The organism is Neobacillus drentensis (genome assembly GCF_036962765.1).
GTDB lineage: Bacteria > Bacillota > Bacilli > Bacillales > Cytobacillaceae > Neobacillus > Neobacillus drentensis_C.
Map to the genome: position 1 here is coordinate 17,446 of NZ_JBALOS010000027.1, position 57,157 is coordinate 74,602.

The following is a 57,157-nucleotide window of genomic DNA, read 5'->3' on the forward strand; positions in this document are numbered from 1 at the left end:
AACAATCTATGCGAAAATAGCCTTTAGTAATGATGTAGACAGATCCTTACAAAAAAATGAACCAAGACATGGGCCTGGTTCAATTAGTTATTTATTTAGTTGTTTAAAGCTGTTTTTAATGATTCAAGATTTTGATTCATTAATGAAAAATAGGTTTCATTGTTTTTAATGTTTTCTGTTGATAAGATAGCTAGATTATGGATTGGTAAAGCTCTAGCCCCAATTTCTTTTTGAACGATTTTTCCAAGTTTCGATTGGACATTTTGTTCGAATAGCATGTAGTGTAATCCTTCCTGTTCTGCAATGGAGATTATGTTCTCTAATTCCTTTTGGGTCGGTTCATTGGCAGTCGATAGGCCTGATACGCTAATTTGTTCAATTCCATACCGCTTTTCCCAATAACCGAACGCTGCATGTGTTACGATGATCTTTTTATGTTTTGCATGTGTAATCGTCTGCTCATAATTCTTATTAAGTTCATCTAGTTTAAGGGAAAGTTTTTGAAAATTGTTATTGAATTGTTCTTTGTATTGCGGCAACTGTTTAATTAATGAATCACGAATAACAGATGCCATTTCCTTTGAATAGATAGGATCAAGCCATACATGTGGATTGACGTCAGTCTTGTGGTCATGATGTTCTTCCTCTTCATCCGTTGATTTTGGAAGGTTAATGTCCTCAGCCGTTGGCACCAACTCTACATGTTCATTTTTTAATGTTTCTTTCGATTTTTCTACAAACCCTTCAAGCCCAAGCCCGATGTAAAAAAATAAGTCTGAATCAGCGAGATTCATCATATCCTTTTGGGATGGTTCAAAAGTATGTTCATCTGCCCCAGGTGGATAGATGGTTTTAACATTTACATATTTTCCACCAATTTGTGAAGTAAAATATTGAAGTGGAAATACTGTGGTATAAATGGTTAACTGATCCTTCTTTTTCTGTACTTGTTCATTACCATTTGAACATGCCGACAATAGAAGACTTAATGGTAACAGAAAAGAAAGGAAACAAATAATTTTTTTCATAGAGACTCCTTCATATGTTTATAAATCGGATTTATTACGATTTATTATTGAAATTTTTTTGGAATTCTGAAAAATAATAACTACATAATACGGAACGATTCCGATTACCATTTGTATCTTACAAAAAATTTTCCTCAAAAGCAAGTATAAAATTTTGTTTCATAATCAAATATTAGGTATGCTTAGATAGAAACAAAGGAAGGGTGATGGTTATGAACAACTCAACATTATTAAATGAAATCCTAACATTTAATGAAAACTTTGTGGAAAACAGAGAGTATGAAAAGTATGAAACAACTAAATTCCCTAATAAACGAATGGTGATTCTAACATGTATGGATACAAGACTGCTGGAATTATTACCAAAGGCTTTAAACTTGGGAAATGGGGATGCAAAAATAATTAAAGATGCTGGAGCTCTGGTTTCACACCCGTTTGGAAGTGTGATGAGAAGTATATTAATTGCCCTGTATCAATTAAAGGCTCAGGAAGTTTTAGTAATAGCTCATCATGATTGCGGTATGAGCGGTCTCAAGGCAGAACCAGTAATAGAAAGTATGAAGGAGCGGGGAATATCAGAAGAAACGTTCGATACGCTTACCTATTCCGGAATTGATATTAAAAAGTGGCTTCATGGGTTTGATAATGTAACCGATAGTGTAGTACACAGTGTAGAAATTATTAAAAACCATCCGTTAATGTCAAAGGATATCCCTGTTCATGGCTTAGTCATCGATCCTAAGACAGGTAAACTGGATCTTGTAGTCGATGGTTATAAGAATTAACAGTTGTCCTTTTCTGGGACAGGATCTAAGCCTCCTGGATGGAACGGATGGCATTTTGAGATTCTTTTAAGCGTAAGCCAGCCGCCTTTCAAGGCACCGAACCGTTGGATTGCTTCCATCCCATAATGCGAACAGGTTGGATAAAACCGGCAGGTCGGTGGTTTAATTGGTGAGATAGCAACTTGATAAAAACGAATAACAGCAAGGAAGATTTTTTTTACCATAAGTGTCACTCCTTTTGTGCAATTACCTACAACATACCACAATTTAATAACAACGTCTAAAATGTTAATTATATGTAAGTAGATGAAAAAACTCGGAATTTATTGTATGATTAGGGTAGATAAAAAAAGGAGTGATTTTGATGCCTTCTGTTGAAAGCTTTGATTTAGATCATAACGCAGTTAAAGCCCCATATGTGAGACATTGTGGTGTTCACAAAGTAGGTAGTGACGGCATTGTTAATAAATATGATATTCGTTTTTGCCAGCCTAATAAACAAGCGATGAAACCGGATGTCATCCACACATTAGAGCACTTGCTTGCTTTTAATCTTCGTAAGCATTCTGAGAAGTATGACCACTTCGATATTATTGATATATCACCAATGGGCTGCCAAACAGGATATTATTTAGTAGTTAGTGGAGAACCATCTGTTGAGGAAATCATTGATCTTTTAGAAGATACAATGAAAGATGCTCTTGAAATCATTGAAATTCCTGCTGCCAATGAAAGACAATGCGGCCAAGCGAAGCTGCATGATTTAGAAGGTGCCAAACGCTTAATGCGTTTCTGGCTGGAGCAAAGCAAGGAAAATCTAAAACAGGTTTTTGCATAAATAGAAAAGCGTAAGCGCTTTGGGCACCCCCGACAAGCATAAGTCAAGCACTGCAGGAAGGAGTCTTTTCCCTTCCGAAAGGGATTGACTTATGACCTCGAGGGGCTAGGAGCTGAAGTTAGACAATATAATAAAAAAATTCCTATTCTAATTGAATAGGAATTTTTTACGATTTATTTTGGTCCTCATCATGCTCTTCCTTCTCTTGGTCAAGATATGGATTATTTTCTATTGGATCTACCGTATGTTTATATGTGTAGGCTTTAGAAGTGGTGCCCACGGCTAGAAGAAGAACAACGATAACGATAATAATACAAATAACGGCTACTACATACATTTGTGTGGGAGGCCTCCTTTTTCTCTATTGTAGCATGAATTGGTGTTTTTTTTTCGAAAAGAAAAAAGGAAGCCCGCTGTTTGAGCTTCCGTCGCTACACTATTATGTATAATCAATGAATATTTCGTGGATGATAAGTATTCGTGCGGTGCTGGCCGTACTCTTCTTGGGCAAATTTACCTTTTAAACTTTCAATTAAATAAATTCCCATTAAATTGTATAATTCTTGCTTATCCATTTCTTGGATTAAAGCAAGTAAATCCTCATGTGACATTTCTTCTAAAAAGGCAAACGCCAGCATGTCGATATCCTCTTCATCACCGGTTAACTTATTTCGGTACATCTCATACAATTCATCGACTAATTTCATTTAGCACACCTCCTTGTTATAATCTTTTCCCTTATTAGGGCAAAATAATTCTATCTTTCCTTTTTGTGAATTGACAGAAAAATCTGTTTCTTTGATTGTATGTTTATTATAACGTATTCATTTCTAAAAAATGAATCGAAATTTGGCAAAGAATAAATTTTTTCTATTTGCAAATTACTAATGATTAAAAGGGGATGACATGATGGATGAGCAAAAGAAAACCTATTATATTGATGTAGGGAGCGGAGAAATTTCGCGAAGTGCCACTAGTTCAACTTGGAGTTATAAAATTCAAGCAAATGATGAAGAAATTACTCAACTCCGAGAGCTGTTTGATCAGAATTATTCAACCGAATGGAAGAACTTCTTTCGAGCGCATGTTCCATATATTGAGTATCATTACGACCGTGAAAACGACGCCTATGATAAAACAATTCAACAAGTGTATGGGATGCTGCACAAACTTGGTGATGAAGAAGCAAAAAGCCACATTGAAAGTATGAATATTTTACCAGGGTAAAATATAGATAATATTTTACCAAAATAAACAAAATTCCTTGAAAGAAAAATCCTAACTTTAGGATTTTTCTTTTTTTGATTATAATAAGAGCAATAAATGTTGAGGCGGAATATAAAATGATACATTTTTTAGATGAAAATGGGAATCAGGTTGAACTGTCTTTTATACAAAATGCCTTCCAAGAGGAAGCAAAACATGTGTTAGTCATCTGCCAAATGGGGGACGAATGGCTGTTGACGAACCATAAAAAAAGGGGTCTTGAATTTCCCGGAGGAAAAATGGAGTCAGGGGAATCACTAGAAGAAGCAGCACGACGAGAAGTATATGAAGAAACAGGAGCCATTCTAGATGATCTTAAATTTTTAGCGGAGTATAAAATTTTTGACCCAATCAGGTCTTTTGTGAAAACCGTCTTTTGGGGAAAGGTAAAAAGGCTAGAGCAAACGTCTGGTTACTTTGAAACAAATGGTCCCGTTGTTGTTCAAGGAGATCTATTATCGCAACGATTTGGGGATCATTACAGCTTTATTATGAAAGATCAGGTTGTTGAGCAATGTGTGAAACTCATTCAAAAATTACAAAAGGAAAAGGAATAGCAGAAAGTATTTGTTAACAAACTGCTATTCCTTAATAATTTTTCTTTCTAATAATTCAACGAGTTGGTACATAATGGTGGCAAATACGGCGATCACCAAAAGTGATAAAAAAACGAGGGTAAAGTTAAATACTTGGAAGCCGTAAATGATCATGTAGCCAAGCCCACGTGTGGATACCAGGAATTCTCCAACAATAACACCCACCCATGACAATCCGACATTAACCTTTAAGGTTGAAATAATCGTCGGGAAACTTGCAGGGAGGATCGCTTCCTTGAAACATTGCCAGCGCGTGGCCCCGAAAGTTTGGAGTACTTTCAGATAATTTGGATCTACTTCTTTGAATGAAGTATACACAACGATTGTGGTAATGATTATCGAAATGATCGCACCCATAGCGATAATCGATGAATATCCTGGGCCTAATGCTACAATCAAAATGGGTCCCAATGCCACTTTTGGCATTGCATTTAAGATGACTAGGTAGGGATCCAGCACCTTTGAAATCATGCGGGACCACCAAAGGATGGCAGCTAATATTGTACCCAAAAGTGTACCAAGAACAAATCCCAGAACTGTTTCTGTCAAAGTCACCCCAATATGGCCTACTAAGGTGCCATCATGAATTTTTTCTAGAAGTAAGTTCCAGATTTTCGATGGCGAACTAAAAAGAAGCGGGTCAATCCATTGTTTTTGACTAAACCATTCCCAACTGGAAAAGAAGACGATAAAGATAATCGCTTGATAAAATCTAACCCATCTTTTTTCCACCTTCAATGATTGAATATAGTTTCTATGGAGGAGTTCTAACTTATTCTTTTTCTGGCTCAAGAGACTCCAACTCCTTCCATATCGTTTGAAAGATACTTGTAAATGCCTCATGATTTCTGGCTTCAAATGGGGAAAGATTCCTTAGTTCATCAGGCATTGTAAAGGTTTTATATATTCTTCCAGGACTTGGTGACAGCAAAAAGACACGGTCGCTCATGGCAATAGCTTCGCCGATATCATGAGTTACGAGAATCGCTGTTTTTCCAAATTCATCTAATGTTTGTGAGACTAAATCTTCAAGTTTCAACTTTGTTTGATAATCGAGGGCGGAAAAGGGCTCATCAAGCATGAGCAGTTTTGGTTCTGTGGCAAGGGTGCGAACAAGTGCCACCCGCTGCCGCATCCCCCCTGATAACTGCCTCGGCAGTTGTTTTTCCACTCCGGTTAAACCGATTTGTTTAAGCAGGCGAAGGGCCGTGGTTCTTGTTTGATGATTTAACTGCTTTGATAATTTCAGACCCAATAAGATATTCTCTTCAATCGTTTTCCAAGGGAACAAATAATCTTGTTGAAGCATATAACCGATTTGGTTTTTCGCAGTGGTTACAGGTTTATTTTCTAACAAGACTGTACCTTGTGTGGGTTTAAGCAAGCTAGATATGATGGAAAGCAGAGTTGTCTTACCACAGCCGCTTGGGCCGAGGAGAGAAACAAACTCGCCCTCCTCAACGGTTAATGAAATATCGGAGAGGGCCGTAGTAGCAGAGGCTTTAGTAAAATAAGTGTGATGAATATTTTGGACGGTTAAAAAACTCATGGGGACGGCCTCCCTTTTCTTTATTCTTTGATAATCTTTTCAGCAATCTCTGTGTTAACTAGTGTTTGATGATCCACTTTTTTTGGAAGTTCTCCAGCCTCATTCATGATGTTTTGAAGATTGATCCATTCCTCTTGGTCAAGAATTGGATCTGTAGCAAAGGACCCCTGATTTTTATAGCGATCCACTACTGTCGTCATAATAGCTAAATCTGTATCTGGGAAATAGGATTGAACCGCCTTGGCAATTTCCTCGGCACTATGTGATTCGACCCACTGTTGTGCTTTATAAATAGCCCTTGTAAACTTTTCGATCGTTCCCTTATGTTCTTTCATATAACTTTCTTTGGACATAAACGTTGTATATGGAACATGGCCGGATTCTTTCCCGAAGGACGCGACAATATGACCCTTGCCTTCTTTTTCAAATATACTTGCCGTTGGTTCAAATAATTGAACAAATTCGCCTGTTCCTGAGGCAAATGCATTGGCAATATTGGCAAAATCGATGTTCTGGATCAAATTCAAATCTTTATGCGGATCAATGCCATGCTTCTTTAATACAAACTCACCGACCATTTGCGGCATGCCGCCTTTGCGTTGACCTAAAAAGGTTTTTCCTTTTAAGAGATCCCATGAGAAATTATCAATTTTGTCTCGAGATACTAAGAACGTACCATCTGTCTGAGTTAATTGCGCAAAATTTATAACAGGGTCGTTTGCCCCTTGCGCGTATACATAAATCGAAGTTTCCGATCCAACAAGGGCAACGTCAGCTCCGCCTGATATAAGTGTTGTCATGGTTTTGTCGCCGCCTGGTGTGGTCGTCAATGTAACATCTAACCCTTCAGCTTTGAAAAATCCTTTCGCTATGGCTACATACTGCGGGGCATAGAAAATGGACCTGGTCACTTCGGCGATTCGAACCTTTTCAAGTTTCTTCGTTTCATTTTTGGTGGTGCTATTACATGCGACAAGGGAAAACATGAGTATAGTGATGAGCAAAAAGGAGAAACTGAGTTTTAACGTTTTTTTCATGAAACAAGCCTCCTTATATTTCAAAAAAGAATCTGGGCTAATTGCCTAAGATATCGTATGAAGTGGAGAAAAATGTGTGAATGCCTAGTGATAATAAATTTTACAAAAAGAGGGAAGATGTGCAGATGAACCACCATGATGGGAAGATTGTTGAAATGACACGTTTTCCTTCGCCAAATCCAAACGTTGAATTAAGGGTGATCACCTACCTTTCCCATGGTTTAAAGGTAAAAGGAATGCTAGCGGAGCCTATTGGGGAAGGTGTATATGATGGATTCCTTTATTTACGCGGAGGTATCAAAAATGTGGGCAAAGTTCGACCCGCACGAATTGCTCAGTTTGCCGCCGAAGGTTTCATTGTTTTTGCGCCTTATTATCGTGGTAATCAAGGCGGTGAGGGCAATGAGGATTTTGCTGGGGACGATAGGGAAGATGCGTTTGCGGCCTTTTTGTTGCTAAAATCTTTGCCAAGAGTCCGTGGAGTACATATTTTTGGATTCTCCCGGGGTGGAGTAATGGCACTTTTGACCGCTCTTGAGTATCCTGAAACAGCTTCAGTTGTTACTTGGGGGGGAGTTAGTGATATGTCGCTTACCTATATGGAACGGAAAGATTTGCGCAGGATGATGAAAAGGGTGATTGGCGGAACTCCTCAAAAATTTCCAGATCGCTATCAATCCAGAACCCCTCTCTATTCATTAGACAAACTAACAGCTCCTGTCCTGATTATCCATGGTGTAAACGACAGTAATGTCTCGGTGGAACACGCCTATCGTCTGGAAAGAAGGTTAAGATTATTAGAGAAACCGGTGGATTGTTGGTATTTCAATGAGTTTACACATTACTTTCCGCCTGAGGTCAATAGAAAAGTTGTATCCGATTTATCAAAGTGGATGAAAAGTCGACCGAAAAGATGTTAATATATAGATAAAACAAGCAGAGGAGCGGATAAAAGTTATGGGTATGCCTCTTGAGTTAAATACGATGATTGTAACAAAGGGCAGGGAAAAACGCTTGGAGGAAAATGTCTTCTTGTTAGAAAAAGAAGGGTACAGACTTTATCCAATTGAGATTCCAATCGATGTAAGAAAAACAATCGATAGTGATTCAAATGGGACCGCGGTTATCAAAAAAGTTGAGCTGCAAAATAACAGCACAACCATCACCTATCAATTAATTTCATTAAATTCGACGAACTAAGCAGGGACGATTGTTCCTGCTTTTTATTATGAAAAAAATATTCATTTACTGTAATGAACGATTGATACATACGTCATATTTATAGATTGATTAGGATTAACGTTTTAGGGAAGGGGGATTGAAATGGAACATAGCCATCAAATCGAGAAATGGTTTATCCTATATGAACATGATGTCACAAATTATCTTGTTTATTATACAGGTTCGTTGGATGTTGAGGATTTGGTTCAAGAAACATTTTTACGGGCATTGCGAGCCTTAGGTCACTTTAAAAATGAGTCGAGCCCGAAAACATGGCTGATATCGATTGCAAGAAATACAGCTATTGATTTTTATCGAAAAAAATCAGTTTGGAACAGACTTAAACAAATTTTAGATTATGAATCCCCGAAGATTCATGAACAGGACACGGGGGAAAAAGTTGTCCGGAAAATGGATTATGCCTATTTGTATGAAGCAATTAATGAGTTGAAACACAATTATCATGATGTGATTTTATTAAGAGGCATCGCCGAGCTTTCATCCAAGGAAGTGGGGCAAGTCCTGGGCTGGACTGAAAATAAAGTCAATGTAACATTTTTTCGGGCTGTAAAAAAACTTAATGCGATCTTAAAGGAGGGGGATTATTTTGAGTCAGTTAACGGACAAAGAACTACTTGAAAAGATGGCTGATTTTCCTAAGCATGAATTAACTACAAGTCAAAGAACCGATATGCTTAAAACCATTCGTGAGGTATCGTCCCCAAAGGAACTTAGGAATATTAATTATCAAAGAATCACGGCGATCGTTGCTTTTTTTATCTTGGTCATAATAGCCCCACTCCTTTTTTTCACGAGCGAAGGTGACGTTTCACGGAATTCAGGGGTTAAGGATACAATAACTGTAAAACAGGGTAAATATTTTGCTTTAATAGATAAAGATGGTACCCCATACTATCCTGATAGCAATTTCGGAATTCCAAACAAAGTGAGTTTGCTTGCTCCGCTTGATTGGATAGCGAAGGATGGTAGGACTGTTTCGAAAATTGCGATCTATTTATGGGGAGACTATCAAAGGGACTTCGCCAATAAACCATTAAACATAACTGCAACACATGTCAAAACAGGAGTAAAAGAACATCTTGCAACCACCGTGATTTCAGGGGGAATGTATGGATCAGATGGCCACGCAATGACTAGCTTTCAACCATTTACTTTTTCGGGAATATATAATCTTGAATTTATGGCTGGAAATAAAAAGATCGGTGAATTTTCGATTTATGTAAAAGAGCCCTATATCAAGATGGGTAATTCCACTTTATTGATTTCCCAAGAAGATTTATTTGCAGGGTTTTATGAAGATGCAGCGATTGAGATAGCAGGAGGGAACTTGCCACCTAAAGTTGAACTAGAGATATTTGACCTGGAAAATGCTGAAGTCTCTACCTTTACTTTTAAGGATAAGACCGATTACACTACCACTGATGGAAAAAAGATCTCAATGTATAAAGGAGATTTCCAACTTAAAAAAAGCGGCAGGTATCGGTTTACGTTATTAAATAAATCAGTACCAGTGGAAGTAATAAAGCCCATATCAAAATGATATGGGCTTTTACATATAACGGGAGCTTCCGCTTAAGAAACTGGTCCGCCTTGTTCTACAATTTCATTCGAAACATTCGTGAATTTCTTGAAGTTTTCGCGGAACTTTGCTGCTAATTCCTTCGCTTTCTCTTCATAGGCTTGCGGGTCAGACCATGTTTTACTTGGCTGAAGAACTTCGTCTGGTACACCGGCAATATGAAGTGGAATATTTAAGCCGAAAATTTCATCCTTGGTTGTTTCAACGTGATTTAGTTCTCCTTCAAGTGCCGCTTGAACCATGGCACGCGTGTAGGAAAGTTTCATTCGGTTCCCAACTCCATATTCACCGCCGGTCCAGCCTGTATTGACAAGAAAGACATTGGCATTATGTTCAAGGATTTTTTCACCTAACATATCGGCGTAACGAGTTGCTGGCAGCGGTAAGAATGGTGCACCGAAGCAGGTAGAGAACGTAGCTTGTGGTGAAGTTATTCCCCGTTCCGTTCCGGCTAATTTGGAAGTGTAACCGCTTAAAAAGTGATACATCGCTTGTTCCTTCGTTAGTTTTGAAATTGGTGGCAGTACGCCAAAAGCATCAGCCGTCAAGAAGATAATGGTGTTTGGATGACCAGCAATACTTGGCTGCACAATATTATCAATCGCCTGAATCGGATACGCGGCACGTGTATTTTCCGTTAATGTGCCATCATCATAATCAGGGATTCTGGATTCCTGATTCAAGGTTACATTTTCTAAGACCGTTCCAAAACGGATTGCGTCAAAAATTTGAGGCTCTTTGTCACGAGAAAGATTAATACATTTGGCATAGCAGCCTCCCTCGATATTAAAAACCCCGTTTGATGACCAGCCGTGCTCATCATCGCCAATTAGTCGACGATTCGGATCAGCTGATAAGGTCGTTTTTCCTGTACCCGACAAACCGAAGAATAACGCAACATCGCCTTCGAGACCGACATTGGCAGAACAGTGCATTGAAAAAATATTATTTTCAGGCAATAAATAATTCATTACAGAAAAAATAGACTTTTTCATTTCGCCTGCGTATTCGGTTCCTCCGATTAAGACAATTCTTTTTTCAAATGATATAATTATAAAGGCTTCTGACTTTGTCCCATCAATAGCTGGATTCGCCTTGAAGTTAGGAGCAGAAATAACGGTAAATTCAGCTTCGTGTGCAAGTAATTCTTCATCAGCGGGGCGAATAAATAGTTGGTGGACAAATAAATTCTGCCACGCTAATTCATTAATGACTTGGATGGGTAAACGGGATTTTTTATCGGCACCCGCAAATCCTTTAAACACAAACACTTCATTTTTCTCTTTTAAATAATCCATTACTTTGAGATACAGGTTTGTGAAAACGGCTTCTGAAATCGGTTGATTCGTCTTGCCCCATTCAATTTTGTCTTTTGTTGATTCTTCTAAAACAATGAATTTGTCCTCTGGAGAACGGCCCGTATACTTTCCGGTAACAACACTGATTGCACCTGTGGATGTCAGGGATCCTTCGTTCCGGGTTAAGATTTTTTCAACTAATTGAGGAACTGATAACTGCACTTGAACATGACTTTCTTTTAAGAACTGCAGTAATTCATTTCGAGTATCAACAGAATTCATTTAATGAAACCTACCTTTTTTTAGTTTTTTAAGTTGTTAATAATATAAAAAGTATAACACATTAGTTGAATTGATGTATCCTATTTAACTGAATTTATATATTTTAAAACTTTAATTAAAGATATAAAAAATTTTTATAAAAAGATCCTAACTTATTCCGTATTATTCCCATTTTGTTGAAAAAGACATTTCTAAAAAAATCCATTGACATTGTTATCCAGTATGATATCATTCTAATTTGAACGGATACTCTCTTATCCCGAGCTGGTGGAGGGACAGGCCCAATGAAACCCAGCAACCTGCAATATGAAATGATTGACCACCTAAAAGGTCCTTTTCAAATGCGAAGGTGCTAATCTGACGCAAGGCTAATGCCTTGAACGATAAGAGCGAAAGGCCCGAAAACAACCTTTCCTCTATGGTAAGGTTTTTTGTTTTGTATAAGTCCTTTTATGAAAACAGTCTCTAATAAAAATCCTTTGTTTATTACATACTAAGGGAATGAGTACCGTATCAAATTCTCGAGGTTTTAGAAGAATACCTGTAACCTTCCAAAAACCTCGATGATCTCATAATATAGGAGGAATTCAGATGTCAACAAAACGTCGTTTGTTCACTTCTGAATCAGTTACTGAAGGTCATCCTGATAAAATCTGTGACCAAATTTCTGATTCCATTTTAGATGCTATTTTAGCAAAGGATGCTAATGCTCGTGTTGCCGCTGAAACTTCAGTAACAACAGGCCTAGTGTTAGTAGCAGGGGAAATCACCACTTCTACTTATGTGGATATTCCAAAAATTGTTCGGGAAACGATTAAAGGGATTGGCTATGATCGTGCAAAATACGGCTTTGACTCTGAAACATGTGCTGTTTTAACCTCTATTGATGAACAGTCTCCAGACATTGCAATGGGTGTTGATCAGGCTTTAGAAGCACGTGAAGGTCAAATGTCTGATGAAGAAATTGAAGCAATTGGTGCAGGGGATCAAGGGTTAATGTTTGGTTTTGCTTGTAATGAAACGAAAGAACTTATGCCCCTTCCCATCTCACTTGCACACAAACTTGCTCGTAAATTAACAGAAGTGCGGAAAGACAAAGTTCTTGATTACCTTCGTCCAGACGGGAAAACACAAGTAACTGTGGAATATGATGAGAACGATAAACCGGTACGCATTGATACTATTGTTATCTCTACCCAACACAACCCAGAAGTAACTTTAGAACAAATTCAACGTAACTTGAAAGAATATGTTATCAATCCTGTAGTACCAAAAGAGCTAATCGATGAAAATACAAAATATTTTATTAACCCAACAGGACGATTTGTCATTGGCGGCCCACAAGGGGATGCCGGCTTAACTGGGCGTAAAATTATTGTTGATACGTATGGCGGATATGCTCGTCATGGCGGTGGTGCCTTCTCTGGTAAGGATCCTACAAAAGTGGACCGTTCCGCAGCATATGCAGCACGTTATGTTGCCAAAAACATTGTGGCTGCAGGGTTAGCTGATAAGTGTGAAGTCCAACTTGCCTATGCAATCGGTGTGGCACGACCGGTTTCAATTGCGGTTGATACATTTGGTACTGGGAATGTTAGCGAAGAGGTTTTAGTTGATCTTGTTAGTGAAAACTTTGACCTTCGCCCAGCAGGGATCATCAACATGTTAGACCTTCGTCGTCCAATTTATCAACAAACAGCTGCATACGGTCATTTTGGCCGAACAGATGTAGACCTCCCTTGGGAACGAACAGACAAAGTAGATGCTTTACGTCAACAAGCAAATATATAAGAAGAAAAGCGGGGGAGTTACATTCTACATGTAACTCCTTTTTCTTATATCCGTCTAATTACCTGTACAATAAAATGATGTGTGCATAAAATGAAATGTTTACACAGGCCAAAAGAAGTAAAAAATGTGGATATTAAATTTACCTATTGTTCACAGTGCATTTTTTAGAAGAAAAGTGGTAGTATTAGATAGTATGTTTTTTAAGTCTAGCTCTTGCGAAAGGTGCTGGCGCTTTTGAACAAGACGTCCTTTTTAAGGGATATTTAGAATGAGGTGAGGTACATAATGTGTGGCTTTATAGGTTGTGTACACGATAAAACACAAAACTATAGTGAAGAACAAAAACAACAATTTAAAAATATGAACGATATTATAACTCATCGTGGACCGGATGATGATGGTTTTTATTATGATGATCATATCCAATTTGGGTTCCGCCGTTTAAGTATCATTGATATTGAGAGTGGTCATCAACCACTAACCTATGAAAATGAACGCTACTGGATTATCTTCAATGGTGAAGTTTATAACTATGTAGAACTGCGTGAAGAACTATTATCGGAAGGCTTGACGTTTTCAACAAGCTCTGACACCGAGGTTATTATTGCCCTTTATAGTCATTTGAAAGAAAAAGCCGTTGAAAAACTGCGCGGAATGTTCTCTTTCGTTATTTGGGATAAACAAGAACAAACCCTTTATGGGGCACGTGATCCTTTTGGTATCAAACCATTCTTTTACTTTGAAGATGGTGATCGAACATTTTTTGCATCAGAGAAAAAGAGTATTTTGTTAGCTCTTGAGAATGATGTGCTTAATTATGATTCGTTGCAGCATTACTTGACCTATCAATTTGTTCCAGAACCGAATACAATGTCTGATGGCATTAAGAAATTAGAGCCTGGTCATTTCTTTACAAAAAAAATCGGTTCTCCAATGGAAATCAAAAGATATTGGAAAGCACACTTTAAGCCGGTGCAAAAGTCAGAACCAGATTTTATTAAGGAAATTAAAGATGTTCTTTTTGACTCTGTCAAAATGCATATGCGCAGTGATGTTCCCGTTGGTTCGTTCCTTTCAGGCGGGATTGATTCTTCGATTATTGCATCGATTGCCAAAGAATTTCACCCTGCCATTAAGACCTTCTCAGTAGGGTTTGAGCATAACGGATTTAGTGAAATAGACGTTGCAAAAGAGACAGCTGAAAAGCTTGGAGTCGAAAATATCAGTTATGTAATTTCACCGCAGGAATACATGAATGAGATTCCAAAAATCATGTGGCATATGGATGACCCGCTTGCCGATCCAGCATGTGTACCGCTTTATTTTGTTGCACGTGAGGCTAGAAAGCACGTTACGGTTGTCCTTTCTGGTGAGGGTGCGGATGAATTATTTGGCGGATACAATATTTATCATGAGCCGCAATCATTAGAGGTCTTTAATAAAATTCCAAGAGCTGGAAAAGCCCTTTTAAAAGGAATAGCAGGTATGATGCCTGAGGGAATGCGTGGAAAAAGCTTTATCGAACGTGGTGTAACGCCAATGGAAGAACGCTATATCGGTAATGCGAAAATGTTTACGGAAATTGAAAAGCGCGAACTATTAAATGTTTACCGTGAAGGATTAGATTATACGGACATTACGAAGCCGCTTTACGCCGAATCCCGCGGCTACGACCCAGTTGACCGGATGCAGTATATTGATATCCATACCTGGATGCGTGGGGATATATTACTGAAGGCGGATAAAATGACGATGGCTCATTCATTAGAACTACGTGTGCCATTCCTTGATAAAGCAGTGTTCGAGGTAGCCTCCAAAATCCCTACGAGCCTGAAAACAGCTCATGGAACGACGAAGTATATATTACGTAAGGCAGCTGAAGGAGTGGTACCGGCCCATGTGCTTGACCGCAGAAAACTTGGTTTCCCTGTACCGATCCGTCACTGGTTGAAAGATGAAATGAATGAATGGGCGAAAAAGATCATCCGCGAAAGCAACACAGAGCATTTAATGAATAAATCGTATGTGCTTCAATTACTTGAAGACCATTGCCAGGGCAAGGCAGATAACAGCAGAAAGATTTGGACTGTCCTAATGTTCATGGTATGGCATCAAGTATATGTGGAGGATGTTTATTCCTTCCAACGTGATTTTGCAGTTGAAAAAGCCATGCAAGCATCGAAAAATTAAACTTAGAAAGCACCCAAACTTCAATGGGTGCTTTTGTTTATTTTTATTATTTTATGGACTTATAATATTGACCCTTCTCCGCATATTCTGTAGAGATTCTAACCATATCTTTAATGTCATCCGGTGTTAATTCCCTAATAACTTTTGCTGGTCTGCCAAATGCTAAAGTATTAGGGGGGATTTTCTTCCCCTGGGGAACAAGACTGCCGGCACCAATGAAAGCACCTTCGCCGATTTCAGCATTATCAAGAATAATCGATCCCATCCCAATTAATGCTTTCTTTCTAATGATACAGCTGTGTAAAATCACCTGATGTCCTATGGTAACTTCATCTTCTAAAATTAGCGGGTTATTAGGGCTTTGGTGTAAGATAGAATTATCTTGGATATTTACTCTTTTACCGATAATAGTTGGGGCTACATCCCCTCTAATGACTGTGTTAAACCATACACTTGACTCATCGCCAATCGTAACGTCACCTGTAATTGTCACATAATCGGCTATAAAAGCAGTATCAGCTATGTGGGGATACTTATCTTTATAAGGATAGATCATTCTACTCGCTCCTTTTCCATGATGATATTATTGTATCGGAAGTAGGATGCGATTAAAAATAATTCGTCTTTATTGTATTTGTAGAACTAAGGTGCTATTTTTAAATTTTTTATTAATATAGGTAATCACTACTCTAGGGGGGACAATTATGTGGAAGTGGGAAGCAGAAGGGGAAGCGAAAGCGGTCATTGTAATGGTCCACGGTGCGATGGAACATCATCGCCGTTATGGCTGGCTAATTGAAATGTGGCGATTAGCTGGATTCCATGTTATTATGGCGGATCTTCCCGGCCAGGGGATGACAACAAGAGCCAACCGCGGTCATATTAATTCCTTCGATGATTATATTTTTGAAGTAAAAGATTGGATTCAGGCTGCCTACCGTTATGAGTTACCTGTCTTTTTACTTGGTCATAGTATGGGGGGATTAATTTCGATTCGTATCTTACAGGAAGAAAAAATAAATGTTGCAGGAGTCATTCTTTCTTCTCCGTGTCTAGGTTTGGTCCATACACCTCCCCAATTTTTAGATATCCTATCACATGGATTGAATGTGGTATTTCCTGCACTTAGAATGAACTCAGGGTTAACAGTCCAAATGGCAACCCGAAACGAAGAAGTCCGGGAAGCGGATTCGAATGATACCCTTTATATCACCAAAGTGTCGATTCGCTGGTACCGGGAATTAGTCGGTGCCATAAAAGAGGCCTTTCAAGCAATTGAAAAAACACAGGATATTCCAATGCTTGTTATGCAAGGCGGAGATGACAAAATTGTCAATAAAAGTACTGTAAAAGAATGGTTTAATCACGTCCCACTTTCAGAAAAAAGATTTAAAGAATGGCCGAAATGCTACCATGAAATTTTTAATGAACCGGAGCGGGAAGAGGTATTTGAGTACGCGAAGGATTTTGTTTATAGTCAATTAAAGGCTATCGGTTATATTGTTTAGAAAGGTTGTCGGTTTCAATGATGCCAATCACCCTTATGTCCAGGGTATATCGCAAAATACTTCCAGCCGTACACAAAGAATTGGCTTATTGGAAAAGCCGTGCTGAAAAAATCCCAAACGAGGAACTAAGAACTCAAGCGCTTGCAAGCATCAATCATAAAACGTTCCATTGCGAGGGTGGAGCAATTCTTGCCCTAACCGCTAAGGAAGACTATAAAAAGGCCATAAAATTTATTGTTGCCTATCAGACCATCAGCGATTATTTAGATAATCTTTGTGACCGGTCTACTTCCCTTGACCCTGAGGATTTTGCTGCGCTCCATGAATCGATGGCGGATGCGCTCGTTCTTGAGGCTGACAAGAAAAACTATTATCGCCTTCGCGAAGATCAGGATGATGACAATTATTTAAATGATTTATCGGAAACATGCCGCACCGTCCTTAGAGATGTGAAGAACTTTGACGGAATTAAAAAGTATTTGCAAGAGCTTTGCCGATACTATTGTGAGTTACAGATTCACAAGCATGTCATCCATGAGGAGCGGGTCCCGCGTTTGGAAAAATGGTTTCAACAAAACCAACACCACTTGCCTGAAATGGAATGGTATGAATTTTCAGCTTGTTCGGGTTCTACATTAGGGATATTCTGCCTAGTGTCCTACGCGCTTCGGGATGATTTTCAGCTAAGTGATGCAGCAAATATTCGCAATGGGTACTTTCCATATATTCAGGGCCTGCATATTCTTTTGGATTATTTTATTGATCAAGAAGAAGACGTTGTTGGAGGAGACTTAAATTTCTGTTCTTATTATCAAAGTGAGGAAATGTTGTTTAAACGGTTAAATCATTTTGTTATAGAAGCAGATCGGCACACGGAATTTCTACCACATAAAAATTTCCACCGATTGATTAACCGTGGTCTGTTAGGAATTTATTTATCGGATGCCAAGGTACGTAAACAGAAAAACGTTCGTAGATTGGCAAAAGGTGTGATCAAAGCAGGCGGTTGGACGAGCTATTTCTTTTACTTCAACGGTCTTGCCTACCGTTCTGTACAAAAATCAGTCCCGGCATTTGTCACCAGGTTAATCTCAAAATAAAAACAGGCCCTTAGGGGCTGTTGACTATCTAAACTGTCAACAGCTCGGGTGCCTGTTTTTATATTTTTTCAATGGCAATAATGAATGCAGGATGATTTTGTTGATTTATGAATTGGTATTGAAGGACATGTGCTGTTTTTTGGTCAATTTGCTGGCAAAAATGAAGCAGGGAATCACGTTCTTCAGCCCCGCCTTTATGTCCATGATAAATAACTAAAACAATGATTCCTTCAGCCGCCATCATCTTCAAAAGTTGTTGAATTGCAGCAATCGTGGTTTCGGGGCGAGTTACAATTGTTTTATCACTGCCGGGAAGATAACCTAAGTTAAAAATGGCACCTGTTACCTTACCGTGGTCGATGTCAGGAATCAAGTGGGATAGATGTTCGTGACCTGAATGGAATACAGTAGCACGCCCTGCCAAGCTTTGCTGATTTAACCGTTCCTTGCTGGAGGCAATGGCTTCTTCTTGAATATCAAATCCATAAACGTGTCCAGATTCTCCAACTAGGTCTGCTAAGAACACTGTATCGTTACCATTTCCTACAGTTGCATCAATTACGATATCGCCAGGTTGAACCGCTTTTTTGAGTAAATTTTTTGCAAACGGAAGAATCTTGTCTATTTTCATGATTCCTTCACCAAATTACCTTGATAAAATTTCCCCTGCCAACTGTCCCTTTCCTTCATCTCTGCATCAATAGCATTTAAAACTTCCCATTTGTGTACACTCCACATTGGTCCAACCATTAAATCAATCGGTCCGTCACCCGTGATCCGATGAACAATCATTTCTGGTGGTAAAATCTCCAATTGGTCACATACTAATTTTACATAGTCCTCCTGGGACATAAATTCGAGCATGCCTTTTTCATATTGCTTGACCATTGGCGTACCTTTTAACAAATGAAGCAAATGAATTTTTATTCCCTGAACATCTAATTTCGCTACTTCACGAACAGTTTCCATCATCATGTCATAGGATTCAAGCGGTAATCCATTAATAATATGAGAGCAGATGCGAATCCCATGCTTTCTAAGCTTATTAACCCCATCTTGATAACACTGAAAATCATGGGCTCGATTAATAAGTAGCGCTGTCCGTTCGTGTACCGTCTGCAGGCCCAGCTCCACCCATAAATAGGTACGTTCATTCAGCTCAGCTAAATACTCGACAACGTCATCGGGTAGACAGTCAGGACGAGTAGCAATCGATAAACCAACTACACCTTCCTGCTTCAGAACGGCTTCGTATTTTTCACGAAGAATCTCTACCGGCGCATGGGTATTTGTAAATGCTTGAAAGTAGGCCATATATTTGCCATCTTTCCATTTCGTGTGCATTTTTTCTTTAATATCGTTGAATTGAGTTTCTAAGGTCTCAATTCTATTACCGGCAAAATCACCAGATCCGGATGCACTACAAAATGTGCAACCACCGTGTGCAACCGTGCCATCACGGTTCGGACAATCAAAGCCGCCATCAAGTGCAACCTTAAACACCTTATGACCAAATTCTTGGCGCAAGTGATAATTCCATGTATGGTATCGTTTATCATCAGAAGCATATAGAAAAGGTCTCATCTGATTCAATCAGAAAACCTCCTTTTGAAAAATAAAAACGCATAACATCAATTTTATCATGATGTTACAAGCGAATCCAAATGTATTTATTAAGTGCCTGTGCTGGTAATAATTATCCAACTGTTTGTGTCATAGGAAAGAGAATGGAGAACAAAATAAGAAATGAAGCAATATGCTTCTAACCAGGGGATTGAGTTATTACAGAAGGGGGTTCTTAGATGGCTACTCGCGACTCAATGGACAATTTAATGCAGCAGGTTGAGGATGCAATTCGCTATGCCGAGGAACAATACAAGCAAAGCAGCCTTCAAGAGCATTATAATGACGATAATTACACAAAGGCGCTGCAACAGCTTGAAGATACTTATCTGGACATTGCTAAAATGGCCCAAAGTGCAAACTCGCAGCAGCGCGACCAACTCCATAGAATGAGACTCCAGCTTCAGCAGCTTCAGAACACAATGATTCTAGAGGGGGAAAACCTTTGAAAAAGCGTTCCAAGCAACAAAACCCTGAACAGAAAACACGGAATGGAATTAATAATCAAGATTTAGAGCTCGGACAAGATTTCGATCTTGTCAAGCAAGCAAAGAAGAAATATGAAAATACAGGTGGACAGCCTGTTAAATCCAAATTTCACCAAGAAAAAGACCAATCATCCTAAAATAAGGAAGGATCCCTCATTTTTTTCATCGAGGGGTCTTTTTTTGTAAATAAATTTTATGCTAAAAATCATACAAAAAAGTGCTTGAAATCACTTGAAATAACAATTTTACATTAAAAACAACTTGAAAATAGAAGGAAATTCCCTTTCACAGTTTGGAAACAAGTGTATTTTTATTTGTGATGTGCGTCACAGTTTGCCATTTTATAACGTGGTTTAAATAGGGTGTGGAAGAAAAAAAAGAGAGAAAGTTTTTCTATGGGAGGTGAAGGAATGGTTAAAAAATTTTTGAAAATGGACAAGAAGTTTTTACTAGTGTTGGCCCTTCTGATTGGTGTGTTTTTATCTTTTTCAGCGGTAAAAACCATGGCCTACTTGGATTCACCTGGTTTTTGCCAAAACTGTCATACGATGAAATCCGTTCATAAGTCATTTATGGATTCTACACACTCGGATTTACAGTGTAATGACTGCCACCTGCCACATAAAAGTGAGGTTGGAAAATTATTTTTTAAAGGTCGTGCTGGGATGACCCATATTTATTTCAACACACTTGGAACAAAGAAAATCCCGGATGTGATTGAGGCAACCGATCGAACAGAAAAGATTATGAATGATAACTGTATTTCTTGTCACAAAAGTACGTTAAGCAATGTATCGCATGATGCAAAGGAAAAGTGTATCTCCTGTCACAAAACAGTACCGCACGGGAAAGGCTTTAAAGACGATAGTTATAGTAAGCCGCCTGTTAAAGGAGAATTATTAGAAAATAAGGGAGGATTTTAGAAATGGGAAGGTTTCGCTTTGGGGTTTATCTTCTCCTGCTTACTTTTGTTTTTATTATTACTGGGTGCGGCAATGAATCCAGTGAGAAAACAGCTTCCGCTGCGGGTAAGAAGACTACTGGCCTTTCAGCCGATGAAATTAGTAATGAAGCGTTTAAAGACATATTTCCACTTCAATATAACAGTTACAAAAAGAATGAAAAGATGGAAGATACCACTTATGGCGGTTCTGAAAAACGAAGCAAATTTGATGCAGATAAAGAACCCTTGTTACCCATTCTCTTCAACGGTTATGGATTTGCTACCGAGTATAACGAGGAGCGGGGGCATACATACGCTTTAGATGATATTCGCAGCATCAAACGGATTACAGATAAATCGGTTGGCTCTTGTTATACCTGTAAATCAACAGCTGTTCCAAAAATGATTAAGGAAATGGGCGACGGTTATTGGGGGGCTAATTTTAATAAAGATATTTGGCCAAAAGGGGAAGCGATGGGACACTCGCCAATTGGCTGTTCGGATTGTCATGATCCAAAAACAATGGATTTGCGTGTAACACGTCCAAGCTTTTATAAGGCATTGGAAGCAAAAGGTATAGATACTTCCAATCCAACAAAGAATGAAATGCGCAGTTACGTTTGCGGCCAGTGTCACGTGGAGTATTATTTTGCTGCTGATAATAGTGAAGTAACCTTCCCGTGGACAAAAGGATTTAAACCAGAAGAAATGTATGAGTATTACAGCACGATTGCTAAAGAAAAGGGTTTTGAAAAAGACTGGATCAGTAACATTTCTGGGACTCCGATGTTAAAGTCACAGCATCCTGAATATGAAACACATTCATCAGGGACCCACGGAAAAGCCAATGTTTCTTGTGCCGACTGCCATATGCCATATGAGCGTGTCGACGGAAAAAGAAAAATCACCTCACATTGGTGGACTTCTCCACTTAAAACGATGCAAACGTCATGCGGTCAATGTCACGGTGACCGTGATTTAGATAAACTGAAAGATCGTGTTCTTGAGATTCAAGAAGCCAATGTCAGTGCGTTGCACGAAGCACAGGATATTTCCACGACTTCGCACTATTATGTAAATAAAATGATTACTTCTGGTGTGAGTCAAGAAAAAATCAAGCAAGCGCAAGAATTTGTTAGAAAGGGACAATGGTTCTGGGACATTATTGCAGCTGAAAACTCTGCCGGCTTCCATAATCCACAGGGTTCGATGGATTCACTAAGAGAATCAGTAGTCCAGTCCAACCAAGCCGTTCGCCTCGCCACCGAAGAACTTGTAAAAAAAGGCGTCAACATGGAAGAGGTGGACAAGGAAATTGAAAAAGTGAAAAAGGCCGTTCTCAACGAAAAGAATAATGAGAAGAAAAAGGACGCAGCCGTCAATCACTATTTCCCTGCTCAAGCACCAATTGTACCCGCAGTACCAAAGAAATAAACTCAAAGATTAGTAGAAAACACTGTTGCTTTTGTGGACAGTGTTTTCTTTTTTGGGGGGGAAAAATGGGTTTGGCGGAAAAGTAGCTGAAGTTGGCGGAATCCTGCTATAGTTTCGCGGAATCATTCAGGAAATTCGCGGAATCTCACCACATGTTGGCGGAATCATGCCCGAAGTCGGCGGAATCCTGATGAAGGGTACTGGTCCTAATAAAGAGAATCGTTTACATTCATTTCGACGTTCGATAACACATAATTATGGAAAAGAAAAAGGATTGCGCCTTATCTTAAAAAAGATTAGAATAAATCGTTGGAAATTGAAATAGGAAAGGGCGTTTTTACATGCCACGTGCCTTATGGCTCTTAATAATTGGAATGATTGTTAATGTTACAGGGTCTTCATTTTTATGGCCTTTAAATACAATCTATATTCACGACCATCTGGGAAAGTCCTTATCCGTAGCAGGAATTGTTTTGATGTTAAATTCTGCGGCCAGTGTAATTGGAAATCTATATGGCGGCAATCTATTTGATAAAATAGGCGGCTATAAATCTATCATTTTAGGAATCAGTATTACACTTGCTGCCCTTGTCGGCTTAACGTTCTGGCATGGATGGCCCGAATATATTGTGTTCCAAGTCATCATTGGATTTGGGACCGGAATTATTTTTCCGTCGATGTATGCTATGGCGGGGTCAGTTTGGAAAGAGGGAGGACGGAAAGCCTTTAACGCTATTTATGTTGCCCAAAACCTTGGGGTAGCCTTAGGGGCATCGCTTGGAGGGATTGTTGCTGCTTATTCCTTTCAACTCATCTTTCTCGCCAATACCGTCATGTATATCGTATTTATATTTATAGCTGTTTTCGGTTACAAAGGAATCTTAGTGGATTCAGGAAAACAAGCATCGGTTGAGATAAATGGTACGACTGATAAAAGCAGAAAAAAACTATATGCTTTATTGATACTGTGCACAGGTTATTTACTGTGCTGGGTTGCCTATGTTCAGTGGCAAACAACAATTGCCTCCTATACACAAGAAATTAATATTTCATTAACGCAGTATAGCTTATTATGGTCGATCAATGGAGCGCTCATTGTTGTTGGCCAACCGCTGTTAAATGGTGTGTTGAAACGTTTTACTGTCTCACTTAAGCTGCAGATGATTATAGGAATTGGGATTTTTATTGTTTCATTTTTAGTAGCAGGGAAGGCAACCCTGTTCTCAGGGTTTCTAGTCGGGATGATTATCCTAACAATCGGTGAAATGTTCATCTGGCCGGCAGTTCCCACAGTTGCCTTTAACTTAGCACCAAAAGGCCGTGAAGGATTCTACCAAGGAATCGTCAACAGCACCGCCACAGGCGGAAGAATGGTAGGTCCCATAATGGGCGGACTCCTCGTCGATATGTATAGCATGTCAGCATTATTCATCGTACTAATAGCGCTATTCCTAATCGCAATCATCACAACCTTAGTTTACGATCGGAGCTTAAAAACGAAAATGGTGTCAGGCACCGTCCGTGGACAAATCTAGTGTTTGTCCATGTGGGGTGGACAGTGATGGTGAGTTAAGGTGGAGATGGGCAAAAGCAAAGTTCCTAAATTCAGGAACTTTGCTTTTGCTTGCTTTCGTTAAACTGAAAGCAAGAGGTTACTAAGCGAAGACACTCTCATACAACGTATTCACCATGTCTCAGATCAAAACACACGTCCAAACAAAATTTACCCTCAGTTATTCCTGATCCTCTCCGTAAAACACTTATTGATTTAGCATCCTCAACTGTAGCGGAAAGCGTATTGCCGGGAGGAACCGTGAATTTGACAGGGCTTCCTCCAGTTCGCCTCACGATAACTTTAATGGATGAAGTGTTCATCGCGCTATTGAATACAGCAATTGTTACGGTTGCATCTTGCACATTGCTTTTTCTCCAAATCTCTAATTTGGAGTCCTGGTCGCTCAATAATAAATTCCCACATATGTTATTACAAACAATTTTGCTTATATCTTTTTCTGGAGATGTTGAACAGGGGTCAGCGCTAGAATTAATATCAGCATCAGCAGTAGTATCAGCATCAGAAACAGATATTGACTTGAATGATTTACTCCATGCATATTTAGTAGGTATCATTATGAATCAGTCCTTTTTAATTATAGAATGTAAGACAAAGCTTTTTTGCTTGGGGAAAAGCCTTAATTATTTGACCTTACTTGCATATTCATTAAAAATTTATTACAATAACCGTAATAGTTTATATTGAAAAGACAGTGATCAGGAGTAGTAGTGGTTCATACCCGCACTTAGAGAGTTGACGGCTGGTGGAAGTCAACCGGGTACATCATGAACTCGCCTATGAGTTGCAAGCATGAAGGAATAGTAATGTTTGCCGTTTTCCGCGTTAAGGATGAATGAAGCGAGTGCAGTCAGCACTAATGTGGGTGGTACCGCGGGAAGATACATACAATCCTCTCGTCCCTTTTTGGGATGAGGGGTTTTTTATTTTTTTTTAGGAGGAAGAGCATTATGAGTTTCGATCATAATCACATTGAACAGAAGTGGCAAAAGAAATGGGAAGAAGAAAAAACATTCAAAACAAGTGAAGAATATGATAAAAGAAAATTCTACGCTTTAGATATGTTTCCATATCCTTCAGGTGCAGGCCTGCACGTAGGACACCCTGAAGGCTATACAGCAACCGACATTCTTTCCCGCTTAAAGCGGATGCAGGGATACAATGTGCTTCATCCAATGGGATGGGATGCTTTCGGCTTACCTGCTGAACAATACGCATTGGATACTGGTAACGACCCTGCTGAATTTACAGAACAGAATATCAATACTTTCCGCCGACAAATTAAATCATTAGGATTCTCGTATGATTGGGATCGCGAAGTCAACACTACCGACCCTGAATACTACAAGTGGACACAATGGATTTTCCTAAAACTATTTGAAAAAGGCTTAGCCTATATTGATGAAGTGGCGGTAAACTGGTGCCCGGCACTTGGAACGGTATTAGCAAATGAAGAGGTTATTGATGGCAAAAGTGAGCGCGGCGGGCACCCAGTTGAACGCCGTCCGATGAAACAATGGATGTTAAGAATCACAGCTTACGGTGACCGTTTACTTGAAGACCTTGAAGAACTTGATTGGCCAGAAAGCTTGAAGGAAATGCAGCGCAACTGGATCGGTCGTTCTGAAGGTGCCGAAGTTACTTTCTCAATCGAAGGACACGAAGAGACATTTACTGTATTCACTACTCGTCCTGATACCTTATTCGGTGCTACGTATGCTGTGCTTGCTCCTGAACATTCTTTTGTTGATAAAATTACATCTGCAGAACAGCGCGCTGCGGTTGATGCTTATTTAGATAAGGTTAAGACGAAGAGTGATCTAGAGCGTACAGATCTTGCAAAAGAGAAAACAGGCGTATTTACCGGCGCATATGCCATCAATCCTGCAAATGGAGAGAAAATGCCTATCTGGATTGCTGATTATGTATTAGTAAGCTACGGAACGGGTGCCATTATGGCGGTCCCTGCTCACGACGAGCGTGACTATGAATTTGCCAAAGAATTTAACCTGCCGATTAAAGCAGTCGTCGCAGGTGGCGATATCGACAAAGAAGCTTATACAGGCGATGGTGAACACATTAACTCAGAATTCTTAAATGGCTTGGATAAAGCAGAAGCGATTCAAAAAATGATTGCTTGGTTAGAAGAAAAAGGAATTGGAACAAAGAAAGTCACCTTCCGCCTGCGTGATTGGCTGTTTAGCCGTCAGCGTTATTGGGGCGAACCAATTCCGATTATCCATTGGGAAGATGGCACAATGACAGCCGTTCCAGAAGACCAGCTTCCACTGATGCTACCAAAAACGAAGGAAATCCGTCCATCTGGAACCGGGGAATCACCACTTGCCGTTATCTCTGATTTCGTCAATGTTGTAGACCCTGAAACAGGCAAGAAAGGCCGTCGTGAAACTAATACAATGCCGCAATGGGCAGGCAGCTGCTGGTATTATTTACGTTATATTGATCCGAAAAATGATCAAGAACTTGCTTCTCAAGAAAAATTAAATCATTGGCTTCCTGTTGATATCTACATTGGTGGCGCTGAACATGCCGTTTTACATTTACTTTATGCGCGTTTCTGGCATAAATTCTTGTATGATATCGGTGTAGTTCCAACCAAAGAACCATTCCAAAAGTTATTTAACCAAGGAATGATTTTAGGGGAAGGAAATGAAAAAATGAGTAAGTCAAAAGGGAATGTAGTCAACCCTGATGATATCGTTGACAGCCACGGTGCTGATACGCTTCGCCTGTATGAAATGTTCATGGGACCACTTGATGCATCAATTGCTTGGTCGACAAATGGACTTGATGGCTCACGCCGTTTCTTAGACCGGATCTGGCGTTTAATGGTTGAGGAAAACGGGGAATTAAATCCGAAGATACAAGCAAATGAAGAAGCTTCTAGTTTGGAAAAAGTATATCATCAAACTGTGAAAAAAGTGACTGAGGATTACGAAGGCTTAAGATTTAATACTGCCATTTCTCAAATGATGGTATTTATTAATGAAGCCTATAAGGCAACTGTACTTCCAAAAGAGTACATTGAAGGATTCGTTAAAATGCTTGCACCTGTTTGTCCGCATATTGCTGAGGAACTTTGGAAAAAGTTAGGACATAGCGATACGATAACTTACGAAGCATGGCCTGCATATGATGAGGCAAAACTAGTGGATGAGGAAGTTGAAATTGTCATCCAAGTCAATGGTAAAGTAAAGACAAAGCTAATGGTACCAACAGATGCAAGTAAAGAGTCACTTGAAGGAATCGCAATGGAAGATGCCCACATAAAGGAACAAATTGAAGGAAAAACAATTCGCAAGGTAATTACGGTTCCAGGAAAGCTTGTTAATATCGTCGCAAATTAGAATAAATGAATAGCCCCTCCTCTGGGGCTGTTTTTCCTAAAGGGGATGGACTTGATGGAAGAAATTCAAACGATTACACCAGAAGAGTTACAAAAAAAGCTTGAGGCAGGGGAAAAACTCGAGCTCGTTGATGTAAGGGAAGATCATGAGGTCGTATTTGGGATGATCCCAGGGGCAAAGCATATCCGTATGGGTGAGATCCCTGATCATCTCGACTATTTTGCCAAGGATCAAGAATATATCTTTATCTGCCGCTCCAGTGCTCGAAGTGGGAATGTCTGCCATTATTTACAGGACCAGGGATTTAAGGTCCGTAATATGGTTGGCGGGATGCTCGCATGGGCGGGAGAGACGGAATACACAGAATAAACGAATCCTAAGTAAACATATTCCTATTCTGGGCTAATTAATTTAGGAAATGGCACAATCAAATGCACTGCATTAAGCAGTGCATTTTCGTATGCACCAATATAAAAGCTATGCTTTTTGACTGAGTAAGATCATTTTCGCTTTAATATTTCTTATTAAGTAGGTAGGAAATAGACCATTTTAGCCTTTTTTTATATCTAAGTAAAATGGCAAAATTAGTCATTACACAAATGGGTTACCAACAAAAATAAAGGGGAGGCAGACCACCGGAAAAGCCGGTAGTGTCTGTCCTCCCTTTTGTTATAAATGGATTAAGCGAAAAGACGCTTGTACAAGGTGATGCAAAATCTACCTCTATCATCTGCTTCTAAAGTAACTACAAAGATAGTTGGGTTATTCACTGATAATGATACAGTGTTTCCGGCTGGCACGGTTTGGACAATGCCATTAACCGAAAAAATAAATGGTGTAATTCCAAGGTTAGTCACTGTGAAGGTACCTTGAAAATAGTCGCTTGGTGAAGGTGCTGTCCACACCGTCTGGTTAATCGGTCCTTCAAGGTTACCACAAATTTCTTCAGTAAAAATTTGTGCTTCTGGGCAGCAAAATGATGTTTTATTTTTATGTGATCCACACATATAAATCACTCCTTTCTTTTTATAAAATTGACTTACACTACTATTAAATGAAGCTTGTCCACAGGGTGCTACACCAAATGCGGATTTTCGTAATATATTCGTATGGAAAACAAAATCACCCAGGTAGCAAACTACTAGGGTGACCTCAAATATTATCGTATGTTCGGATAGTATGAATGGATTAAGCGAAAAGACGCTTGTACAAAGTGATGCAAAATCTACCTCTATCTTCTGCACCTAAAGTAACTATAAACGTAGTTGGGTTATTCACCGATAATGATACAGTGTTTCCTGGTGGCACGGTTTGGACAATGCCATTAACCGAAAAAATAAATGGTGAACTTCCAGTGTTAGTCACCGTGAAGGTGCCTTGAATAAAGTCGCTTGGTGAAGGTGCTGTCCACACTACCTGGTCAATCGGTCCTTGAAGGTTACCACAAATTTCTTCTGTAAAAATCTCTGCTTCCGGGCAGCAAAATGATGTTTTATTTTTATGTGATCCACACATATGAATCATTCCTTCCTTTGTTATAATTTATTTTTGACTTCTGTATATTAAATGCTGCTTGTCCGGGAGGTGCTATATTACAAATGCGGATTTTTGTAATTTATTCTGCGGAAAAATAGAGTCACCCCAGTAGCGGTAGCGTCAGGAACATGCGGTTTAACTACGCTAAGGAAGTTTCAACCCATTAAAAAAGCCGAATTCCTGTGCGTTAAGGAATCGACTTCAGAAGGTATATGGTTTTTAGAGATTACGAAGTTAGGGCTTCTTAAAGCAATTCAAAAGTATCCGGCACCCGAACAAGAATTGAAATTGTAGCAATTTTATTACATCAAAGACATATAACTATTTGGAATCGGTTTTTCACTTTGTCAATGAGTGACATCAAGTTTAGGTTTATCTTTCAACAACATACTTCCGATAATGATTAGCGGGAGGATATTGACTGCTGCAAGCACAGCCGCTTGAATATCTGTACCTATTAATAAACCATGTATCGTAACGAGTATATAGAGAATCGGATTCAATGCATGTAATTTACGCCATTTCTGATAGCCAATCTTTTTCCTTGCTTTCGATGTTACGATCGTCATGATTAAAAAATATAGAGAAAATGCTCCCAGGGCCATTGGAAAGGGCTTATAGTCCGTATTAAACGGAATGAGTACCTCAAACCATTGTAATGAGATATACGAATCAATTAATAAAAATCCTACGTGTCCCATGACAAGATACAGGGCCCAATTAGATAGTGACTCGTGCAAAAATAGCGAGGCAGTGACCTTTTGTTTTCGCTTTTTCTGTACTTGGGAGTAGAGTCCAATAAGGACTGACAAGTAAAGTAAAAAATATGCTGCCAAACCTGTTGCACGAATCATATACCATTCAAACATTTCCAAATTACTTTCCTCCTCTCCAAATATCTCCGTCTTTAGTTATGAACACAGCGTTAACACTTCTTTTAGTAACCCATTCTTGGCCATCCTGTTCACCAAGTAAAAGAGCAGTTTTTGCCCAAACGTCCGCTTCCAAAGCAGTTGGGGCAGTAACGGTTGCAGAGACAATAGTGCTTTTACTAGGTTTGCCTGTCCGAGTATCAATTAAATGATGAAACAACTCCCCATTCATTAGCCACTTTCTTTTCATGCTAGTTGAAGTAGCGAGCGCCCCGTTTTCGACCTGAATCGAAGAAATCATCTCTTTTTCTGCAAATGGACTCTCGATCCCAATATTTAATGGCCGTGGTAACGTCCCCAAAATCCGGATATCGCCGCCCACGTTGATATAGCCATAACCTAACCTTTCTAAAAGTTGTGAGGCGCGATCAATCACCCAGCCCTTGGCTATTCCCCCAAGGTCAATTTTTGCTAATAGGGTTACAGCACGTTTACTTTCATTTAATAGAAAAGGCTGCGAATGAATAGCTGTCACGGATGAAGGAGCTGGTAATTCTAATTCCTTCCCCTTTATCAGTTCAATCGATTTTTCATAACCATGATTTTCAAGCGTTGATAGAATGCTAGGATTAAAAATACCTTCTGTTTCTTTATAAAATCGCAGGGCGTCAGATAATATGGAAAACATCTCACTTGTAACCATGACTTCTTTTTCAACCTGTTGGTTTAATTGCGATAGTTCACTATCAGAACGGAAACGGCTGCAAGTGTTCTCTATTAATTCAAATAGCTTGTAGATGGGCATCATATCGTTGGCAAACAACTCATGACTAAGCGAGATTTGAACAGCTGTACTCATAGAGAGGAACCGGTAAGTATACATCAGGTTCCACCTGTAGTTGTATCATATCCGCTTTGATGGCCCATTTCAGGACCACCGTCATTTGAGAATTGAGCACCTTGCTGGTTGCTATTTCCATAGAATTGTTCGTTATCTGCTGTGGACTGATCATTATTATCAAAATTATTGGTTGAACCATCATTTTGATTGAATTGCGATGAATTTTCACCGTTAAAGGATTGGTCGAAACCATGTCCACGACCGGGACGCTGTTGTGTAGAAAGGTCATCTTGTGATGGCTGAATTGAATTATTATTTGCAGGCTGTCCTTGATGAAATGCAACTTTATTATTCGTTTGACCGCCATTCGATAGTCCAAAATAGGAGACCATTCCAGCTACTAATGCTAGGCTTCCAAAACTAACGACCCATGAGATTTTTTGTTTTTTATCCATGTTTTTTCTCCTTTCAAATAGTGAAACTGTCTTTCTTAAATGGAGTTTACAAGTGCAAACTTAAAAAAAACTTAACTTTTTTCAGGAGATAATTTTTAAAATTCAGAAAAATGGTTAGAATGATAGTAAAAAAAGAGAGGGAGAGAACATTGATACAGGTGAAACTGTTTGATCGGGAGCATGAGAAGGATTTGGAAAAGGAAATGAATCATTTTTTAAAAGGCATAGATGAAACAAGCTTACTGGATATTAAATATAATGTGGCCGCAATGGCGGAGGAAGAAGAAGAGGAGCAGATTTATTGTTTTTCAGCGATGATCATTTACAAGGCCTGACAACTTGTCAGACCTTTTTATTTTTTGCAGACAGGGCAGCATTGGTCCCAGCTAATCTTCCCGTTACAAGCGCAGAGGTAATGTTATAACCACCGGTATAGCCATGGATATCAAGAATTTCACCGCAGAAATATAATCCATTCATGAATTTCGAACCCATCGTTTGTGGCTCAATTTCTTTAACGGACACACCGCCGCCAGTGACAAAAGCTTTTTCAAGTGGCAGGGTACCATTTACTTTTACAAGGAATTGCTTGCAGCTTTTAGAAAAACTGCGAATTTTCTCATTGGAGATTGTACCGCCTTGCTCAGCTGGATCAACCCCATTTTGTTCTAATAGAAAAAGTAGGTATCGTTCCGGGACTAGCCCTTTGAGCGTATTCTTAATACTTTTCTTAGGCTCACTTTTTACAAGCGCAAGAATTTCTTGAAAAACTTCTTCCTCTTTTTTATCAGGCAAGACATCAAGGCTCATGGTTACTTCTTTTAATTTCCACTTTTTCATGGCCTTTACCACGAACTGACTACAGCGAAGGACGGCTGGACCGCTAAGCCCAAAATGGGTAAAAATCATATCCATTCGATGTGAGATGATTGGCTTGTCTTTTGGGTTCAAGACACTCAAGTCGATATCTCTTAACGATAACCCTTGAAGCACTTTGTTTTTAATAAAGGGTTCATTAGAGGTAACGGGTACTTCTGTTGGAAACAGCTCTGTAATCGTATGGCCAGCTTTTTCAGCCCAGGCATAGCCATCACCTGTTGAACCCGTATGAGGGACAGACTTCCCCCCGACAGCAATCACGATGGATTTAGCCGATATGGTTTGACCGTCCTTAAGAACCACAGCTGAAACATGCTCATTTTCATAGATAAGCTCACGAACAGGACTATTTTTGAAGACGCGTACATGAAGTTTTTCTAATTGAATTAGTAATGCGTCTACAACGGACTGTGCTTTATCAGAAACTGGAAACATCCGCCCGTGATCTTCTTCCTTTAAGGCAATTCCCAATTTCTCAAAGAATTTAATAATATCTTCATTACTAAAGATCGAAAAAGCACTATATAAAAATTTTCCGTTTCCCGGCAAATGCTTGATAATTTCTTCGATTGGCAGGCGATTGGTGACGTTACAGCGTCCTCCTCCGGAAATTGCTAGTTTTCTGCCGAGTTTGTCTCCTTTATCAATTAAAAGGACTTTAGCACCTTTTTCACCGGCTGCAATGGCAGCCATTAACCCGGATGGGCCGCCGCCGATGACAATGACATCATATTCCATATTTACACCAACTTTATAGTAATCCATCATTCCATTATAAACATTTATCATCAAAATAAAACGAATGTGACCATATTTTATAAATTTCATTTAGTTGTTAGTAGCGTCAGAGAGCAAGAAGTTGTAAACTACTAATAGTGTGCAAAAAAAGTCGAATTATTTTTGTGAAAAAGCGCACGTATTTCTTCGGGTAGGAAGGGATTGTATGCAATCAAAGCTTTTACGGGGAACATTTATTTTAACGTTTGGAACCATACTATCTAAGGTTATCGGATTAATTTATGTTATTCCGTTCTATCAAATCGTTGGAAAACAGGGGACACAGCTTTATTCGTTCTCGTATGTCCCATACACCATCTTTATCAGTATCGCTACGGCGGGTGTACCGCTGGCAGTTTCAAAATTTATTGCAAAATATAATGCGCTCGAAGAATATGCCGTTGGCCGAAAGCTTTTTAAATCAGGACTAGTGGTTATGCTCTTGACGGGGTTTGTAGCATTCTTGGTCATGTATTTTGCAGCACCTCTGTTGGCTGAACTAAGTCATCCCGGAAAAGGACAACTGGCCGATGTAATAACGGTAATACGTGCTGTTAGCTTTGCATTGATTGTTGTTCCATTTATGAGTTTAATCAGGGGTTACTTCCAGGGACATCAATCCATGGGGCCATCAGCGGTTTCACAGGTTGTCGAACAAATTGTGAGAATTGCATTCACACTTGCAGGGGCCTATGTGGTCCTGAAATTTTTAAATGGTACTATTGTTTCTGCAGTTAGTGTGGCCACCTTTGCAGCCTTTATCGGCGCCATCGGGGGGCTAGTCGTTTTATTTTGGTATTGGTTCAAAAGAAAACCTTATTTGGACGAACTCCTTGAACATGATAAAGGGACAATCACCGTCTCTTTAACGGATATATATAAAGAAATCTTTATTTACGCTGCTCCGTTCGTTTTTGTCGGGATTGCGAATCCGTTATTTCAATTTATTGATCAAATTACTTTAACGCGAGCAATGGTGGAGTTGGGAATTAATGAGAAATTAGCAGATACCGCTTTTGGTATACTGAATTTCGAGTCACATAAAATTGTGATTATTCCAGTTTCACTCGCAACAGCATTCTCTTTAACACTCGTACCAAGCATTACAAAGGCATTTGTCGAGAATGACAGCAAAAACCTAAACCGTCAACTAAATCAAACCTTTCAAGTGCTGCTATTTTTAACATTACCAGCAGCGATTGGACTTTCTTTATTGGCAGAACCGGTTTACACCACTTTCTATGAGCATGATAACCTAGGGACACAAGTATTAGCCGCATATGCACCTGTTGCGATTCTCTTTTCTCTCTATTCAGTTACAGCAGCCATATTACAAGGCATCAACGAACAGCGCTTTACTATCTTAAGCTTACTTGTGGGTCTTTTAGTAAAATTTTCGCTAAATATTCCTTTAATTAAAATGTTTGAAACCAGAGGTGCCGTACTCGCAACAGCACTTGGGTATACCGTAGCGATTGTGATAAATCTAATTGTAATCAAGACATTTTCCCGCTATCAATTCCGACTTGTATGGCGGAGGAGTTTATTGATTGTGATATTCGCAGGTTTGATGTGGGGCGGTACAGAAATTGTCTATAAACTACTATTATTATTCCTGTCTCCTGCTTCCAAGAGTCAATCAGTCTTGCTTATCGTGTTAAGTGCTGGAGTGGGAGCCGTCATCTATTTTTACTTGGGACTGAAATCAGGATTAGTGAACCGTTTATTTGGTGACAGGGTTGATAGAATTAAGCAAAAACTAAGGTTAAGATTTTAAAAATCTTCTGCAAAAGGAGATGGAACCATTGAGAATAGATAAATTGCTGGCTAACCTTGGCTATGGCAGCCGAAAGGAAGTCAAACAGCTATTAAAAAGCAGCTCGGTAAAAGTTGATGATGTTGTAGTAAAAGATGCAAAACAGCATGTGGATCCATCCACGCAAACCGTGACACTAAACGGGGAAATTATTGAATACAAAGAATACATCTATCTGATGATGAACAAACCACCGGGAGTGTTATCAGCGACAGAAGATACGAAGACAGAAACTGTCATTGATTTATTAGAGCTTGAGGACCAGGTTTATGAACCGTTTCCTGTTGGCAGGTTGGATAAAGATACAGAAGGATTACTGCTCATCACTAATGACGGTCAGTTGTCGCACCGGTTGCTTTCTCCGAAAAAGCATGTACCGAAGACCTACTTTGCTGTCATCGATGGTGAAGTAACTGAGGATGATATAGAGGCATTTGCTCATGGGGTCACCTTGGATGATGGTTACGAAACTAAGCCAGGAGAATTGAAAATACTAAAATCTGGAATCCGATCCGATATTGAACTAACGATTACTGAGGGGAAATTTCATCAAGTGAAAAGAATGTTCGAAGCGGTTGGTAAAAAGGTGGTCTATCTAAAGCGGATTTCGATGGGGCCTTTGCCGTTAGATGAAACACTGGAGTTAGGGGAATATCGAGAACTGACAGATGAAGAAGTAGAGTTATTGAGAAATTATCAAGTAAAATAGTCATAAAAAAAGAAAAAGCAGAATTGTTTTTTCTTTTTTTTGTCTATTTATATGCTTTTACATGCAGCAATGTTTCTAAATCAACTATTTGAAAATTTCTTTTTTGTTAACAATAAATTTAAGCTTGTAGGAATGATTGGAACATCCAGTTATGTTTGTTGAGTTTGCCAATTAGGCTTAAAAACATATCACTAGTTACTTCGTCATTGTTTTGTTCAGCGACTTCCATCCCAGCTTTTAACTCATCAATAAGTAAAGAAAAATCATGGACGATCGTTTGTACCATCTCTTCGGCTGTAAGAGTTTGATTGGTTTCCTCAATTGTTGCGAGTTGAAGATACTCTTTAAGAGTAGCAACAGGACGACCGCCAATCGTTAATAATTGTTCTGCAAACTCATCCATTGTTGCTGCTGCTTCCTCATATAATTCTTCGAATTTTGCGTGCAAGGTAAAGAAGTGAGGCCCTTTCACATACCAGTGAAAACGATGTAATTTAGTATATAGTACATTCCAATTTGCGATTTGTTGGTTAATTATTTGTTCAACTGTCATTTAGCATTCCTCCTATTATCTTATCTGAATTTATTATAACATATATTAATTGAAAGTAAATATTAAATTATAATAATTATAAATAAGATAAAAACATTTGAAAATAATAAGTAACAAGGTTGTTGGATGGGTATCTTAATAATATTTACTTGAAAAGGAAACCTTAATTCTAAGGGGGAACTGTCATGAAACTTACACACGAGCAGGCAATTGAATTACACGGCTTTAATAACTTAACGAAATCGTTGAGCTTTAATATGTATGATATTTGTTTTACAAAAACGCGGGATGAGCGTGAAGCGTATTTAAAGTATATTGATGAACAATACAGTGCAGACAGGCTCCAAAAAATATTAAAACATGTTTCAGATATCATTGGTGCTCATGTATTAAATGTGGCCAGCCAAGACTTTGAACCAGCTGGTGCGAGCGTGACGCTTTTAGTTTCTGAAGGGCCGGTTTCCAATGCACCATCTGAATCCTTTGAAGAATCTCCAGGACCGTTGCCGGAATCAGTGGTCATGCAGTTAGATAAGAGCCATATCACGGTCCATACATACCCTGAATTTCACCCAGATGAAGGAATTAGTACATTTAGAGCAGACATCGATGTGTCTACCTGCGGGGAGATATCGCCGCTGAAGGCACTTCATTATTTGATTCGATCGTTCGAAACGGATGTAATGACCATTGATTACCGTGTACGCGGGTTTACAAGGGATAAATCGGGGCACAAACTCTTTATTGACCATGAAATCAATTCGATTCAGAATTATATCCCAGAGAATGTTGGTGAATTGTTCGATATGATTGATGTCAATGTTTATCAGGAACATATTTTTCACACGAAATGCAAGTTACGCGAATTCGATTTAAATAATTATTTATTTGGATATACAAAAGATACTTTAACCCCTGAAGAACATATTGAGATTACGGAGCGGTTAAAGATTGAGATGGATGAAATCTTTTATGGAAAAAATATTGTCCAATAAAAAGAGCACGGGTGTCACCGCGCTCTTTTTCCATCTGAAAAATTAAGTATCTAACAAATGATGAAGCATCCTATTTTTGTCATCAAAAAATTGTTTCATAATCCGATAATGATTTGTGTCTTCAAGGGTGCATTCCTTGATACCTTCTTCTGTAAATTCAAGGATCTTCGCATCTGGAATGCCATGATGATGGGCGAATGGGTAGCGATAATAAATTGAGAATGATCGTTCACTAAATCATGAATTCTTGTCAGCATCGACATCTGCCGCAGTGGGGAAAGGGCTGCTTCCGGTTCATCTAAAAGGTATATTCCATTTCCGCTAAAACGATGAAGAAATGTAGCAAAGAAGGCCTCACCATGTGACTGCTCATGGAGGGAAACTCCACCGAAGGATTCAATCACTTTACGGCCGCCGCCGCCTTTATCCAGCTCCTCAATATTGGATGCAACATTATAAAAACTTTCTGCCCGAAGGAAAAAACCATCCTTAGGCTTTTCAATTCCTTTAATTATTTTAAGGTAGTCCACAAGTGGAGAATGTGAATCATAGGTTGAAAAATTGAAATTAAAGGAACCGCCCTCAGGATTAAAACCTAGCGCAACCGCAATCGCTTCAAGCAAAGTAGACTTACCCATGCCATTTTCACCAATGAGAAAGGTAACTTTTGGATGAAAGGATAGTTCGTCAAATGTCTTTATACTGGGCAGATTAAAGGGATATTTATGAAAAGAGGGAATTTCCTCTCTCTTCAAATTAACTCTTCGTAAATATTGAGAATTTAACATGATCATGACCTCGGATTTATAAGAATTTGGTTTCCTGCTTCATCTATACAGTAGCATTATTTTACTGCCTATCCCATTCCCAAGTAAAAAAGATACACTTGACGTGCAACCAAAAGGTGTTATATAGTTTTTATATGAAACCAAGTGGTTTCGTAATTTAAGAAATAATCGCATCACTATTAGAGGAGGCAATTCATATGGGTAACGAGTCACAAGCAACATTAGAGGATATTAAGTATACAGTCGTTTATAATGCTCCGATTGCAAAAGTATGGGATGCAGTAGCGACAGCAGAGGGATTGGGTGCATGGTTCATGCCGAATGATCTTCAGCCTATCGAGGGTCATGAATTTCATTTAAATGCAGCGCAATTTGGGATGTCGCCATGTAAGGTAACACATGTTGATCCACCAAACCGTCTTACTTTTAATTGGGGGAAAGATTGGACACTAACATTTGAACTAAAAGAACTGGATGATAAAACAGAATTAACTTTAATCCATAGCGGTTGGGACGCGAACAAAGTAACTGAATTTGGTGCGCCACATACTCCAATTCGTGAAAACATGAATCAGGGCTGGGCAGGTCTTGTCAAAAAATTACAAGCATATGTTGAGGCATAAATGGCAGCTTTATCGGCAAAGCATGATGTCTTTCAAGCCATCGCTGATCCAACAAGACGAAAGTTGTTAAAACTGCTTAGCAAGGAAGAAATGCCTGTCACTGCAATAAGTGAACACTTTCCGATAAGCCGGACCGCCGTATCAAAGCATCTACGTGTCCTACGAGAGGCGGGACTGGTAAAGGAACGGAAAGCTGGCAGGGAAACTAGGTACAAGCTTGAGCCAGAACCCTTATTTGAATTAAAAGATTGGCTTCAATATTTTGAGCTATTTTGGGAAAATAAATTGTCAGCACTTAGGCTTTTTGTTGAATCTGATGATCAAGAAGTTAAACAGCTTCATCCTGAAATGGATAAGTCAGACAACAAAAAAGAATGAAAAAAGTGATACCCATTTATTTATTGGGTATCACTTTTTTAGTTTTTATAAAGAAAGCTCCTCAGATTGTTTAGAATGTTGAAGATGACTAGTCACCCATCCAATAACTCCAGCAATTACTAGGTAGATGAGTAAGATTAGTATTTGCTGTTGAAGTTGAGCCCAGTTTCCTAGAGATATAACATCTTGGAAACTTTGTAACGAATGGGACATTGGTAAAATGCTTCCGATTTTGCTAAGGACAGGATTACTCAATTCACCAGGGAAGGTTCCGCCACATGTTGCTAATTGTAAGACCAGTAAAGTGACTGCCATAAATTTACCTACTACACCAAACAAGGTCACTAACATAAGGATAAACGTCATGAAGGTAAAGGAGACAATGACACTGGATAAAATAAACAATGGAACACTAGCTACATGGATTTTGAATCCAAAAAGGACTACCAAATCGACAATTAACACTTGGATTAACGCGATCGAGTACTTTAGTCCAAGCTTATTTATATAGTGTTGCGTTCCATTGACCAATAAGTCTTGTCTGCGTCCTAGTGGAAGAATGTTAGCCGCCATAATTCCTCCTACATAAAATGCCAAAGAAAGAAAATATGGGCTAATTCCGGTGCCGTAATTCGGAACCTCGGATAAATCTGATTCTATTAATTTGACGGGTTCAGAAAACATTGAAGTTAATTGATTATTATTATGAATACTTGATGTTTGTTGCGCCGCATCATTTAATTTAGAGGCTAACTTGTCTGAACCCACTGTCAATTGACTCAAACCATCTACTAATTGATTTGTGCCATTATCTAGTTTATTACCGCCGTTTGCTAAATCGTTAATTCCAGTGTTTAAAGAGGAAAAACCATTTTTCCATTGAGAGAAACCATTGGAAAATTGAATTGTGCCCTCAGACAATTTTTTTGCCCCGTTGGCTGCTTCGTCCATTTTATTTCCGAACCTATTCATCCCATCTTGGACTTTTTCTTGACTTTGAACTAATTGATTTGCCCCCTGTGCAAGTTGGGCTTGCCCGCTGCTCAATGAATCAGCTGCCTTGGAAAGGCCAGTTGACATAGCGGCAATTTGTTGGAAGACCGGGTCATCTTGCATCTCAGGATGATGTTTAATAAATTGTTCTACAGCTTTTGTTAAATGATCGGTTTTGTCTTTCATTCCTTCTTGACCTTGGGATAACTTTTCACTACTCAAGACAAAAGATTGCATGCCTTTAGATAATTGTTCCATCCCAGATTCTAAAGTTGTGTGACCTTGTGAAAGCTGTTCGATGCCATTCGAAAGAGAGTGAGAGCCATCTTTTAAACCGTCAAGCCCTTTCGTTAATTTTTCTTGCCCGGTGGAAAGTTGCTGACTTCCATCCTCTAGCTTTTTTGCCCCATCATTTAAGCGATGGACACCATCTGAAAGTTGAATCATTCCATTCTTGGCATCCACCGTTCCTTTATTAATTTTTGAGGCTCCATCGCCGGCTTCACGTAACCCGTCTGCTAACACAATAAACTTTGAAAATACTCCATCAGCATAGGATTTGGTAATGCTGGCCGCTATTTTTGTTTTCATTTTTTCCGTCGCAGTAGTACTTATTTGTGAAGCAACGAAGTTTTTTCCCGGGTTTATTTTATAATGCAGGTTTGCCTGCACTGGATGTTCATCCATTAGTGTACTGATTTTTTGTGAAAAATCCTTTGGAATTGTCAGCACCATATAATATTTCCCATCCTTTAAACCTTGGTTTGCGGCGTTTTCAGAGAGGAAGGAGAACTTCAGATCCTTGTTTTCTTTTAAGTTTTTGACAAATTCCTGACCTGCTTCAATCGACTTGTTATCCATCATCGCACCTTGATCTAGATTAACGACAGCGACTGGAAGTTGATCTAAACGCCCATAAGGATTCCAATAACCTGCGAGAAAGAGACCAGAATATATTAATGGAACAATTAATAGAAACACTAAAGCAATCCTTCCATGCTTATGGTTCCACATCATCTTTAAATCTCTAAATACTAAGTGAATTCCTTTCATAAACTACCCCTTAACCTTTAATTTTTTTACATAACCACTATGATAAATACTTTTTGCCATATTGTATAATATATAATTAGTTATCAATTAGTAGCTTTCAAGCTATTGAAAAAGGGGGGGTATAATGGAGTTTTTACAATTACAGTATTTTCAGACCGTAGCCAGACTGGAGCATATGACCAAAGCTGCTGAAGAACTTCAAATTGCTCAGCCTTCTTTAAGTAAAACGATAGCCCGATTAGAGGAAGACCTGGGTGTTCCATTATTTGATCGGAAAAATCGGCAGCTCAGGCTAAACGACTATGGAAAACTATTTTTAGAACGAGTAAATAGAATGTTTTTAGAATTAAATGAGGGGAAAAGAGAGATCGCGGAAAGAGCCCATCAGGGGCAAACACAAATTACCTTAGCTGTAAGCATTCCAAGAGTACTTCCTGATTTATTGAGTTCTTTTTTAAAGGAATTTCCCAATGTTACATTTCAACAAGTTTTGGAGTCAACATCCTCTATGAAAAGTCAGCTTGAAAAGGCTGAGATTGATTTTTGTATTTCATCGGTGCCGATTGAGGGGGAGGAAATTGTTTGGGAACCTCTAATGACAGAAGAGATTTACTTAATTGTTCCTCCGGAACACCAGCTAGCGGGGAAAGAGAAAATATTTCTCCATGAAGTTAAGGATGAACCATTTATCAGTATGAATACTGGTTTCGGGTTTAGAAACGTAACAGATGAATTTTGTCGTGAGGCAGGATTTGTTCCAAACATTGCTTTTGAAGGGGATGAGCCTGGGGTGATTGGGGAATTGGTAAGACAAGGATTAGGTATTGCTTTCATTCCGGAAATTTCGTTACTCCATAAGACGAATCCCTATCCAAACAAACTGAGTATTATTGAACCAAAATGCCAAAGGACCATCGGGCTGGGCTGGTCAAAGAGGCGTTATTTATCTAAGGCAGGACAACAATTTCGTCAGTATGTGATCGAATATTTTTCTAGGCTTTCTCTTTGAAAAAAGCAAAAAAGGCCAACTTGTTGTTGATGGCCTTTTTTGTATTTATCTCTGTTAAAGCTCATTGTTGTTTTGGCACCCTGTTGATTGGAGCGGAAATCAACAGGCAAGTGCAACAAAGCCTTGTTTTATGAAACAGTAATTTCTTTAAAATCATTTTTTTTTACAACAAATGAGAGGATGATTAGCATGCCAAACGTGGCCAAGCTGACTGATGTACCAATAAGATTATTTGGATTAAACACAAATCCAATAAAGATAACACTTATAGATACAATCGCGAAGATGGTTGTGAATGGATACCATTTCACTTGAAAAGCCGGTTGACTTTTGTAGAGCGGTCTTAGTTTTAATTGTGCAGCGCAAATACTGATCCAGATTAACATAACGGTAAATCCCGGAATCGTCATAAGATAACCGATTACCTGACTAGGTGTTAAATAAGCTAAATAAACACCTACTAGTATACATACACTTGTAAGTATGATTCCTGTTAATGGAATTCCCTTTGTAGAGAGTTTTGCTAGAACCTTCGGGGCAACACCACTTTGTGCCATCGAAAAAAGCGTTCTCGATGTCGCATAGATTCCTGAATTTGCAGCCGAAAGGACGGCAGTTAATAGAACAAAGTTCATAATATGTGCTGCTCCCGGTAAGCCAGTTGCACTGAACACCTGAACGAAGGGGCTGTCTGCACCCGTAACTTTGTCCCAAGGCATAAGTCCACAAATAATAAGAATAGGTAAAATATAAAAAATGATAACACGCCATATCGCACCTTTAATTATTTTTGGCAGCACTCGCTCGGCATCTTTTGTTTCAGTTATAGCTATCCCGATTAATTCCGAGCCGCCATAAGAAAACATCACCACTAAAAAGGCGCTGAACGTTCCACCCAATCCATGCGGGAAAAACCCACCGTGTTCTGTATAGTTGGCGAGCGGATCCTGAATCGAGCTGGGAATAAGTCCAAATAGGAGTGAAAAACCTAAAATGATAAACGCGACAAGGGCGATAATTTTAACTCCTGCAAACCAAAATTCAAGTTCCCCATAATATTTCACTTGGGTTAAATTAATTCCTACAATGACAACGGCGCAAAGGAAACTTAGCAGCCATAATGGTATCGTTGGAAACCAAAATTGCAAAAAACTTCCAGCTGCCAATAGTTCAACGACGGTTACAATAATCCAATTGATCCAGTAAAGCCATCCTACGATATAAGAAACTTGGAATCCAAATGCTTTGTATACTAAATGCTGTACATTTAAGTTTGGAAAGGCAAGCGCCATTTCTCCTAAGGCAGTCATAATGATAAAAAGTAATAAACCACCAATTAAATAGGCAACAACTACACTAGGTCCTGCAATCGATAATGTATCGGAACTGCCTTTAAAAATCCCTGTACCAATCATACCAGCTAAGGCTATAAACTGGACGTGCCTTGGCAATAGCCCCTTTTGTAAATTCTGTTGATTATTTTTCATGTCCTCTACCCACTTCTCTTTTTTGCTTAGACGCTTTTAAGCGCTAAAGTAATTGTTATATTAATATACCATACTATCGAAATCTGTCAATCACGTTCTCATGCTTAGTCAATTTTGGTAAAGGTTAAAATATTAGCTGTAAGAATTTTTTTTGGTTGAAGGAAACTTTGTTTGAAGTGGCGAATATAATAAAAGAAAGTAGGAGGATGATGCATATGTTCATAACCCCTCGATTACAGCGGAGGATTTTCATGTATTCATATGTTTTTAGGAAACTCGGTATTTTAAGTGAACAAGAATATAAACAAATCACTAATCAAGTACATGATCAGCCTTGAAAGTTAGTCAAATAAAAAGCACGCGAGCGTGAGCTCGTGTGCTTTTTTTATTAAATCATATGTGATTACTTTTTTTGTTATGAAGTCATTTTTACTCTCTTTTGCGTAGTCGTCCATTTTCCGCGGCTTGGGCTTATTACCAAGTCATTGTAGGCTAAGACATTTAAATCTCGTTGTATGGTGCGAGGAGTGATACCAAATTCCTCTACAAGTTCCTGCGTTGTGACAGTTCCATTATTGCGAATAAACATGTAGATACATTTGATGCGGTTTAACATCCGGTTAGTCGAAGGTTTCAAAGAACCACTCCCTATCCTTTTTTCAAACCTATGGCTAAATCCCTCTACCGACAGCCTGTATGAAGATTACTCTTCAAGAATATGTAGTTTTCTTTTCCGCGCAGACAACTCCTTTTTATGGATGTTTACTGTGGATACGTAGATGACTTCCATCTACCCTTATTGTAACCACAAATTTTAAAAATTTCCACCAATATACTTTATTTTACAAAATAATCATCAAAATTTAACACAAATTGTTCGGATATTCGCCCTCCCTTACAATACTCTTACTATAGCTTATGGGCGATAATGTATGGATTATGACAAATTATTTGAATTTTTAGTTAAATTGGTTTGTATCATTTTGCATGATAAAAAAGTTGAAGCAAAATTGATAACAGAATTGGAATAATGATATTGTTACTATAGAAGTGATTTCATCAATTATAGGGGGGGGACAGAATTGACAAAGATTGATTGGATGAGTGAAGTTGAAAAAAGAAAAGAGTCTTTGATTAAGGACACACAGGATCTATTACATATAAGAAGTCTTTTAGATGAAGAGAATCCATCTGCTGATGCACCGCTTGGAAAAGGGGTGAAAGAGGCGCTTGATTTCATGCTAAACCTTGGGGAAAAGGATGGTTTTATCCCGAAAAATGTGGGGAACCTGGCAGGACATCTGGAATTTGGCGAGGGAAAAGAATTGCTTGGCATCCTTTGTCATGTGGATGTGGTTCCAGAAGGTGATGGGTGGACCAGTGACCCTTTTGGTGCGGAAATTCGCGAAGGGAAGATTTTTGCCCGTGGTGCATTAGATGACAAGGGACCGACAATGGCCGCCTATTATGCAATGAAAATCGTTAAAGAACTCGGTTTGCCACTTAAAAAGCGTGTCCGAATGATTATCGGTACGGATGAAGAAAGTAATTGGCGCTGCGTCGAACATTATTTTAAACATGAAGAAATGCCGTCTTTAGGATTTGCCCCTGATGCAGATTTCCCGATTATTAATGCAGAAAAAGGGATTGCTGATTTTGATATGGTTCAAAAAAAATTCCTTCATGGAGAAAACGAGGCAACTGCCAAAGTTCTACGTTTTAGCTCAGGCAAAAGGTACAACATGGTACCTGATTTTGCAGCAGCTACCCTTCTCATTAAGGAAAACCCGGAAGAAATGGTCCAGCAATTTTCGAATTTTATGAAGGAATATCAACTGGAGCATGATCACAAAATCGAAAATGGAGAATTCATTTTAGAAGTAAAGGGTGTCTCGGCTCATGGGATGGAACCGAAAAACGGTATAAATGCAGGGGTATTTTTAGCAGAGTTTCTTTCTAAACAGGACTTGGATGCCAATGCTGCCCACTATTTCCATTTCGTATCCCGCTATTTTTTTAATGATTCAAGAGGGGTAAACCTAGGCATCGCCTATTCAGATGATATTTCCGGCGACTTAACGATCAACCCTGGTAAACTTTTTTACTCCGATGAATCGGGTGGAAGTATTGGCATGACTTGCAGGTACCCAGTTACAAATAAAATGGAATCCACCAAAGAAAAACTGGATGATCTTTTGCGTAATGAGGGATTTATGATAGAGAATTTTTCTGACTCAAAACCACATCATGTCGATGAAAAGGAGTTCCTAATTCAAACACTGAAAAAAGTTTATGAAGAACAAACAGGAGACGAAGCGGAGTTAATCGCGATCGGAGGAGGAACATACGCCCGTTCCCTAAAAGCTGGGGTCGCATTTGGACCATTATTTCCAGGCAGACCAGATATCGCCCACCAAAAGGATGAATATATGTATATTGATGATTTACTGAAAGCAACCGCTATTTACGCTCAAGCAATTTATGAACTGGCGATGAATGAATAATATAGATATAAGGGGAGATGGAGAATGAAATATGCAATCTTGGATGGGAAAATGATTGAACGTTCAGAGGCAAAGGTTGATGTGGAAGACCGTGGCTATCAATTTGGGGACGGGGTCTACGAGGTCATCCGTGTCTATAACGGAAAAATGTTCACAGTAACGGAACATCTTAATCGTTTTGTGAAAAGTTTAGAGAGTATTGGCATCACACTCACATTTACGATGGAGCAGTTTACGAAATTACTTGAAGAGCTTGTTGAGAAAAATAATCTTCAGTTAGGGACGATTTATATGCAAATTACCAGAGGGGTCGCACCTCGTAATCATGCTTTTCCAACGGAAGATGTAAGGCCGAGTTTAGTAGCCTATACGAAAGAAGCAGTTAGACCATTAGAGAGTCTAAAAACGGGTGTAACAACAATCGTTACAGAAGATATTCGCTGGCTGCGCTGTGATATAAAAAGTTTGAATTTGCTAGGAAATTTATTAGCAAAACAAAAAGCGGCTGAAGTTGGCTCCTATGAAGCCATTCAACATCGCAGCCTGGATGTGACGGAAGGAAGTTCATCGAATATCTTTATTGTTAAAAATGGTAAGGTTATTACACATCAATCGGACAACTTGATATTAAAGGGAATTACAAAAGATGTTATCCTGCAGATTTGTGCAAGGAATAACATTGTTGTTGAGGAACGAACATTCACCCTCAATGAACTTTTTGATGCAGATGAAGTGTTCCTATCAAGCACTACATCAGAGGTGATGCCAATTATTGAGGTGGATGGGAAGAGTGTGGGGGATGGTTTTCCTGGTCCTATTACAAAAAGTCTGCAGGAATTATTTGAGCAAGAAATTGAAAAACAATGTGGAGCACTTAAAGATAAAATCCTAAATTAGAAAAAAAGACGTGAACACAGAAGTTGAACTGTGACCCATAAAATGGACAGTCTAAAAAAAAGACCATGACGTTTATGCTGCTAATAAATGACTTCGGTATTGTGCCGGAGTCATTTTATTTAGGCTCCACTGATAACGGCTATTGTTATATTCCTCAATATAGTTACCTACCAACTCTTGTAATTCTTCAAAGCTTTCGCATGAAGAATAGTCAACTTCATCCTTAAAATGCCCAAAGAATGATTCCATTGGGGCATTATCCCAACAATTTCCCTTACGGGACATCGACTGAATAAGTTCCATCTTTTTCACTCTTTTTTGAAACTCTGGGTGCGTGTAATGGAACCCCTGGTCTGAGTGTATCAATGCTTCTGGATGGACGTGACCATTAAGTGCGACAGAGAGCTTATCCAATGTTGTATACACCAGATCCATTTTTAAGGTTTTGGACAAATGGTAAGCCACAATTTCCCTAGTAGAAGTATCTTTTACACATGACAAATAGGCAGGTTGTGAAGATCCGTAAAACACATACGTAATATCAGTTAATAGTACTTTCCCAGGTTCTTCTTGGTTAAATTCCCTATTTAATAGGTTAGGCAGGGTTTTATGTTCTTGAGTAGCTTTGGCCATTTGTTTATAAGGATTCATCTGGCGGAGTTTCGCTACTAAATTATACTTTCTCATAATGCGACGAATCTTTTTATGGTTCATCTCTACAAAATAATCATTCTCTAAAATCATCTTAATTGTTAAAGCCCCAGCGAAACCCTTTTTCTTAACAAATATTTCCTTAATTAACTCATAATCCTTCCAATCATTTTCTTCTCGCTCAGACCGCTTGCTTTCAGCCTTTAACCAAGCATAATATCCACTTCGACCAACTTCTGCTTTCTCGCAGAGGAATTTCACCATATGGCTAAGACTAAACTTACGAATAGTTTGTTCGATAAGCATATACTTTTCTGAGGTCGTTACTTTTTCTTCTTCTTCGCCTGCCTTTCGAGTTCGTCTAGCTTTTTTAAGAATTCAAGCTCTGCTTCTAAGTATTTAATACGTGCTTCAGCTTTTTTAGGCTATCCTCCACCGAAAGGGGCATGGAAGACGGTCTCCCTGTACTTCCTTTTCCTCGTCGTTCTGTGAAGAAACCATCCTCACCAAACTGCTCATAAGTTTTCCTCCAGCGATCTAAACATTTCCTTGGTTTATCTGCCCCGATTATTTCTAAGTCAAATCCCTTTTCAATAAAGATTTGAGCAGGACCTTTACCATTTGAATTCTCCTTAACCGCTTCCACCTTAAACTCCGGTTTATAGGAAATAGATCGATCAGATACATGTTGTACATTAGGGTTCTGTTCAAGTAATTTCATTTGAATTTCATTGAAAATAATTTTACTCATTTTTTGTCCTCCGCTCATATCATTGAAATGATTATAAACGGGTTTTTGTGAAATGGACACAGAAAAACCCGAATAACGGACTTTTTTAATAGTGTCCATTATTCGGGTTATAGTTCAAGTGTCCACGTCTTTTTTATTAGGTTGTATTAAAAGTTATTATAGATAATTTAGCCATGTTGATTGGAGCGGAAGGCGCGAGACGCGAGACTCCTGCGGGAGTACGGGGCTGGGGAGACCCCACAGGAGCGATGCGACGAGGAGGCTCCCCGCAACACCCACGGAAAACGAAGTGCCTGAAGAGGAAATCAAGATCCATGTATAACACAGCCATATTTTTAAAACTGGAACAAATCACTCGATAAATACCGTTCCCCCGTATCGCAAGCAATACAAACAACGACATCATTAGGAGTTAACCGTTTCGCTACTTCTAATGCAGCAAAGCAAGCCCCTCCCGAGGACGGTCCGACTAGAATTCCTTCTTCAGTTGCTAATCGACGCGCTATATCATAGGCATCTTCATCATTGATTTGATGGATTTCATCATAGACATTCTGGTTCAGAATAGCTGGAATAAATCCTGGGCTGGTCCCAACAAGTTTGTGCTTACCCGGTTTCCCGCCTGATAGAACAGGTGAGCCTTTTGGTTCAACAACGTGAATTGTTATATTTTCATAATGGGCTTTTAACGTTTCTCCTGTACCCGTAATGGTCCCACCTGTACCAGCTGTGGCAACAAATGCTGTGAGCGGTTTCCCAATTTCCTTCATCGCCTCGATGATTTCTACAGCGGTAGTCAATCGGTGGGCATCGGAGTTCGCATGATTTTCAAATTGCATCGGGACGAAACTATTTGGAATGCCATTTGCTAATTCAAGTGCTTTTTTTATGGCACCTGGCATTTTTTCATCCCCAGGTGTAAGGACAACTTCCGAACCATAAGCTCTTAAGATACTGATTCGTTCTTGTGTCATCGTATCTGGCATCACGATAATTGATTTATAGCCGCGTGCTGCGGCATTCATGGCGAGGCCGATTCCTGTATTTCCACTTGTCGGCTCAATTATTGTTGAACCAGGTACTAATTTTCCTGCCTTTTCTGCTTCAAGGATCATATTAAAAGCAGCTCGGTCTTTCACGCTTTTGCTTGGATTAAAGTACTCAAGCTTTAAATAGACCGATGCCCCATTTTTAGGTGCTAAGCGATTTAATTTAACGAATGGTGTATCTCCGATTAATTCTGCAATATTGTTGACTACTTTCATGGGGACCGTCCTTTCCATTTTTACTGATTACTAAGTTTCTTATCTAATATTAAATAAATTTTAACTCTTTGTAAAAAAATCGGCTAATAGTCTGTCTGCTACTAGATACAATTAGGACAAAATAGACTAGAATTATCTAGAGAAGGGAACATAACAATGGAACATCAATCCCATTTTTTCTTTGCGGTCAGAATACCAGATGAAACAAAATTAGTCATGAAAGAGCATATGGAAAAAATAAAGGAAAGGACCCTTTTTAGCCGTTGGGTTCATGATCAGGATCTCCACATTACCTTAGCGTTTTTGGGCAGTTCCCCGCCCGACAAACTTGCAGAAGCCGATAAAAACGTCAAAACGGTTCTTAGAAATGAGACGGCATTAACACTGAAAATAAACAAACTTGGATTTTTCGGCAGTGTTACTTCTCCCCGTGTTTTTTGGGCGGATACTGAGGAAAGCAATCATTTATATACCATCAGAAAAAAGGTGTTTTCAGCTTGCGAGAAGGCAGGGTTTCAACTGGAAACAAGACCCTTTCGTCCCCATATCACACTTGCTAGAAAGTGGATAGGGGAACAACCTTTCCAAAACGAAATGCTAGCTCTTTGGGAAGAAATTCAGCCAGCTCCCCTTTCATTTACAGCCGGTGATGTTGTGCTATACCAAACACACCTAAACAAAACACCAAAGTATGAAGCGATAAAAATATATCCTTTAACAAGCACCAAAACATAAAATGAAATAAAGGTAAGGTTGGTTTTATGAAACAAATTTACTTTATTATTAATCCTAAAGCAGGCAACGGTCATTGCTTTAAGATATGGAAGAGAGTGGAACATCAACTAAGAGGGAACCAGGTTTCGTACCTAGCATTCTTTACCGAATACCCCGGACATGCAAAGGAACTCGCAAGCAAAATTGCATTAAAGAATCCAGAGCAAAAGATCATTATTGCTGTTGGTGGAGATGGAACCATGCATGAGGTGATGAATGGAGTAGTAGATGATTGTCATCTTACACTTGGATTTATCCCTGGGGGATCTGGAAATGATTTTTCAAGAGGTTTTCAAATTCCTGTCGATCCTCTCGAAGCAATAGCAGTCATTCTTCGTCTGGGGAAACAAAAGGGTTTGCCCATCGATGTTGGGAAAATTACATTGGCTGATTCCAAAGAGCACTACTTTATAAACAACATGGGTGCAGGGTTTGATGCGATGATTTCTTATGAAGTTAATCAATCGTGGATGAAGGCATTATTAAATAAACTTGGGATGGGCAGGATGGTTTATGTTTATTTTTTGTTAAAAAAATTATTTACTTATAAAACCTCAACAATTGATTTATCAATTGACGGGAAAAAGCATATATTTGAACAAACATGGTTTGTAACGGTTTCCAATCAACCGTATTATGGCGGTGGTATGAAAATTGCCCCGTTGGCTGAGCCGGATGATGGTCTTTTTGATATAACGGTGGTCCATCAATTATCAAGATGGAAACTGCTGCTTGTTTTTATTAGTGTATTTTGGGGGAAGCATATCCATTTTAAAGAAGTGAAAACATATAAGGGCAGGAATGTTTCCATCCATTCACCTACCAAACTTTTTGTTCATGCTGATGGAGAGCATATCGGATTTACACCATTAAATATAGACCTTCAAGCAAGCGCTCTGGAGGTGTTAACGAGAAGAAAACATACGGAAGAAGTGGAGATGAAAGAGAGGGACTCGAATGATTGCTACTGACCGAAATTTCTTTGCCTATCTAGATGAGATGAAGATCATTACGATTCTTCTTCCTCTTTCTTATCATCACGGATTATCATCCTCCTTTTCGATGACGAATGATTTTCAAGAACATCCTTTGAAAATCATTGAGAAGAGACAAATCGATAATAAAATGAAATATATTTGTGAATTATCAAAGGATTATTCTTTTGAAAAACAATATATGATTATTGATGAACATGGCGGGAAAACAGACCTCCAAATTGGTGCCGTGATTCGAACGGACGCCTTTGATGAGAAATTCTATTATGACGGTAATGACCTCGGAGTTACTTTTCAAGCAGATTTGACCTGGTTTAAGCTTTGGGCACCCACGGCGACTCAGGTTAAATTGAAGTTACGTCCATCTAATAGCAGTTTTTCAGAAATTGTAAAAATGAAGCGAGAAGATTGCGGCGTATGGTCCGTTGCTTTAAACCGGGATTTGGAGCTCTATCAATATAGTTTTCTTATCCTAGTGAATCAAGAATGGCGTGAGGCAGTGGATCCTTATGCAAAAGCCGTGACCGTCAATGGTGAACTTGGAGTCATTGTGAGACTTGAAAAAACACAAAGGCCACGCCCCAACTTACCTGCTATTGAAAATGCAGTGGATGCAATCATATATGAATCACATATTAGGGATTTTACGATTCATCCAAACAGTGGTGTAATGAATAAGGGACTGTATCTGGGTGCAGGCGAGCATCATTCAAAAGGGATGGATGGAGAACCCACAGGATTAGCTTATTTAAAAGACCTGGGTGTTACACATATCGAATTCTTACCCTTCCATGATTTTGCAGGTATAGATGAATTACAAAGGAATCATGACTATAATTGGGGATATAATCCTCTCCATTTTAATGCTCCTGAAGGCAGCTATTCAACGAATCCTGCAGATCCATATTCAAGAATCCACGAGCTTAAGAAGCTAATTGATCAAGTTCATAGTCTTGGCCTCCGAGTAATTATGGATGTGGTATATAATCATGTCTATGTTCGTGAGACTTCGTCATTTGAGAAGGTGGTTCCGGGGTATTATTTTCGTCATAACGAGATTGGACTCCCTTCGAATGGGACTGGTGTAGGAAATGATATTGCCTCGGAACGCAAGATGGTCAGAAAATTTATCGTCGATTCGATTCAATATTGGCTGGAGGAATATCATATTGATGGATTTCGCTTTGATTTAATGGGAATCTTGGATGTAGAAACCATGGAAGAAGTAAGGAAAGTTTGCGACAGACAATCAAAGCAAACGATTATTATCGGTGAAGGATGGAGTCTTAACACACCGCTCCCTGTAGAAAAGAAAGCAACAATCGCAAATCAGGCAAAAATGCCGCAAATAGCTCAATTCAATGATAAATTTCGTGATTCTATAAAAGGTAATACCTTTAACTTGTTTGATAAAGGTTTTGCCTTAGGAAATGAACATTACAAGGAGGCAGCAAATGAGGTTATAACGGGCAGTATCGGCTTTACGAAACAGGGGTCGGGTGCATTTAATGAACCTTTTCAGTCGGTGAATTATGTAGAATGTCATGATAATCATACAATGTGGGATAAACTTCTGGCATGTCTCCCGGATAATGATGATTCTTTACGAATGAAATATCATCGTCTTGCCACAGGGATTGTTTTGCTTTCCCAAGGAATCCCCTTTCTTCACAGTGGGCAAGAGTTTTTTCGGACAAAAAAAGGTGATGGAAATAGTTACCGTTCTTCTGATGAAATAAATCAACTTGACTGGGAAAGAAAGAGTATATATAAAGATAACGTAAAATATATTAAAGGACTAATACAAGTTCGTAAGGAATTTTCTTGTTTCCGAATGAGAACTTCTGCTGAGATATGTGCACATACACGCCAATTACCATTAGCGTCACCACTATTGGGATATTGGTTTAAAAGGGATGATAATGAAATAATCTTCCTCATCAATCCCACCTTAAAAAAGCAAGCGATAACGGTACCAGAAGGGGATTGGGCTGTCTTAGTAGATCATGATTATGCGGGAATAACAGGCAAGCGAGTCTTGCAGGGGAATGAAATATGTATCCAACCTGTTTCCATTAATGTTTTGCTAAAAAAATAGTTTCTGCAGATGTACTTGACGAAAAAAGGTAATCCGAGATAAAATTTAATAAGATGGCTATTGTGTGCAATGGTTTCAATAGCTTTTTTTTTATTTCTAAAAAATAAAAGCTGTTGATGAAACTGTGGTAATATAAGACCTTCCGGCAGCGCAGGTTATACCTCTTATATAAGGGGAATAAGCCCATTAGAACGGCATAAATTGAAGGTGAGCAATTTTGGATCATATACTAGGACAAGAGTGGGAAATTACCCCTGCTGGAGGCAAAACAGGTGAAGCCTTTTATGCAAAATATAAAGACCAAAGGCTTTTTTTGAAGCGGAATTCGTCTCCGTTCCTTGCTGTCCTATCAGCAGAAGGCATTGTCCCAAAACTTGTTTGGACAAAGAGGTTGGAAAGTGGAGACGTGATCACTGCACAGCAGTGGCTTCCCGGTAGAGAACTAAAGCCGTCAGAAATGAATCAAGAACTCGTGGCAAGACTGTTAAAGAAGATTCATTGCTCAGAGCCCATGCTGGGTATGTTAAGCCGGATCGAAAACTCTCCATTACATCCCGAACCCATATTGGAATCGGTGGTAAACGAGTTAGATGAGCAGGTACTTTCATTGCCTGAAACGCAAAGAGCCTTGAGCTTTTTAAAAAAGGAAGCATTAAACGTCTATTGCGATGAAAAAGTCGTTTGTCATGGTGATGTAAACCATAACAACTGGCTGCTTGCAGAAGACAACCAGTTGTACTTGATTGACTGGGACGGGGCAATGATTGCAGACCCCGCTATAGACCTAGGATTGCTCCTTTATTGGTACATTCCACAAGAGAATTGGCAGGATTGGTTAAGCATGTACGGCGAAGAGCTAACCGATGACCTAAAGTTGCGAATGAAATGGTATGTAACCATTCAGACGCTTTCTTCAATTCAATGGTATAAAAATAAAAATCGCTTGGAAGAAATGAACAAATGGATAAAATTTCTAGATGAAATTCTCTAAATCAGGAAAATTGATCAATATCACTTACCCAGCTTGATAAGTTTGCTTGGTTAGATAAAATATGTTGATCTAAATCATCCGTACCAACTCCATGTTGGCTGTATTGATATACATCCTGTAAGATATTCTTAACATTTTGATCAACCTGTGTATTTACCATTAGGGATTTCACTAAGCGCTCTAATTGTTCGCATTCGGCAACGGACCCGCAGCAATCTGTTTGATGATTGTTTAATATATCTTTTAATAAGGTAACTTGGTCATCATGACTTAATGGCATGAATGTACACCCTCTCAAGTGTTATTTAAAAACAAGAATTCACACTGTTAGGTTGTGAATTCTTTTTTTGTTTATGCATTATCTTATTTCCATAAAGTTAAACTTGGAAGGTAAAATGGTGCATAATATGTAATGAACAATATTATTATTAGGAGTGTCAAAAATGAGAGTTAGACATAAACCTTGGGCAAAGGAAAAAATAGAGCAACATCCGCAATATATCGTCCCTAATCCTGAACAATTTAAAGGAAAATGGCATGAAGTATTTGAAAAGGATCAACCAATTCATATTGAGGTGGGAACAGGAAAAGGTCAATTTATAACCGAAATGGCAAAAGCAAATCCAACGATAAATTATATTGGCATTGAACTATACGATAGTGTCATTATTACTGCTTTGGAACGGTTAATCGAAGCAAATTTACCAAACCTCAAACTTCTTAATGTAAACGCAGTGGATTTACCTAAATACTTTGCCAAAAATGATGTCAATCAGGTCTATTTGAACTTTTCCGATCCATGGCCAAAATTTCGTCATAGAAAAAGAAGATTAACTTATAAGGATTTTTTAAAGACTTATGAGGATATTATGGTTGACGGTGGAGAAATCCATTTTAAAACGGACAATCAAGGTTTGTTTGAACATTCTTTAATAAGCTTTTCAGAGTATGGATTATTATTAACGTTTATCAGTCTAGATCTCCATAAAAGTGATTATGAAGGTAACATCATGACGGAGTATGAAGAGAAATTTTCTGAAAAGGGAAGTCGCATTTATCGTTGTGAAGTGAAATATCAAAACTAACTTAGTGGACAGTTCATTTGTTGAGCTGTTCTTTTTTATTTTTCCTCCTAATCAGACAATGTTAAAATATAGAAAAGACACAAAGGGGGAAGAATCGTTGGAAACAGTTAAAATTGGCGATGTCAAACTGACGTGGTTATCTGGAGGAGTAACAAATTTAGATGGAGGTGCCATGTTTGGGGTTGTTCCGAAAGGATTATGGTCGAAAAAATACCCTCACAATGATAAAAATCAAATCGAACTACCAACAGATCCGATTTTAATTCAAATGGATGGGGAAAATTTCTTAGTAGAAACTGGTATTGGTAAAGGGAAATTATCAGAAAAGCAATTAAGAAATTATGGTGTAACGAGAGAATCAGAGTTGGATGAATCATTAAGGAAGCTTGGTTTAAAAGCAGAAGACATCGACTATATCTTGATGACTCATTTGCATTTTGACCATGCCGGCGGCCTGACAAACCTGAAGAACGGACAATACGTTTCTGCCTTTCCTAATGCTCGAATTATAACTTCACAAGTCGAATGGGACGAAATGCGTAATCCGAATATTCGGTCGAAAAATACATATTGGAAAGAAAACTGGGAAGCGATTGAGACCCAGGTAGTGCCTTTTGAAGAAAAATGGAACTTTGGGGCGTTAACGATGATCCATACTGGCGGTCATAGTGAAGGACATTCGATCTTGATTGTCGAGGATGCTGGCGAAATGTTAATTCATATGGCTGACCTGATGGCAACTCACGCACATCAACCCGTTTTGTGGGTGATGGCCTATGATGATTATCCAATGACCTCGATTACCGCTAAAGAAAAATTGTTGCCCTATGGATTGAATAATAACGCGTGGTTCAGTTTTTATCATGATGCTTTTTACCGGGCAGTGAAATGGGATGCGGACGGAAAGCAAATAATCGAAAGTATTAAAAGGGAAAAATAAGCTTTAAAAATAGCCGTAACCTTTTAGGTTCGGCTATTTTCACTATGAAACAAGATCGCTGGACAATGTCCGCACGTCCAAAAGAGTACCTGTATGGGCATCGGCGATGAATTCAAATTGCTCTGTTGTACCATTATTATTTTTAGAAATACCGCCTTTATAGACACTGTAATTAATTTGCTGCTTTTCATACGGTTCTGCTTCCATATGTATCCATGAACCGTTGATGGGTCCATTCTTAGTAAATTGTTTTTTTACCTGTTCTAATACCTTTTCAGGTGAAACATTGGTTTTACTATTAATAATTTCTTTTGCAGCATATCCTCCAATCAAACCGACCGCTGCACCGAGGAGAAACGATTTCCAATTCATAACAGGACCTCCAAAAGATAAATTTGGAAAAGATAGGATTCTCTTCTCAGTATATCGTATTTACCGATAGGAACATACTATTACAAATATTAAATTCAATTGATGGAAAGAGAAACCAAAGTTCTGTAAAATTAAAATGTGTACATAAACAAACTGAGAAACCTAAAGGAGCCTCAAAAATGAACGATCAAACCTTAAAGCTTTTTCAAACATTAACAGAACTTCCCGGTGCTTCTGGTAATGAACATTTGGTAAGAAAATTTATGAGGGAGCAATTATCTCAATACTCAGATGAAATTATTCAAGATAATCTGGGCAGCATTTTCGGGGTAAAAAGAGGAGCAGACAACGGGCCAACTGTCATGGTAGCAGGTCATATGGATGAAGTAGGCTTCATGGTGACAGCTATAACCGATAATGGGATGCTTCGTTTCCAGCCGCTTGGGGGATGGTGGAGTCAAGTTATTCTTGCCCAGCGTGTTCAAGTGATGACAAATAATGGTCCTGTTATTGGTGTCGTTGGGTCGATACCACCACATCTATTAGACGATG

60 protein-coding genes, 2 pseudogenes, 1 riboswitch and 1 other annotated feature (1 of these 64 cut by a window edge) are annotated in these 57,157 nt (G+C 38.9%); of the genes and pseudogenes, 35 read left to right on the top strand and 27 right to left on the bottom strand.

Translation table 11 applies throughout. The features are described 5' to 3' along the window. Positions 1-95: 95 nt before the first annotated feature. Entirely contained in the window at positions 96-1,028 is a 933-nt protein-coding gene (locus V7137_RS04380; protein WP_335696925.1) for a metal ABC transporter solute-binding protein, Zn/Mn family, read from the bottom strand. 212 nt (positions 1,029-1,240) lie between these two features. On the opposite strand from V7137_RS04380, the gene V7137_RS04385 reads away from it, so the two are divergent. Next, positions 1,241-1,813, top strand: a complete 573-nt coding sequence (locus V7137_RS04385; protein ID WP_335696926.1) for a beta-class carbonic anhydrase — start codon at positions 1,241-1,243, stop codon at positions 1,811-1,813. Here the strand turns inward: V7137_RS04385 and yidD are convergent. Continuing rightward, positions 1,810-2,037 (bottom strand): membrane protein insertion efficiency factor YidD, encoded by a 228-nt coding sequence (yidD, locus tag V7137_RS04390; RefSeq protein WP_335696927.1) that lies wholly within the window; start codon positions 2,035-2,037, stop codon positions 1,810-1,812. The genes V7137_RS04385 and yidD overlap by 4 nt on opposite strands. Positions 2,038-2,177: 140 nt before the next feature. Between yidD and V7137_RS04395 the strand changes: the two genes are divergently transcribed. Next, on the top strand, positions 2,178-2,651 hold the full coding sequence (locus V7137_RS04395) for an S-ribosylhomocysteine lyase (RefSeq protein WP_335696928.1): 474 nt from the start codon (positions 2,178-2,180) through the stop codon (positions 2,649-2,651). Between the two features lie 166 nt (positions 2,652-2,817). Here V7137_RS04395 and ytzI read toward each other — a convergent pair whose 3' ends face one another. Both ytzI and V7137_RS04405 read right to left on the bottom strand, forming a co-directional pair. Then, the gene (gene ytzI, locus V7137_RS04400; RefSeq protein ID WP_335696929.1) at positions 2,818-2,988 is read right to left on the bottom strand and encodes a YtzI protein; all 171 of its coding nucleotides are present in this window, start codon (positions 2,986-2,988) and stop codon (positions 2,818-2,820) included. A gap of 112 nt (positions 2,989-3,100) precedes the next feature. Continuing rightward, a complete protein-coding gene (locus tag V7137_RS04405; RefSeq protein ID WP_066258317.1) occupies positions 3,101-3,358 on the bottom strand; it encodes a DUF6154 family protein in 258 nt (85 codons plus the stop codon). A 202-nt stretch (positions 3,359-3,560) separates the two neighbouring features. Here V7137_RS04405 and V7137_RS04410 point away from each other — a divergent pair, with 202 nt between their 5' ends. Both V7137_RS04410 and ytkD read left to right on the top strand, forming a co-directional pair. Next, positions 3,561-3,878, top strand: coding sequence for a hydrolase (locus V7137_RS04410; protein ID WP_335696930.1), 318 nt, complete (start codon positions 3,561-3,563; stop codon positions 3,876-3,878). Between the two features lie 116 nt (positions 3,879-3,994). Next, positions 3,995-4,474, top strand: coding sequence for an RNA deprotection pyrophosphohydrolase (gene ytkD, locus V7137_RS04415; RefSeq protein ID WP_335696931.1), 480 nt, complete (start codon positions 3,995-3,997; stop codon positions 4,472-4,474). A gap of 24 nt (positions 4,475-4,498) precedes the next feature. On the opposite strand, the gene V7137_RS04420 is transcribed toward ytkD, so the two are convergent. The 3 genes from V7137_RS04420 to V7137_RS04430 are packed head-to-tail and all read right to left on the bottom strand — an operon-like array spanning position 4,499 to position 7,048. Beyond that, a complete protein-coding gene (locus V7137_RS04420; protein WP_335696932.1) occupies positions 4,499-5,305 on the bottom strand; it encodes an ABC transporter permease in 807 nt (268 codons plus the stop codon). Continuing rightward, on the bottom strand, positions 5,286-6,062 hold the full coding sequence (locus V7137_RS04425; RefSeq protein ID WP_335696933.1) for an ABC transporter ATP-binding protein: 777 nt from the start codon (positions 6,060-6,062) through the stop codon (positions 5,286-5,288). Before V7137_RS04425 ends, V7137_RS04420 begins: the two co-directional genes overlap by 20 nt. A gap of 20 nt (positions 6,063-6,082) precedes the next feature. After that, positions 6,083-7,048, bottom strand: coding sequence for an ABC transporter substrate-binding protein (locus V7137_RS04430; RefSeq protein WP_420490091.1), 966 nt, complete (start codon positions 7,046-7,048; stop codon positions 6,083-6,085). Positions 7,049-7,224: 176 nt separating this feature from the next. Here V7137_RS04430 and V7137_RS04435 point away from each other — a divergent pair, with 176 nt between their 5' ends. From V7137_RS04435 to V7137_RS04450, 4 genes are all read left to right on the top strand, one after another. Further along, on the top strand, positions 7,225-8,019 hold the full coding sequence (locus V7137_RS04435; RefSeq protein ID WP_335696935.1) for an alpha/beta hydrolase family protein: 795 nt from the start codon (positions 7,225-7,227) through the stop codon (positions 8,017-8,019). A 37-nt stretch (positions 8,020-8,056) separates the two neighbouring features. Then, positions 8,057-8,299, top strand: a complete 243-nt coding sequence (locus V7137_RS04440; protein WP_218349300.1) for a DUF2584 domain-containing protein — start codon at positions 8,057-8,059, stop codon at positions 8,297-8,299. A gap of 123 nt (positions 8,300-8,422) precedes the next feature. Next, a complete protein-coding gene (locus tag V7137_RS04445) occupies positions 8,423-8,959 on the top strand; it encodes an RNA polymerase sigma factor (protein WP_335696936.1) in 537 nt (178 codons plus the stop codon). Further along, the gene (locus tag V7137_RS04450) at positions 8,928-9,881 is read left to right on the top strand and encodes a hypothetical protein (protein WP_335696937.1); all 954 of its coding nucleotides are present in this window, start codon (positions 8,928-8,930) and stop codon (positions 9,879-9,881) included. Before V7137_RS04445 ends, V7137_RS04450 begins: the two co-directional genes overlap by 32 nt. Before the next feature lie 32 nt (positions 9,882-9,913). Here V7137_RS04450 and pckA read toward each other — a convergent pair whose 3' ends face one another. Beyond that, positions 9,914-11,500 carry a phosphoenolpyruvate carboxykinase (ATP) gene (gene pckA, locus V7137_RS04455; protein WP_335696938.1) on the bottom strand — a complete coding sequence of 529 codons (1,587 nt, stop codon included), beginning with the start codon at positions 11,498-11,500 and terminating at the stop codon, positions 9,914-9,916. Positions 11,501-11,751: 251 nt separating this feature from the next. Beyond that, positions 11,752-11,890, top strand: a riboswitch (SAM riboswitch). A gap of 201 nt (positions 11,891-12,091) precedes the next feature. Here pckA and metK point away from each other — a divergent pair. Both metK and asnB read left to right on the top strand, forming a co-directional pair. Continuing rightward, the gene (metK, locus tag V7137_RS04460; protein WP_335696939.1) at positions 12,092-13,291 is read left to right on the top strand and encodes a methionine adenosyltransferase; all 1,200 of its coding nucleotides are present in this window, start codon (positions 12,092-12,094) and stop codon (positions 13,289-13,291) included. Positions 13,292-13,576: 285 nt separating this feature from the next. Beyond that, positions 13,577-15,481: an asparagine synthase (glutamine-hydrolyzing) gene (gene asnB / locus V7137_RS04465; protein WP_335696940.1), complete on the top strand. Its 1,905-nt coding sequence runs from the start codon at positions 13,577-13,579 to the stop codon at positions 15,479-15,481. Between the two features lie 46 nt (positions 15,482-15,527). On the opposite strand, the gene V7137_RS04470 is transcribed toward asnB, so the two are convergent. After that, positions 15,528-16,037 carry a gamma carbonic anhydrase gene (locus tag V7137_RS04470; RefSeq protein ID WP_335696941.1) on the bottom strand — a complete coding sequence of 170 codons (510 nt, stop codon included), beginning with the start codon at positions 16,035-16,037 and terminating at the stop codon, positions 15,528-15,530. 148 nt (positions 16,038-16,185) lie between these two features. Between V7137_RS04470 and V7137_RS04475 the strand changes: the two genes are divergently transcribed. Both V7137_RS04475 and V7137_RS04480 read left to right on the top strand, forming a co-directional pair. Then, positions 16,186-16,989 (top strand): alpha/beta hydrolase, encoded by an 804-nt coding sequence (locus tag V7137_RS04475; RefSeq protein ID WP_335696942.1) that lies wholly within the window; start codon positions 16,186-16,188, stop codon positions 16,987-16,989. 17 nt (positions 16,990-17,006) lie between these two features. Further along, the gene (locus V7137_RS04480; protein ID WP_335696943.1) at positions 17,007-18,089 is read left to right on the top strand and encodes a tetraprenyl-beta-curcumene synthase family protein; all 1,083 of its coding nucleotides are present in this window, start codon (positions 17,007-17,009) and stop codon (positions 18,087-18,089) included. A 58-nt stretch (positions 18,090-18,147) separates the two neighbouring features. Here the strand turns inward: V7137_RS04480 and V7137_RS04485 are convergent, their stop codons facing one another. Next, positions 18,148-18,720: a tRNA (mnm(5)s(2)U34)-methyltransferase gene (locus tag V7137_RS04485; protein WP_335696944.1), complete on the bottom strand. Its 573-nt coding sequence runs from the start codon at positions 18,718-18,720 to the stop codon at positions 18,148-18,150. Continuing rightward, the gene (locus V7137_RS04490; RefSeq protein WP_335696945.1) at positions 18,717-19,682 is read right to left on the bottom strand and encodes a TIGR01212 family radical SAM protein; all 966 of its coding nucleotides are present in this window, start codon (positions 19,680-19,682) and stop codon (positions 18,717-18,719) included. Before V7137_RS04490 ends, V7137_RS04485 begins: the two co-directional genes overlap by 4 nt. A 209-nt stretch (positions 19,683-19,891) precedes the next feature. Between V7137_RS04490 and V7137_RS04495 the strand changes: the two genes are divergently transcribed. From V7137_RS04495 to V7137_RS04515, 5 genes are all read left to right on the top strand, one after another. Next, the gene (locus V7137_RS04495; RefSeq protein WP_335696946.1) at positions 19,892-20,161 is read left to right on the top strand and encodes a YtzC family protein; all 270 of its coding nucleotides are present in this window, start codon (positions 19,892-19,894) and stop codon (positions 20,159-20,161) included. Continuing rightward, positions 20,158-20,337: a glycogen biosynthesis protein GlgD gene (locus tag V7137_RS04500; RefSeq protein WP_335696947.1), complete on the top strand. Its 180-nt coding sequence runs from the start codon at positions 20,158-20,160 to the stop codon at positions 20,335-20,337. Before V7137_RS04495 ends, V7137_RS04500 begins: the two co-directional genes overlap by 4 nt. A 273-nt stretch (positions 20,338-20,610) precedes the next feature. Then, positions 20,611-21,123, top strand: coding sequence for a NapC/NirT family cytochrome c (locus tag V7137_RS04505; RefSeq protein ID WP_335696948.1), 513 nt, complete (start codon positions 20,611-20,613; stop codon positions 21,121-21,123). Between the two features lie 2 nt (positions 21,124-21,125). Further along, entirely contained in the window at positions 21,126-22,577 is a 1,452-nt protein-coding gene (locus V7137_RS04510; RefSeq protein WP_335696949.1) for an ammonia-forming cytochrome c nitrite reductase subunit c552, read from the top strand. A gap of 341 nt (positions 22,578-22,918) precedes the next feature. Further along, complete coding sequence (locus V7137_RS04515) at positions 22,919-24,112, top strand: MDR family MFS transporter (protein ID WP_335696950.1); 1,194 nt, start codon at positions 22,919-22,921, stop codon at positions 24,110-24,112. Between the two features lie 136 nt (positions 24,113-24,248). Here V7137_RS04515 and V7137_RS30610 read toward each other — a convergent pair whose 3' ends face one another. After that, on the bottom strand, positions 24,249-24,707 hold the full coding sequence (locus V7137_RS30610) for an S-Ena type endospore appendage (RefSeq protein WP_420490089.1): 459 nt from the start codon (positions 24,705-24,707) through the stop codon (positions 24,249-24,251). Between the two features lie 128 nt (positions 24,708-24,835). Beyond that, positions 24,836-25,057 (top strand) — a binding site (T-box leader). A gap of 43 nt (positions 25,058-25,100) precedes the next feature. Here V7137_RS30610 and leuS point away from each other — a divergent pair. After that, positions 25,101-27,518, top strand: coding sequence for a leucine--tRNA ligase (gene leuS, locus V7137_RS04525; protein WP_335696952.1), 2,418 nt, complete (start codon positions 25,101-25,103; stop codon positions 27,516-27,518). 54 nt (positions 27,519-27,572) lie between these two features. Then, positions 27,573-27,887 (top strand): rhodanese-like domain-containing protein, encoded by a 315-nt coding sequence (locus tag V7137_RS04530; protein WP_335696953.1) that lies wholly within the window; start codon positions 27,573-27,575, stop codon positions 27,885-27,887. Positions 27,888-28,198: 311 nt separating this feature from the next. Here the strand turns inward: V7137_RS04530 and V7137_RS04535 are convergent, their stop codons facing one another. The 5 genes from V7137_RS04535 to V7137_RS04555 all read right to left on the bottom strand — a co-directional run bounded on the left by V7137_RS04535 (position 28,199) and on the right by V7137_RS04555 (position 31,222). After that, the gene (locus V7137_RS04535) at positions 28,199-28,525 is read right to left on the bottom strand and encodes an S-Ena type endospore appendage (protein WP_335696954.1); all 327 of its coding nucleotides are present in this window, start codon (positions 28,523-28,525) and stop codon (positions 28,199-28,201) included. A 181-nt stretch (positions 28,526-28,706) separates the two neighbouring features. After that, entirely contained in the window at positions 28,707-29,033 is a 327-nt protein-coding gene (locus V7137_RS04540) for an S-Ena type endospore appendage (RefSeq protein ID WP_335696955.1), read from the bottom strand. Positions 29,034-29,401: 368 nt separating this feature from the next. Beyond that, the gene (locus V7137_RS04545) at positions 29,402-29,923 is read right to left on the bottom strand and encodes a ferric reductase-like transmembrane domain-containing protein (RefSeq protein ID WP_335697031.1); all 522 of its coding nucleotides are present in this window, start codon (positions 29,921-29,923) and stop codon (positions 29,402-29,404) included. 7 nt (positions 29,924-29,930) lie between these two features. Beyond that, entirely contained in the window at positions 29,931-30,809 is an 879-nt protein-coding gene (locus V7137_RS04550) for an FAD:protein FMN transferase (protein ID WP_335696956.1), read from the bottom strand. After that, positions 30,809-31,222 (bottom strand): hypothetical protein, encoded by a 414-nt coding sequence (locus V7137_RS04555; protein ID WP_335696957.1) that lies wholly within the window; start codon positions 31,220-31,222, stop codon positions 30,809-30,811. Before V7137_RS04555 ends, V7137_RS04550 begins: the two co-directional genes overlap by 1 nt. 149 nt (positions 31,223-31,371) lie before the next feature. Between V7137_RS04555 and V7137_RS04560 the strand changes: the two genes are divergently transcribed. Beyond that, positions 31,372-31,557 carry a sporulation protein Cse60 gene (locus V7137_RS04560; protein WP_335696959.1) on the top strand — a complete coding sequence of 62 codons (186 nt, stop codon included), beginning with the start codon at positions 31,372-31,374 and terminating at the stop codon, positions 31,555-31,557. 7 nt (positions 31,558-31,564) lie between these two features. Here the strand turns inward: V7137_RS04560 and V7137_RS04565 are convergent, their stop codons facing one another. Next, positions 31,565-32,839: an NAD(P)/FAD-dependent oxidoreductase gene (locus V7137_RS04565; RefSeq protein WP_218349404.1), complete on the bottom strand. Its 1,275-nt coding sequence runs from the start codon at positions 32,837-32,839 to the stop codon at positions 31,565-31,567. Positions 32,840-33,044: 205 nt separating this feature from the next. Between V7137_RS04565 and V7137_RS04570 the strand changes: the two genes are divergently transcribed. Together V7137_RS04570 and V7137_RS04575 are read left to right on the top strand one after the other, a co-directional pair. Continuing rightward, the gene (locus V7137_RS04570; RefSeq protein ID WP_335696960.1) at positions 33,045-34,655 is read left to right on the top strand and encodes a putative polysaccharide biosynthesis protein; all 1,611 of its coding nucleotides are present in this window, start codon (positions 33,045-33,047) and stop codon (positions 34,653-34,655) included. A gap of 28 nt (positions 34,656-34,683) precedes the next feature. Continuing rightward, a complete protein-coding gene (locus V7137_RS04575) occupies positions 34,684-35,403 on the top strand; it encodes a pseudouridine synthase (protein WP_335696961.1) in 720 nt (239 codons plus the stop codon). Between the two features lie 118 nt (positions 35,404-35,521). Here V7137_RS04575 and V7137_RS04580 read toward each other — a convergent pair whose 3' ends face one another. Continuing rightward, entirely contained in the window at positions 35,522-35,956 is a 435-nt protein-coding gene (locus V7137_RS04580; protein ID WP_335696962.1) for a Dps family protein, read from the bottom strand. 185 nt (positions 35,957-36,141) lie between these two features. On the opposite strand from V7137_RS04580, the gene speD reads away from it, so the two are divergent. Then, positions 36,142-36,951 carry an adenosylmethionine decarboxylase gene (gene speD, locus V7137_RS04585; RefSeq protein ID WP_335696963.1) on the top strand — a complete coding sequence of 270 codons (810 nt, stop codon included), beginning with the start codon at positions 36,142-36,144 and terminating at the stop codon, positions 36,949-36,951. A gap of 42 nt (positions 36,952-36,993) precedes the next feature. Here speD and V7137_RS04590 read toward each other — a convergent pair. Beyond that, positions 36,994-37,745: pseudogene (locus V7137_RS04590) on the bottom strand (AAA family ATPase). A gap of 191 nt (positions 37,746-37,936) precedes the next feature. On the opposite strand from V7137_RS04590, the gene V7137_RS04595 reads away from it, so the two are divergent. Continuing rightward, complete coding sequence (locus V7137_RS04595) at positions 37,937-38,362, top strand: SRPBCC family protein (RefSeq protein WP_335696964.1); 426 nt, start codon at positions 37,937-37,939, stop codon at positions 38,360-38,362. Continuing rightward, positions 38,363-38,740 carry an ArsR/SmtB family transcription factor gene (locus V7137_RS04600; RefSeq protein ID WP_335696965.1) on the top strand — a complete coding sequence of 126 codons (378 nt, stop codon included), beginning with the start codon at positions 38,363-38,365 and terminating at the stop codon, positions 38,738-38,740. A 45-nt stretch (positions 38,741-38,785) separates the two neighbouring features. On the opposite strand, the gene V7137_RS04605 is transcribed toward V7137_RS04600, so the two are convergent. Next, entirely contained in the window at positions 38,786-40,786 is a 2,001-nt protein-coding gene (locus V7137_RS04605; RefSeq protein WP_335696966.1) for a YhgE/Pip domain-containing protein, read from the bottom strand. A gap of 124 nt (positions 40,787-40,910) precedes the next feature. On the opposite strand from V7137_RS04605, the gene V7137_RS04610 reads away from it, so the two are divergent. After that, entirely contained in the window at positions 40,911-41,795 is an 885-nt protein-coding gene (locus tag V7137_RS04610) for a LysR family transcriptional regulator (RefSeq protein ID WP_335696967.1), read from the top strand. Between the two features lie 128 nt (positions 41,796-41,923). Here V7137_RS04610 and V7137_RS04615 read toward each other — a convergent pair whose 3' ends face one another. Both V7137_RS04615 and V7137_RS04620 read right to left on the bottom strand, forming a co-directional pair. Continuing rightward, positions 41,924-43,282, bottom strand: a complete 1,359-nt coding sequence (locus tag V7137_RS04615) for an amino acid permease (protein ID WP_335696968.1) — start codon at positions 43,280-43,282, stop codon at positions 41,924-41,926. A gap of 415 nt (positions 43,283-43,697) precedes the next feature. Then, positions 43,698-43,919: a DeoR family transcriptional regulator gene (locus V7137_RS04620; protein ID WP_218349336.1), complete on the bottom strand. Its 222-nt coding sequence runs from the start codon at positions 43,917-43,919 to the stop codon at positions 43,698-43,700. A 445-nt stretch (positions 43,920-44,364) separates the two neighbouring features. Here V7137_RS04620 and pepV point away from each other — a divergent pair, with 445 nt between their 5' ends. Together pepV and dat are read left to right on the top strand one after the other, a co-directional pair. After that, positions 44,365-45,786 carry a dipeptidase PepV gene (pepV, locus tag V7137_RS04625; protein WP_335696969.1) on the top strand — a complete coding sequence of 474 codons (1,422 nt, stop codon included), beginning with the start codon at positions 44,365-44,367 and terminating at the stop codon, positions 45,784-45,786. A 24-nt stretch (positions 45,787-45,810) separates the two neighbouring features. Further along, entirely contained in the window at positions 45,811-46,683 is an 873-nt protein-coding gene (dat, locus tag V7137_RS04630) for a D-amino-acid transaminase (protein WP_335696970.1), read from the top strand. Positions 46,684-46,755: 72 nt separating this feature from the next. On the opposite strand, the pseudogene V7137_RS04635 reads toward dat, so the two are convergent. Continuing rightward, positions 46,756-48,085 (bottom strand): annotated as a pseudogene (locus V7137_RS04635) (IS3 family transposase). Positions 48,086-48,420: 335 nt separating this feature from the next. Then, complete coding sequence (gene cysK, locus V7137_RS04640) at positions 48,421-49,350, bottom strand: cysteine synthase A (RefSeq protein ID WP_335696971.1); 930 nt, start codon at positions 49,348-49,350, stop codon at positions 48,421-48,423. Positions 49,351-49,506: 156 nt separating this feature from the next. Between cysK and thpR the strand changes: the two genes are divergently transcribed. From thpR to V7137_RS04660, 4 genes are all read left to right on the top strand, one after another. Continuing rightward, a complete protein-coding gene (gene thpR, locus V7137_RS04645; RefSeq protein WP_335696972.1) occupies positions 49,507-50,085 on the top strand; it encodes an RNA 2',3'-cyclic phosphodiesterase in 579 nt (192 codons plus the stop codon). Between the two features lie 26 nt (positions 50,086-50,111). Further along, positions 50,112-51,095, top strand: a complete 984-nt coding sequence (locus V7137_RS04650; protein ID WP_335696973.1) for a diacylglycerol/lipid kinase family protein — start codon at positions 50,112-50,114, stop codon at positions 51,093-51,095. Beyond that, the gene (gene pulA / locus V7137_RS04655; protein WP_335696974.1) at positions 51,082-53,217 is read left to right on the top strand and encodes a type I pullulanase; all 2,136 of its coding nucleotides are present in this window, start codon (positions 51,082-51,084) and stop codon (positions 53,215-53,217) included. The genes V7137_RS04650 and pulA overlap by 14 nt, the downstream gene beginning before the upstream one ends. A gap of 217 nt (positions 53,218-53,434) precedes the next feature. Continuing rightward, positions 53,435-54,208, top strand: a complete 774-nt coding sequence (locus V7137_RS04660) for a phosphotransferase family protein (RefSeq protein WP_335696975.1) — start codon at positions 53,435-53,437, stop codon at positions 54,206-54,208. A 1-nt stretch (position 54,209) separates the two neighbouring features. Here the strand turns inward: V7137_RS04660 and V7137_RS04665 are convergent, their stop codons facing one another. After that, a complete protein-coding gene (locus V7137_RS04665; protein WP_335696976.1) occupies positions 54,210-54,488 on the bottom strand; it encodes a YtzH-like family protein in 279 nt (92 codons plus the stop codon). A gap of 163 nt (positions 54,489-54,651) precedes the next feature. Here V7137_RS04665 and trmB point away from each other — a divergent pair, with 163 nt between their 5' ends. Together trmB and V7137_RS04675 are read left to right on the top strand one after the other, a co-directional pair. Then, entirely contained in the window at positions 54,652-55,293 is a 642-nt protein-coding gene (gene trmB / locus V7137_RS04670) for a tRNA (guanosine(46)-N7)-methyltransferase TrmB (protein WP_335696977.1), read from the top strand. Positions 55,294-55,390: 97 nt separating this feature from the next. Continuing rightward, entirely contained in the window at positions 55,391-56,233 is an 843-nt protein-coding gene (locus V7137_RS04675) for a YtnP family quorum-quenching lactonase (protein WP_335696978.1), read from the top strand. A gap of 42 nt (positions 56,234-56,275) precedes the next feature. On the opposite strand, the gene V7137_RS04680 is transcribed toward V7137_RS04675, so the two are convergent. Then, on the bottom strand, positions 56,276-56,605 hold the full coding sequence (locus V7137_RS04680) for a PepSY domain-containing protein (RefSeq protein WP_218349347.1): 330 nt from the start codon (positions 56,603-56,605) through the stop codon (positions 56,276-56,278). A 179-nt stretch (positions 56,606-56,784) separates the two neighbouring features. On the opposite strand from V7137_RS04680, the gene V7137_RS04685 reads away from it, so the two are divergent. After that, on the top strand, positions 56,785-57,157 hold the start of the coding sequence (locus V7137_RS04685; protein ID WP_335696979.1) for a M42 family metallopeptidase. Its footprint extends 701 nt past the window's final position; 373 of the gene's 1,074 nt are visible here — the first part of the coding sequence; it begins with the start codon at positions 56,785-56,787; its stop codon lies off the right edge, out of view.

Bases quoted from the DNA above. Each gene is read 5' to 3' on its own strand.
- V7137_RS04380 (WP_335696925.1), bottom strand. From the start codon at position 1,028: ATGAAAAAAATTATTTGTTTCCTTTCTTTTCTGTTACCATTAAGTCTT.
- V7137_RS04385 (WP_335696926.1), top strand. From the start codon at position 1,241: ATGAACAACTCAACATTATTAAATGAAATCCTAACATTTAATGAAAAC.
- yidD (WP_335696927.1), bottom strand. From the start codon at position 2,037: ATGGTAAAAAAAATCTTCCTTGCTGTTATTCGTTTTTATCAAGTTGCT.
- V7137_RS04395 (WP_335696928.1), top strand. From the start codon at position 2,178: ATGCCTTCTGTTGAAAGCTTTGATTTAGATCATAACGCAGTTAAAGCC.
- ytzI (WP_335696929.1), bottom strand. From the start codon at position 2,988: ATGTATGTAGTAGCCGTTATTTGTATTATTATCGTTATCGTTGTTCTT.
- V7137_RS04405 (WP_066258317.1), bottom strand. From the start codon at position 3,358: ATGAAATTAGTCGATGAATTGTATGAGATGTACCGAAATAAGTTAACC.
- V7137_RS04410 (WP_335696930.1), top strand. From the start codon at position 3,561: ATGGATGAGCAAAAGAAAACCTATTATATTGATGTAGGGAGCGGAGAA.
- ytkD (WP_335696931.1), top strand. From the start codon at position 3,995: ATGATACATTTTTTAGATGAAAATGGGAATCAGGTTGAACTGTCTTTT.
- V7137_RS04425 (WP_335696933.1), bottom strand. From the start codon at position 6,062: ATGAGTTTTTTAACCGTCCAAAATATTCATCACACTTATTTTACTAAA.
- V7137_RS04430 (WP_420490091.1), bottom strand. From the start codon at position 7,048: ATGTTTTCCCTTGTCGCATGTAATAGCACCACCAAAAATGAAACGAAG.
- V7137_RS04435 (WP_335696935.1), top strand. From the start codon at position 7,225: ATGAACCACCATGATGGGAAGATTGTTGAAATGACACGTTTTCCTTCG.
- V7137_RS04440 (WP_218349300.1), top strand. From the start codon at position 8,057: ATGGGTATGCCTCTTGAGTTAAATACGATGATTGTAACAAAGGGCAGG.
- V7137_RS04445 (WP_335696936.1), top strand. From the start codon at position 8,423: ATGGAACATAGCCATCAAATCGAGAAATGGTTTATCCTATATGAACAT.
- pckA (WP_335696938.1), bottom strand. From the start codon at position 11,500: ATGAATTCTGTTGATACTCGAAATGAATTACTGCAGTTCTTAAAAGAA.
- metK (WP_335696939.1), top strand. From the start codon at position 12,092: ATGTCAACAAAACGTCGTTTGTTCACTTCTGAATCAGTTACTGAAGGT.
- asnB (WP_335696940.1), top strand. From the start codon at position 13,577: ATGTGTGGCTTTATAGGTTGTGTACACGATAAAACACAAAACTATAGT.
- V7137_RS04470 (WP_335696941.1), bottom strand. From the start codon at position 16,037: ATGATCTATCCTTATAAAGATAAGTATCCCCACATAGCTGATACTGCT.
- V7137_RS04475 (WP_335696942.1), top strand. From the start codon at position 16,186: ATGTGGAAGTGGGAAGCAGAAGGGGAAGCGAAAGCGGTCATTGTAATG.
- V7137_RS04480 (WP_335696943.1), top strand. From the start codon at position 17,007: ATGATGCCAATCACCCTTATGTCCAGGGTATATCGCAAAATACTTCCA.
- V7137_RS04485 (WP_335696944.1), bottom strand. From the start codon at position 18,720: ATGAAAATAGACAAGATTCTTCCGTTTGCAAAAAATTTACTCAAAAAA.
- V7137_RS04495 (WP_335696946.1), top strand. From the start codon at position 19,892: ATGGCTACTCGCGACTCAATGGACAATTTAATGCAGCAGGTTGAGGAT.
- V7137_RS04505 (WP_335696948.1), top strand. From the start codon at position 20,611: ATGGTTAAAAAATTTTTGAAAATGGACAAGAAGTTTTTACTAGTGTTG.
- V7137_RS04510 (WP_335696949.1), top strand. From the start codon at position 21,126: ATGGGAAGGTTTCGCTTTGGGGTTTATCTTCTCCTGCTTACTTTTGTT.
- V7137_RS04515 (WP_335696950.1), top strand. From the start codon at position 22,919: ATGCCACGTGCCTTATGGCTCTTAATAATTGGAATGATTGTTAATGTT.
- V7137_RS30610 (WP_420490089.1), bottom strand. From the start codon at position 24,707: ATGATACCTACTAAATATGCATGGAGTAAATCATTCAAGTCAATATCT.
- leuS (WP_335696952.1), top strand. From the start codon at position 25,101: ATGAGTTTCGATCATAATCACATTGAACAGAAGTGGCAAAAGAAATGG.
- V7137_RS04530 (WP_335696953.1), top strand. From the start codon at position 27,573: ATGGAAGAAATTCAAACGATTACACCAGAAGAGTTACAAAAAAAGCTT.
- V7137_RS04535 (WP_335696954.1), bottom strand. From the start codon at position 28,525: ATGTGTGGATCACATAAAAATAAAACATCATTTTGCTGCCCAGAAGCA.
- V7137_RS04540 (WP_335696955.1), bottom strand. From the start codon at position 29,033: ATGTGTGGATCACATAAAAATAAAACATCATTTTGCTGCCCGGAAGCA.
- V7137_RS04545 (WP_335697031.1), bottom strand. From the start codon at position 29,923: ATGTTTGAATGGTATATGATTCGTGCAACAGGTTTGGCAGCATATTTT.
- V7137_RS04550 (WP_335696956.1), bottom strand. From the start codon at position 30,809: ATGTATACTTACCGGTTCCTCTCTATGAGTACAGCTGTTCAAATCTCG.
- V7137_RS04555 (WP_335696957.1), bottom strand. From the start codon at position 31,222: ATGGATAAAAAACAAAAAATCTCATGGGTCGTTAGTTTTGGAAGCCTA.
- V7137_RS04565 (WP_218349404.1), bottom strand. From the start codon at position 32,839: ATGGAATATGATGTCATTGTCATCGGCGGCGGCCCATCCGGGTTAATG.
- V7137_RS04570 (WP_335696960.1), top strand. From the start codon at position 33,045: ATGCAATCAAAGCTTTTACGGGGAACATTTATTTTAACGTTTGGAACC.
- V7137_RS04580 (WP_335696962.1), bottom strand. From the start codon at position 35,956: ATGACAGTTGAACAAATAATTAACCAACAAATCGCAAATTGGAATGTA.
- speD (WP_335696963.1), top strand. From the start codon at position 36,142: ATGAAACTTACACACGAGCAGGCAATTGAATTACACGGCTTTAATAAC.
- V7137_RS04595 (WP_335696964.1), top strand. From the start codon at position 37,937: ATGGGTAACGAGTCACAAGCAACATTAGAGGATATTAAGTATACAGTC.
- V7137_RS04600 (WP_335696965.1), top strand. From the start codon at position 38,363: ATGGCAGCTTTATCGGCAAAGCATGATGTCTTTCAAGCCATCGCTGAT.
- V7137_RS04605 (WP_335696966.1), bottom strand. From the start codon at position 40,786: ATGAAAGGAATTCACTTAGTATTTAGAGATTTAAAGATGATGTGGAAC.
- V7137_RS04610 (WP_335696967.1), top strand. From the start codon at position 40,911: ATGGAGTTTTTACAATTACAGTATTTTCAGACCGTAGCCAGACTGGAG.
- V7137_RS04615 (WP_335696968.1), bottom strand. From the start codon at position 43,282: ATGAAAAATAATCAACAGAATTTACAAAAGGGGCTATTGCCAAGGCAC.
- dat (WP_335696970.1), top strand. From the start codon at position 45,811: ATGAAATATGCAATCTTGGATGGGAAAATGATTGAACGTTCAGAGGCA.
- cysK (WP_335696971.1), bottom strand. From the start codon at position 49,350: ATGAAAGTAGTCAACAATATTGCAGAATTAATCGGAGATACACCATTC.
- thpR (WP_335696972.1), top strand. From the start codon at position 49,507: ATGGAACATCAATCCCATTTTTTCTTTGCGGTCAGAATACCAGATGAA.
- V7137_RS04650 (WP_335696973.1), top strand. From the start codon at position 50,112: ATGAAACAAATTTACTTTATTATTAATCCTAAAGCAGGCAACGGTCAT.
- pulA (WP_335696974.1), top strand. From the start codon at position 51,082: ATGATTGCTACTGACCGAAATTTCTTTGCCTATCTAGATGAGATGAAG.
- V7137_RS04665 (WP_335696976.1), bottom strand. From the start codon at position 54,488: ATGCCATTAAGTCATGATGACCAAGTTACCTTATTAAAAGATATATTA.
- trmB (WP_335696977.1), top strand. From the start codon at position 54,652: ATGAGAGTTAGACATAAACCTTGGGCAAAGGAAAAAATAGAGCAACAT.
- V7137_RS04680 (WP_218349347.1), bottom strand. From the start codon at position 56,605: ATGAATTGGAAATCGTTTCTCCTCGGTGCAGCGGTCGGTTTGATTGGA.